Source organism: Neisseria sp. HMSC073G10, assembly GCF_001812605.1.
In the GTDB taxonomy this organism is placed as follows: domain Bacteria; phylum Pseudomonadota; class Gammaproteobacteria; order Burkholderiales; family Neisseriaceae; genus Neisseria; species Neisseria subflava_A.
Window position 1 is genome coordinate 1 of the sequence record NZ_KV809516.1, and the last position, 57,472, is coordinate 57,472.

A 57,472-nucleotide genomic window follows, 5' to 3' on the forward strand; every position below is an offset into this window, starting at 1 on the left:
AATATGCGCCCCTGATGGAACGCAATATATAAGGCCGTCTGAAACTGATTATTTCGTTTCAGACGGCCTTTTTCTGTTTTAATAAATAATGTTTTTTCCGTAGCTCTCTAATATTTCTTTGATTTTCAAAATGGTTTCTTTGGGCGGTGGATGTACGCCTTTTAACTTGTATTCGTCACCGCACAAAGCCCATTTATGTGCGCCCAATTCGTGATACGGCAAAAGCTCGACCATTTCGACATTATCCATATCACCGATAAACTCGCCCAATAAATGCGCCGATCGCTCATCATCGGTATAACCGGGAACAACCACATAACGCACACGCGTCGGCTGATTGCGTTCGGCAAGATAACGCGCAAATTTCAGCGTTTTGGTATTGGGAATACCGACGAGTACTTTATGAATTTCAGGATCGATTTGTTTCAAGTCAAGCATGACCAAATTGGTATGATCGAGCAAATCATCCAAAATCGAATCATAGTGCAAAGCATAGCCATTGCTGTCAAGACAGGTATGGATATCGTGTTCCCGACAGGCCGTAAACCAATCGCGTACAAACTCATATTGCAATAATGGCTCGCCGCCGGTTGCCGTTACGCCTCCGCCTGTCGCACGCAGATAATGACGATAGGTCATGACTTGCTTCATCACGGTTGCCACATCCAATTCCTGCGCCTGCTCGGTATGAAAATCCCAAGTATCACGATTATGGCAATAAAGACAACGCATCAGGCAACCTTGCAAAAAGAGCACGTAGCGCAAACCCGGACCATCGACAGCACCGCAAGATTCAATCGAATGAATAATGCCTTTGCCGTTATAGTGACGGTGGCCAAGGTCTTTCAGTGCCGGCTCGGGGGTAATGGCAAAAGTCGTGGACATAGTGTTCGGCTCAAAAATGTTTTTGCTTATATGGATTGTACGATAATAAAGGCCGTCTGAACATTTCAGACGGCCTTGGAGCTTTGTTTCAAAACAAACCAAATGCAAATATAGCTTCTGGTTTGTTTCTCCACCCGGATTACATGGTTTCTGTGAATGTACGGGTAATCACGTCAAGCTGTTGTTCGCGGGTCAACGAGTTGAAGCGAACCGCATAACCAGACACACGAATGGTCAACTGCGGATATTTCTCCGGATTGTGCATCGCATCTTCCAAAGTCTCACGATTCAATACGTTGACGTTCAAATGTTGACCGCCTTCCAAAATACCGTCTTCATGGTGGAAATAGCCGTCCATCAAACCGGCAAGGTTGCGTTCGCGAGAATGCTCGTCTTTACCCAACGCGCCAGGAATAATGGAGAAGGTATAAGAAATACCGTCTTTGGCAAACTCAAATGGCAGTTTGGCTACGGAAGTCAATGAAGCGACTGCACCGTTGACGTCACGGCCGTGCATTGGGTTTGCACCCGGACCAAACGGAGCGCCTGCACGGCGGCCGTCTGGAGTATTACCGGTTTTCTTACCGTAAACAACGTTGGAAGTAATGGTCAGTACGGACTGAGTCGGAGTGGCGTTGCGGTAAGTTTTGTGGGTTGCCACTTTTTTCATGAAACGTTCAACCAAATCGCAAGCAATATCGTCAACGCGGTCGTCGTTGTTACCAAATTGTGGGTATTCGCCTTCGATTTCGAAGTCAACGGCAATGCCATTTTCGTCACGAATCGGTTTCACTTTGGCGTACTTAATGGCGGACAATGAGTCGGCAGCCACAGACAGACCGGCAATACCGCAAGCCATCGTACGGATCACATCACGGTCATGCAATGCCATCAATGCAGCTTCGTAGCTGTATTTGTCGTGCATGTAGTGAATGATGTTCAGCGCGGTAACGTATTGGGTTGCCAACCAATCCATGAATTTGTCCATGCGCTCAAAGACAGTGTCGTAGTCCAAAACTTCGTCCATAATCGGCTCGGTTTTCGGACCAACTTGCTCTTTAGATTTCTCGTCCACGCCGCCGTTGATTGCGTACAGCAGAGTTTTAGCCAAGTTGGCGCGTGCGCCGAAGAACTGCATTTGTTTGCCGACCACCATCGGGCTGACGCAGCAGGCAATGGCGTAGTCGTCGCTGTTGAAGTCAGGGCGCATCAAATCATCGTTTTCGTATTGGATGGACGAAGTATCGATGGATACTTTGGCGCAGAATTCTTTAAAGCCTTGCGGCAGTTGTTCTGACCACAATACAGTGATGTTTGGCTCAGGAGACGGGCCCATGTTGTACAGGGTATGCAGCACGCGGAAGTTGGTGCGGGTTACCAAGGTACGGCCATCCAAGCCCATACCGCCGATGGATTCGGTTGCCCAAATCGGGTCGCCGGAGAAGAGTTGGTCATATTCGGGCGTACGCAGGAAACGGACCATACGCAGTTTCATCACCAAGTGGTCGATAAATTCTTGCGCTTGGGTTTCGGTAATCACACCGTTTTTCAGGTCGCGTTCGATATAAATATCCAAGAACGAAGACACACGGCCGAAGGACATCGCTGCGCCGTTTTGAGATTTAACGGCGGCAAGGTAGGCAAAGTAAGTCCATTGGATGGCTTCTTGTGCATTTTTTGCAGGGCCGGAAATATCGTAGCCGTAAGAAGCCGCCATTTCTTTCATTTGGCTCAATGCTTTGTATTGGTCATTGATTTCTTCGCGGCGGCGGATCACTTCTTCCAAGTCCACGCCGTTTTCCAAATCGGCTTGCAGTGAGTTGAACTGGTTGAGTTTGTCTTTCATCAAGAAGTCGATACCGTACAATGCAACACGACGGTAGTCACCGATAATACGGCCACGGCCATAAGCATCCGGCAGGCCGGTAATCACACCTGATTTACGGCAACGGCGGATGTCGGGAGTGTAAACGTCAAACACGCCTTGGTTATGGGTTTTGCGGTATTTAGTGAAAATTTCGCTGACTTCAGGGTTCAACTCAACGTTGTACACTTTGCACGCGTCTTGCACCATTTTCAAACCGCCAAACGGCATGATAGAGCGTTTCAAAGGCTCGTCTGTTTGCAGGCCGACAATGGTTTCCAAATCTTTGTTGATGTAGCCTGGAGCGTGGCTGGTAATACCGGATATGATTTGTGCGTCGATTTTGTACGGCTCGTGCGTACGGTTTTCTACTTTAATGCCTTCCAATACATCTGACCACAGTTTGGTTGTGGCTTCGGTTGCAGGTGCCAAGAAAGAGGCATCGCCTTCATAAGGCGTGTAGTTTTTCTGAATAAAATCGCGAACATCTACGTTGGTTTCCCAGTTACCGCCAGTAAAACCTTCCCAAGCGGCTGGACGTTGCTGAACATCATTTGACATATCAAGCTCCTAATTTTATTGAAAATATAGACCGTAAATTTTCTGAAAGGATAGCACTAATACCCTTCCATTTACAGGGGTTTCCTTGAAATAAAATTACAGACTAGCCTTTCCTTGACTTACATCAATGAGAATAATTGTTACTTGTCACTACATCTCAGTTTCCAAACACTCGCGTTAAAAAACGGCGTAAAATACAAAATTCAGCCCTGAAGACAGACGTCCTTCAGGGCTGAATGTTTATTGCATTTATATAAAAGGCCGTCTGAAAATTCAGACGGCCTTTTATTCACTTAATCAATCAAGCAAACGGGTGATGCAAAACAATGGTTTCTTCGCGATCAGGACCGGTTGAAACAATAGCCACAGGCGCACCGCAAACTTCTTCAATCCGTTTCAGATAAGCTTTAGCGTTTTCAGGCAGCTTGTCGTACTCTTTCACGCCGAAAGTCGACTCGCTCCAACCCGGCATAGTTTCATAAATCGGTTTGCAGGTTTCTACCGCATCAGAGCCGCAAGGCAGAATGTCGGTTTTGCTGCCATCAGGCAATTCATAACCTACACAGATATTGATGTTTTCAATACCATCCATCACGTCCAGCTTGGTAATGCACATGCCGGAAATGCCGTTAACTTGAATAGAGCGTTTCAGAGCAGCCGCATCAAACCAGCCACAACGACGCGCACGACCGGTTACAGAACCGAATTCATGGCCGCGTTCAGCCAAGCCTGCGCCCACTTCGTCAAACAATTCAGTCGGGAATGGACCGGAACCCACGCGAGTGGTATAGGCTTTAACGATACCCAAAACGTAATCCAGCATTTGCGGACCTACGCCTGCACCGGCAGAAGCTGCACCAGCCAAGCAGTTGGAGGAAGTGACAAACGGATAAGTACCGTAGTCGATATCCAGCAACGTACCTTGAGCACCTTCAAACAACAGGCTTTCGCCTTTGCGGTTTTTCTCGTTCAAAACACGGGAAACATCGGTAATCATCGGCGTAATGCGCGGTGCAACTTTTTCAATGACCGCCATCACATCTTCAACTTTTACCGGCTCGGCATTGTGCAGGTGTTGCAACTGGACATTGTAATAAGCCAAAACAGCTTCCAGTTTTTCAACCAGTTTTTCAGGGTGTAACAAGTCCACCACGCGAATCGCGCGACGGGCAACTTTATCTTCATAAGCCGGGCCGATGCCGCGACCGGTTGTACCAATTTTGCTTTTACCGCGGGAAGCTTCGCGTGCTTGGTCAAGCGCAATGTGGTAAGGCAGAATCAATGGGCAGGTCGGCGCAATTTTCAGACGGCCTTCAACGTTTTTCACACCGGCAGAGTTCAATTCGTCGATTTCACCCAACAATGCTTCAGGAGAAACGACAACACCTGAGCCGATGAAGCAGTCCAAAGTCTCATGCAAAATGCCGCTTGGAATCAGGCGCAAAATGGTTTTTTTGCCACCGACGACCAAAGTATGGCCGGCATTGTGGCCGCCTTGGAAACGTACAACACCGCTGGCTTCTTCCGCCAGCCAGTCAACAATCTTACCTTTGCCTTCATCACCCCATTGGGCACCGATTACGACAACATTTTTAGCCATAGCCATCTAACCTTATTTCAGATACAAAATTTCAAAATAAAACTCAATCGTTCAAAGCGATTACTTTCCAAACGCCGTCTACCTGTTTCAGACGGCCTGTAACCTCTTCCGAACCGTTATAGCCGATACCGTAATCGATAACGACACATTGTCCTTGTTCGCGCAAAGCATCTACCGCTTCTTGAGCCGCAGGCATGTCTTTTACATCGACAGCCACCACGGACTCCCGTCCGATAGCAGGAAGGCGGCCGATGAAGCTGCGCAAATCAAAACTGAATCCGGCTGCAGGACGCGCGCGTCCGAAGTATCCGCCCAATCCGTCATAACGGCCGCCGCGTGCCACGGCATCATGACGGTTTGAACCATAAGCCGCGTAAATCAAGCCGGTATGGTAATTGTCAACGCGCAGTTCCGACAAATCGATATGCACTTTTTGATTTGGGAACGCATCGCATACTGCCTGCAATTCATCCAAAGCCACACTGACTGCGGACAATTCGGGTAATTTCTCTCTAGCCACAGTCAGCACTTCACGACCGCCATACAATCGGGGCAACAATGAAAACGCTTTTGCCCACATGCCGTCAAGTTTCCACTCTTTGACCAACTGGCTGACAGCCTCGGCATCTTTGTCCTGCATCGATGACAGCAGGATTGCCGATTGCTGCTCATCCAAATGCGCGGCATTTGCTAAAGCACGGAATACGCCGATATGGCCTAATGAAAGCAAAACTTCGCCCATGTCGGCAATCTTCATGCTTTTCAGCATCAAATCAATCAATTCGATATCCGCTTCAATGCCTTCCAAGCCGTACATTTCCGCACCCGCCTGCAAAGGTTCGCGCATATTGAGCAATCCGTCAGGACGCGCATGAAGTACCGAACCGGCGTAGCATAAACGGTTGATACCTTGGTTGGCAGAAAGCAAGTGGGCATCGATACGCGCTACCTGCGGCGTAATATCCGCGCGGATACCGAGCTGACGGCCGCTAAGCTGATCGACGACCAAAATGGTTTTCAAAGACAAACCGGCATCGATATGCGTCAATAAGGAATGGCTGTATTCCATCAATGGCGGTTGCACCAATTCATAACCATGCACGCGAAACAAAGCCAACAGCTGCTCACGGGCGCTTTCCAGTTGTCGGGCATTGGTCGGTAACACGTCGGCAACGTGTTCAGGAAGCTGCCAAGACTTCATGAGAATCTACCTCTGTTTTTTTTTGTAAACATAAAGGGCTGCTTAAATTTAAAACCAAATCAGCCTGACGACTGAAATTTTCCTGAATGCGTCAACGGCAAATCCGATGCGGCTTCAACAAAACTGATTTTAAATTTAAACAGCCCCTGAGTAACGGCTTCGAACCGTCAAGTTATTAAAATCAGACTTTACCATATTAAAACGAATTTTGCACCCTGTTTACAGAGAACGTAAAAAAACATTAAAAACAAAGGCCGTCTGAAAACCAAATGCATAGCTGCATCATTTTCAGACGGCCTTATTCATGCCTAAACAACTCGACGCTTAGCGCCAGTAACGCCACCAAGGCATATCGTCAGATCGCCATTCGTGTTGCAAGAACGGGCTTTGCGGGAAGTTGGTTTCCAAAACACGGCGTGTATCGGCAGCCAGTTGCGGCTTATCCAGTTTTTTATACGCCAATTCCATCATCGCCAAAGCTTCTTCGACGTAACGGGTATTTTGGTAACGGCTGACGATTTTTTGCGCACGGTTGGCCGCTGCGACATAAGCACCGCGTTTCATGTAATAACGCGCCACAGATATCTCGTTACCACCCAAAGCGTCCACCAGCTTGGCCATACGCTCGGTTGCATCAGCAGCGTATTTGCTGTTTGGATAACGTTGAACCAACTCGGCAAACGCCTGATAAGCATCGCGGTTGGCTTTCGGGTCGCGGTCGGACCAGTCTTGGGAAGCCAGCTTGTTCAAGAAAGACTGGTCTTCGTTAAACAGGACCAGACCTTTCAAGTACAGCGCGTAGTCCATATTCGGATGTTGCGGATGATGGCGTTGGAAGCGCGCAATGGCAGCCAAGGCTTTTTCCGGCTCATCGTCTTTATAATAGGCATACGCCGTATCCAACTGGGACTGCTGGGCATAGCGGCCGTTTGGAAAACGGGACTCTAAAATTTCGTATAACTTGACAGCTCGCGTATAATTGTTGCTGTTCAACTCGTCTTGCGCTTCGGCATAAAGCTTTTCCACACTCCAATCTTGAGTAATTTGGGCGTCTTTATCGATTGTGCCTTTATTTGCGCAGGCACTCAGTGCCAAACCTAAAGAAACTACTAAAAGAATTTTTTTCATGCAGAATACTTCCTTTGATAACGAAGCCGATTATAGCGATGATTTAGACTTTCCGTCATCCCCTGAAACAGAAAGTTGTGTTAATTTGACCGTTCCGCTCGAAATGGCGGGCGGAAGGCTGGATGCCGTATTGGCCAAACTCATGCCCGACTACTCGCGCAGCCGCCTGAGTTCGTGGATTAAAGAGGGTGCAGTCATTGTAAACGATAAGCCCGCGCAACCCAAAGATAAAATGATAGGCGGTGAATTGATTGCCGTTACGGTACGTCCGAGCGAAGAAAACCTCGCGTTCACGCCCGAACCGATGGATTTGGACATTATTTATGAAGACGATACCGTCATCGTCATCAACAAACCGGCCGGATTGGTCGTCCACCCTGCCGCAGGCAACTGGAGCGGCACCCTGCTCAACGGACTGCTGGCGCACTGTCCCGAATTAAGTCAAGTGCCGCGTGCGGGCATCGTACACCGTTTGGACAAAGAAACCAGCGGCCTGATGGTGGTTGCCAAGACCTTGCCGGCGCAAAATTCATTAGTTCAACAGCTTCAAGAGCGCACAGTCAAACGCATTTACCGTGCAGTCGCCAACGGCATCGTTCCTTTTGACGGCAAAATTGAAACCCAAATCGGCCGCGATCCGCACAACCGCCTGAAAATGGCAGTCGTCAAATTCGGCGGCAAACCTGCCATTACCCATGTCAAAGTGTTGGAACGTTATCTGGCACACAGCTACATCGAATGCTCGCTCGAAACCGGCCGCACCCACCAAATCCGCGTTCATATGCGCGAAGCCAACCATCCGCTGGCCGCCGACCCTGTTTACGGCAACCTGCGCCATCCATGCAGCGACGCAGTTAAAGAAGCCATCAAAGCCCTCGGCGCTCGCCAAGCCCTACATGCCTACCGCTTGAGCTTTGTACACCCGAAAACCGGCGAAGCCGTTTCCTTTGAAGCGCCTATGCCTGACGATATGTACCACCTGCTTTCCGTCCTGCGTCTGGAAGCCGGTTTGGATTCGTCTTTAAGTAATGAGGAAGAATGGCAAGAAAAATTCGGCACAGACGATGACGATGATTGGAATGAAGACGACTACGATGTCGAAGTCGTTTATGTAAGGGATTAAACCCATAGTTTCAGACGGCCTAAAATATTATTTGAGGCCGTCTGAAATCAATCCGTTCCAATATTCAGCGATTCAAAGATTATGAAAACCATCACAGATACCCTAAACCTTGCCCCGCAAGGCAAGAATTTTTTGACTGCCGACTGGCCTGCCCCTACCAATGTTAAAACGCTTATTACCACACGCAACGGCGGTGTCAGCGAAGGTGTGTACCGCAGCCTAAATGTCGGTTCGCACGTCGGCGACAATCTGGAAGCCGTGCTCCGCAACCGCGAAATCGTGCAGGAACAAGTCGGCCTGCCCGTTGCCTACCTTAATCAAATCCACAGCACCATTGTTGTGAACGCAGCCGAAGCGTTAGGAAATACACCCGACGCCGATGCCTCGGTGGATACAACGGGCACGGTCGCCTGCGCTTCAATGACTGCCGATTGCCTGCCTGTCTTGTTTTGCGACAAAGCAGGGACCGTTGTTGCGGTGGCTCATGCAGGTTGGCGCGGTTTGGCCGGCGGCGTTTTGCAAAATACCATTGCGGCAATGAATGTCGAGCCGTTGGAAATCATGGCCTATCTCGCGCCTGCCATCGGCCCTGATGCGTTTGAGGTGGGACAAGATGTATTTGATGCATTTTGCACACCCATGCCGGAAGCTGTCGATGCGTTTGAAGACATCGGCGGCGGCAAATACCTTGCCGACATTTACGCTTTGGCACGCATGGTTCTGCACCGCGAAGGCGTGAACATGATTTATGGAGGCACCCATTGCACCGTCTTGGAACGCGATACTTTCTTCTCCTACCGCCGCGACGGACAAACCGGCCGCATGGTCAGCCTGATTTGGTTGGGAAAATAAGATTTTCGCCATCAAAGACAAGGCCGTCTGAAATACTTTCCGTTTACGGTTTCAGACGGCCTAAACATTATTCGTTATAATCCGACGATACCGTAACCGGTTTCAACGAAGGAATATCCAATGAAAAAAATCCTATTGCCTGCACTCGCCCTATTGCTTGCCTCTTGCGGTTTCCACCTGAAAGGCACTGGCGTAACTTCACAGCCTCTGCCTTATCAAAACTGGCATGTAGAAGGCGGAGCCGTCATGCAAAAAGCGCTGGAAAATGCCTTACGCCGTGCCGACGGCCATCCGGTTAGCGAAGCCGAATCACAAATCACCCTGCGCGTTGTCGACTTTCAAAAACGCCGCGATATCTACACCATCACCCGCGCCGCCGCAATCAACGAATACCTGCTGGCCATGACCGTCAAAGCCCAAGCCTTCCGCAACGGCGAGCCGGTTGGCGAACCGATGGAAGTTAAGGTTCACCGCACCATGGACTACGCCGACAGCGAAGTTTTGGGCAAACAGGAAGAGGAAGAAACCATTTGGTCTGAAATGCGCATCGACGCCGCAGATCAGATCGTCCGCCGCATGACTTTCCTGAAAGCGCAATAATGGCTGCCGCGCCCATTGAGAGCCTGCGCCCCGATACGCCGCTCAAACCGTTGTATATCATCCACGGCGAAGAGGATTTATTGCGCATCGAGGCTTTGGATACGCTGCGCGCAGCCGCAAAAAAACAAGGCTATCTCAACCGCGAAGTCTATACCGCCGAAAACAATTTTGACTGGAACGAGCTGTTGCAAAGTGCCGGCAGCGCAGGTTTGTTTGCCGATTTGAAACTGCTGGAAATCCACATTCCCAACGGCAAACCCGGCAAAAACGGAGGCGATGCCCTGCAAACTTTCGCCGAACGCCTGCCCGAAGATACGGTTACGCTTATCCTCCTACCCAAGCTTGAAAAAGCGCAAATCCAGTCCAAATGGTTTTCTGCATTGGCAGGCAAAGGCATCGTCTTAGAAGCCAAAGCCGTTGCGCCACATGCTTTGCCGCAATGGATACAGGGCCGTCTGAAGCAGCAAGGTTTGGATATCGAACCTGAAGCACTTGCCCTTTTTGCCGAGCGCGTCGAAGGCAATCTTTTGGCCGCCCGTCAGGAAATCGAAAAACTCGCCCTGCTCCATCCTCAAGGCCATTTAATCAATATTGCCGACGCAGAAGCCGCAGTTGCCACCGTCGCCCGCTTCGACGTATTCCAACTGGCAGGCGCATGGATGAAAGGCGATGCCCTGCGCGTTTCCCGTTTGCTGGACGGTTTGGAAGAAGAAGGCGAAGAGCCGGTTTTGCTGTTGTGGGCAGTTGCCGAAGACATCCGCACCCTAATCCGCCTGACTGCCGCACTCAAGCAGGGACAAAACATCCAAAGCCTGCGCAACAGCCTGCGCTTATGGGGCGACAAGCAGACCCTTGCACCGATGGCGGCCAAACGCATTTCCATCAACTGCCTGCTCGACGCGCTCAAAACCTGCGCCAAAATCGACCGCATCATCAAAGGCGCGGAAGAAGGCGATGCATGGACCGAGTTCAAACAGCTCGTTACCTCGCTGGCCGCTTGAAACCGTTGCCACGCGTCAAGAAACTTGCACGCAATACGCCCCAAAAACAGAAAATACTGTAAAATAGCGTAAACTCAAATTCAGGCCGTCTGAACCTCGCATTTCAGACGGCCTCTTCCAGCAAAAAACAAGGAAACACCAACCATATGGATAATAAAACCAAACTTCGCATCGGCGGTCTGGCCCTGCTGACCACTGCCGTATTAAGCCTCATCATCGTTCTGATTGTCGATTCATGGCCGCTGGCCATTCTGTTGGCCGTCATCATCGTGGCCGCTGCCGCAGGCGGTTTCGTTTGGACTTCACGCCGTCAGCAACGCCAATTCCTCGAGCGCCTGAAAAAATTCGACATCGACCCGGAAAAAGGCCGTATCAACGAAGCCAACCTGCGCCGTATGTACCACAGCGGCGGCCAACATCAAAAAGACGCGATTACCCTGGTTTGCCTGTCACAAAAATGTTCTGTTGACGAAGCGCACGCCATCTTCAAAAAACGTCCGACCCGTCAGGAAATGAACCAAATGGCTGCCCAACAGGCACGCGGTCAAAAACGTCCACATCGCTAATCCCGACAGTAACAGGCCGTCTGAACATCCTATCCCGTTTCAGACGGCCTGTTTTTATTTCCATCAAACCCATTTCCGTTTCCATCGCATTATGACCCGTCTTCCTACCGTCCCACTCAAACGCCGCCTCGCCGCACTGGTTTACGAACTTCTGCTGACCGGCGCCGTTACCAGCATTGCCGCCCTTGCAGCCGGTATTGTCGCCATCTTTCTCAATCCCGTTTCCACGCGCCTGTCCATGCTGACAACCTGCCTGATTCTGTTCTACGCATGGTGGCTCTACTTCCGCGCCAACTGGCACAAAAAAGGCCAAACCCTCGCCATGCAAACATGGAAAATCGGCTTAGCCGATAAAAACGACACCCAGCCGCCCCTGCCTCAACTGCGCCTGCGCTTTATTTGGGCCAGCATTTTTATTGTTTTCATTCCCCTGCTTGCCTACGCCGGATTGCGTCATCTGCTCAATATACCGCCCAAAGGCGCATTCGGAGCCGCGCTCATCTGGCTCATCCTGCCATGGGGCTTCGCCCTGTTCCATCCCGACCGCCAATTCCTCTACGACTTCTTGGCCGGAACAAGGCTGGTGGATTTAAATCAGAAGAAAACAAACGAATAAAATTCGCAAGCATCTCAAGCTCTAAATGAAATAAAGGCCGTCTGAAACTCAAGATACGTTTCAGACGGCCTTTAATCATAAAATCAAGCAATGATTATTCTTGCCAACGTTTGAACACCAGCGAAGTATTGACGCCGCCAAAAGCAAAGTTATTGCTGACCACATAATCGGTTTGAATCTCACGTCCGCCAGTTTGGATGTAATCCACCTTGCCGCAACGCGGATCGATGTTTTCCAAATTGACAGTCGGCGCAAACCAGCCGTTGTTCATCATTTCAATGGTAAACCAGGCTTCCAATGCGCCGCACGCGCCGAGTGTATGGCCGAGATAGCTTTTTTGCGAACTCATCGGCACAAAACCAAATACCGCCTCAGTCGCCAATGTTTCGGCAATATCGCCTTTTTCGGTCGCCGTACCGTGGCCGCTGACATAGCCGACTTTATCAGGCGTAATACCGGCGTCTTTCAGCGCAAGCTCCATACATTTCTGCATGGTTTCTTTTTGCGGCTGGGTAACGTGGCTGCCGTCGCTGTTGGCACCATAGCCGACAAGCTCGGCATAGATTTTCGCACCGCGTCGTTTGGCGTGTTCCAATTCTTCCAACACAAAAATGCCTGCGCCTTCGCCGATGACCAAGCCGTCTCGAGCGTTGTCGTAAGGGCGCGGCGTCAGCTCAGGTTCGCCGTTGCGGCGGCTGGCGGCATAAAGTGAATCGAAAACATAAACTTCGGACGGACAAAATTCTTCGCCGCCGCCGGCCAGCATCATATCAATCAGGCCGTATTTAATCGCTTCGTAGGCATAACCAATGCCTTGGCTGCCGGAAGAACACGCGCTCGAAGTCGGGATAATGCGACCTTTCAAACCGAAGAAAATGCCGATATTGGCGGCAGTCGTATGCGGCATCATGCGCACATAAGTATTGGCGTTGAAATTGCGTGATGTGCCGGTCAGCAAGAGCTCGCCCAAATCGCCGATGTCTTGGGTACTACCGACAGACGAACCGCACGCCACGCCCATACGGCCGTCTGTAATGCTTTCATCACCCAACAAGCCTGCATCCGTCAGGGCTTGTTCTGCCGCATCGACACACAAATGCGATACACGCCCCATGCTTCTGAGCTGCTTGCGCGTCCAATGTTTGGGAGGAGAATAGCCTTCAATCGGCGCACCCAGTTGCGCTTCCAATTCAGGAAAGCGATCGCTCCAGTCCATATGTTTGACTGCGTTTTTTTCGGCTTTAAAGGCCGCCTGAATACTTTGCCAATCACGGCCGAAGGCGGTAATACCGCCGATACCTGTTACTACGACTCTTCTGGTATTCAACACAAACCTCCGTTCACAGCAATCACTTGGCGCGTAATGTACGCCGCTTTTTCATCCATCAAAAAGCGCACCGCATGCGCCACTTCTTCGGGCAATCCCATACGCGCGGCAGGGACGGCCTTTAAGATTTCTTCGACAGGCACGTTCTCATCGATAATATCGGTATCGATAAGGCCCGGTGCCACGCAGTTGACGGTAATTTTACGTTTTGCCAACTCAACCGCCAACGCTTTTGCCGCGCCGATTAAGCCCGCTTTGGACGCGCTGTAATTGACTTGACCGCGGTTGCCCGTCAAACCGGACACCGACGCCATGCACACAATCCGTCCTGCTTTACGGCGGCGGATCATCGGCATGGTCAAAGGGTGCAACACATTATAAAAACCGTCCAAATTGGTACGCAGCACCAAGTCCCAATCGTCATCTGTAAACGCAGGAAACGCATTGTCGCGCGTTAGGCCGGCATTCAGCACCACGCCGTAATATGTGCCGTTTGCCTCAATGTCGGCAGTCAAAATCTCACGGCAGGCTTCGCGGTCGGACACGTCAAACTGCAACACGCGCGCATTTCTACCCAACGCACGGACTTCATCCGCTACAGCTTCCGCTTCATCACGGCGGCTGCGGCAGTGGACGACAATATCAAAGCCGTCCTGCGCCAAACCAAGTGCGACGGCTTTGCCGATACCGCGATTAGACCCTGTAATTAAAATAGTTTCACTCATACGTTTTCTCACTATATCGACAGGCCGTCTGAATCTTTGTCTTTTCAGACGGCCTTGTAAACGGTTTAAATGACTTGACCGTCTTTCGGACTGTACACATTTAAAGAAGCTTTTGCCAGCAAACCGTCCGGAGGCAACAGATGCTTCACATCTTCCGGCGCATCCGTCCAGCGCAACTCGCAATCAAATACGCCCATGCCGCCCAAATCCTGAATGGACACATGCGCCCTGACTTCCAGCTCAGTACCGACAGGCACGGAATCGGCAAACAAATCCAGCTTGCGCGTTCCCAATAAAAAACCCAAACGGACAGGCTCTCCGGCCTTTAAAGCCTCAATGCCTGCAAACGCGCCTATGCCCTGCGCCATCAATTCCATATAAGCCATAGACGGCAACACGCCGTCCTGCAGCAAAATATGCTTGTCGCCAACCGGCGCACGGCAAACCGTGTAGTCATCACCAAATTCTTTCACACAGTCGATAAGCACCATATGTCCGCTGTGCGGAAGCAGCGAAGCCACATCATAAATCGGGGCACTCGGTATTGAAGGCATAAAATGTCATCCGGGAATAAATTACGTTACAATATGCATTATAACAGAGCCTAGCTTTTACTAACCCATTTCATTACAATGTATGAAAATGTAAAACATTGAAAGACATCATGCCTCAAAACGTTTGCCGTTTCAGCTTCAATATCGCCGCATGGCAGGCCTCCTCCAGCAAAATCAGTACGCCGGAGCAATGGCAGGACTGGGCGCAGGGAAAACTCGATACCGCCTCCCTGCCGGAGTGTAAACCCGCGCTCTCCTTTTTGCCGCCTATGCAACGCCGCCGCTTGGGAAAAGCGGCGCGCTTGGTTTGTGATGCCGCATGGAATCTGGCCGACCAATATCCTGAAAGCGTACCGGTGTACGTTTCGCATGACGGCGAAAGCAACCGCAGCTTTGAATTGTGGCAAGAGCTTTTGAACACGCATACCGTATCGCCGACCTCATTCGGCCTGTCCGTCCACAACGCGACGATTGGGCAATGGTCGATGTTGCGTAAAGATATGAGCGAGCATACCGCGTTGGCCGTTGCCGCCGATTCCTTTGAAACCGCGCTGACCGAGGCATTCGCGCTTTTGCAAGATGGCGCGCCATCCGTTTTAGTAATTGTCGCCGATGATCCTTTGTCTGAAGACTATCCCGTCTTGGCTACACGTGCGCCGTTTGCCTATGCATTGGCACTGGTCATCACCAAAGGCGAAAACTATACCTTAAGCTTGGAAACCACATCCGCAAGGCCGTCTGAAAATCCTAACGATACAACAGTCGAGCCCTATTGGAGCAGCTTGGAGTGGATACGCTTCCTGCTTTCAGACGGCCGACAACACACGCAATACTATATCGGTAGAAACTGGCACTGGCAGAAAAACGCATGAAGACTTTAGACTATTTCCGTCGCTTTTTTGCCACACTCTTCGGCTTTATCCTTTTCGGCGTTGCAGGCGTATTGTTCAAAATTGCACTTTTGCCCTATACGCTCAAATCGACCAAAGGCGACATCAAACGCCAACTTGAAGCAAGGCGCATGATAGGCAAAGTTTGGCGTTTCTTTGTCGGCTACCTGCAATGGTCGGGCGTATTGAGTGTCCGCTTCAACGGCTTGGAAAAACTCGGCAGACCCGGCCAGCTCATTCTTGCCAACCATCCCTCGCTTTTGGATGTCGTCTTGCTGATCAGCCACTATTCCGAGCCAAACGTACTGGTTAAAAAAGACCTGTTGCACAACCCCAGCATGAAAAGCCAGATTATCGCTTCAGGCTACATCCCCAACGATGAAAGCATGGAAATGCTGGAAGAAATCGACGCCGTGTTCAAAAGCGGGCAAAGTCTGCTGATTTTCCCCGAAGGCACGCGCACAGGTTGGGACGGACAGGTTAAAATGCACCGCGGCGCCGTATCGCTCGGTTTGCGCAGCGCATCAGTCATCACGCCCGTGTGCATCAAGATGACGCCGCCCAATTTTAAAAAGGGGCAGCCGTGGTACAAAATCCCGCCACAAAAAATTCATTATGAAATTACCGTCGGCGACGACATCCTGCCGGAAGAATGGCTGGCAGAAAAACCCCTGCCCATCGCCGCACGCCGTTTAAACGAATACCTGCAAGACTATTTCACAAGGAAAACCACATGAGCAATTTAGAAAACCAAATCAAACAATTAATCATCGACAGCTTAGGTCTGGAAGACATTACTGTTGCCGACATCGGCAGCGAAGATCCGCTTTTCGGCGACGACGGCTTGGGCCTGGATTCGGTTGATGCATTGGAACTTGGTTTGGCCGTACAAAAAACCTTCGGCTTCCAGCTCGACGGTGAAAACGACAACCTGCGCGAAAACTTCGCCAACGTCAAAACTCTGGCCGAGTTTGTCAAGAGCCGCCAAGCATAAGGGAGAGACAAGATGACCGAACAAGAAGTACGCGCCCTGCTGACCGATGCACTGGTTAACCTGTTTGAAATCGAACCGGAACGCATCAAACCCGAAACCAACCTCTACGAAGATTTGGAAATCGACAGCATCGACGCCATCGACCTCATCGACCACATCAAACGCGAAACCGGCCGCAAACTGCAAGCCGAAGACTTCCGCAATGTGCGTACCGTAGAAGACGTGGTTCAAGCAGTTTTGAAAGTACGACAAGATTCCTGATTCCGCTTTGAATCAGCATATTTTCAGACGGCCTTGTCAATCGGCAAGGTCATCTGAACATCAATAAACAACATCAACCTTTCTCACTTATCCATAATATACAACTAACACCATGAAAAAACTCATTCCTCTTGTTCTCTTACTCCCTGCCTTATCTGCGCACGCCGAAATTTCTCTCATCAAAAAAATGACACATGACGAGTGTATTCAAATCATTCGTGATTCATTGGATATGTATAACGATATGGAGTTTTGTGAAAAAAACACAAACGAGGAAACTCAACGTAATGGGATGCTGGCATGGACTATGGCTGGATTTGTCAACAGCAAATCAGCAATGTCCCCTATCTGCCCAACGGTCAAAAAAATGACCAAACAAGAGCAGACTGAAATGTTTTCCCACTATCCGCAATCTCATGAACCCAAAGAGGTGACAAAATTCTGTACCCCAAAAAACCGTAAACGCATTGCCAAGCTCTATCCAAAATACTATAAGCTGCTCGTAGAACATGAAGCCTTTGAAAAAAATAAGGAAGAAAACGAATAATCCAAGACACCATCGACCTTATTGACCACATCAAATGCGAAACCGGCCGCAAACTGCAACCGGCAAACCTGCTCAAAGAACAATGATATTAATTGACTTCTCTCTTACGAAACAAAATATTTAATATCAAATCAATAATTTTCAACTGGAGAGTTATAAATATGGAATCATCTTTATCATCGATCTTTATTGTTCTTGCATTGTTATCTACCGGTTTCCTATCTGGTAAATTTCTTGCACCACCCCTTCGACAAGTCCTACTCAAACCCTTGTCCTTTATTGTCCTGCTGCTGCTCTTTTTCATGGGCTATGAGTTCGGCGGCGTCTTTACCAACCCGAATCTGGGCGCGGACATCGTCAAATATGCCCTGCTGCTCGCACTGATTATCAGCACGTTTACCTTGATTGCGCTTTATCGCAAACCCGAAGCCTCGACTGCTCCCACTCCATCGGGCAGCTTTATCAAACCCTTTTACGGCTGTTTCAAAGCCTTTGCTTTTTTCGGTTTGGGTGTCGCGGCATTTGCCTTTTTCGGGCGACAGGTCGGCAATCTGCCCATCGACAGCACCCATATCCTCTATCTGCTGATTTTCATGGTTGGCATGGACTTGGTTCATTTCCAGCTTGGCGGATTCGGACGTAGGATTTTCCTGCTGCCGCTTCTGACCGTTGCTGCAACCGCCGCCGCGTGTTTCGTTTTTTCGCTATGTTCGCCCTATTCGTTTGCCCAAAGCCTGGTATTGTCGGGCGGTTTCGGCTGGTTCTCCCTTTCGGGTCCTATGGTTGGAAAAGCGGTATCGCCCGAAATGGGTGCGGTAGCGTTTATGACCGATTTTTTCCGCGAAATGATCAGCATCGTCTTCCTGTATTTCTACGGACGAAAGCAGCCTATGGCGGCAATCGGCATTTCCGGCGCAGCGGCAATGGACTCCGCCCTGCCCTTTGTAAAAGAAAACTGCCGCGCCGAATACATCAAATACGCCGTCGTCAGCGGCTTTATCCTGACCCTTGTCGCACCGTTTTTTCTGTCCGCCGCCATTGCCATGCTGCACTGACCCTACTATTTTTTTAAACAACTTTCAGACGACCTTTCCCCCCTAAAACCCAAAAGTCGTCTGAAACCGAACACCATTATGAAAACACTGGGAAAATTCCTACTGACCCTTGCCAGCCTCGCCTATCCGCTTCTATGGTATTACGGAAGGGAAAACGGTGCGTTTTTCTGGCTTGCTGCGGCCATGTGCGTGTTATGGCTGATACGCGCCGCCATGCCGCAAACCACAGCCCAACGCATTACAGCGATTATCCTTGCCGCCTTTTTTGCGGCGGTACTGGTTTTCAGACGGCCTGACTCGATGTATTGGTATCCCGTCGCCGTCAACGCGCTGATGCTTGCCGTTTTCGGTGGCAGCCTATTTGCCAAACAAACCGTCATCGAACGCCTCGCCCGACTGCAACACCCCGATTTGCCGCCCGAAGGCGTGCGCCACACTCGGCGCGTTACGCAAATCTGGTGCGCGTTCTTTGTCTTCAACGGCGTGACTGCCGCCATTTTGGCAGGCTTGCAATATTACGATTGGTGGGCGGCTTATACGGGCATCGTGTCTTATGTGTTAATGGGAATCTTATTTGCCGGAGAATGGATTTATCGGAAATTGGTTTTGAAGGTTTAAACCATTAAAAATATTTCATCAATTAGACGAATAACCATAATGAAAAAAATTATCCTACTCACCCTGATTTCCTTCACATTTACCGCATGCTCTTCTACATCTAAAACGCCTTTATCCCCTGAAGAAAAGGCAGAAGCCGAATACAAGAAAAATTATACGGAAGTTGCCAGCCACACCATCAAAACGCGCTCGGGAAACCTGACCGTCATTGACCGAATACACAATCGTTATTCTGACGATACCACAACCAGCAGCATGAATTTGATGATTATTCGGAAATCCAATACGGTAAAAGCAAGGGCTGCACAAACAGCCGTATTTACAGCAACTTTTGCATTACTGATTCTTGCCCACAACAGCAATCATATTGGATATGAAGGCCCTGACCTGCTGGGCAAACACAGTTTAAGCGGGAAGCCCATTAAACCGAATTTTGCGAATCCTGTTTTTGAACAATTCTCCCCCAAAGTTCGCGATTGGGCGGCAAAACGGTCATTTAAAAGCAATAGTGCCAATAAAAAACTATTTGTCCAACCGGGTCGTTTCTATTTGGTTTATGAAAAATTCAATAAACGAGACCGATTCTTTCTGAACAATGAAGTCAGCCTTTTTTTAGACGGACAAAGCGGTAAAACCGATCGCTTACTCCATTGTTTCAAAAGAAGTGAAAGCCATTCATTGGAAGAGTGGCAGGCAAATGATTACGAATTGGTACGCCAAACGACAAACAAACAATACGATGAATGCTTGGCCCAATTCAAAGAAGATACCAAGGCAAATACATCAAAATTATAAAACCTTAGAACCATCATGCACCTAACCCAAATCCTATCCCCCGACCTACCCCAACACGACCTTATCGCCACCCATCCGAATTGGACGCGTACTGATTTCAACCGTGCGGTTTTCCATCTGTCAGGCCATCTGAAACAGGCAGGCGTGCAAACTGCCGCGTTATGGTTTGACGATGCCGCGCTGTTTGCCTGTGCCGTGTTGGCAGTGTGGCATTCGGGCGGAAAGGTTTTATTGTTGCCCAATTTGGCGCAAGACAATTTGGAATGGGGGAAAACGGCAGAGGCGTTTTTAACAGATTCAACAGATAAAAAGCTATCTTCAGACGGCCTAAATATCTGGCACTTGCCTGATGTATTAGCTAAAACAGATTTGGAAGAGCTGAACACCTATCCTGAAAACCATCTGATTCCCGACCATGCCGAAGCATGGCTGAAAACATCAGGTTCCAGCGGTGAAGCGCAAATTATTGTGAAAACCGCCGCGCAAATGCAGGCAGAAGCCCTGACTTTGGCAAATACGCTGCCATTTGGACAACACGGTGAAACCGTGGTCGGCAGCGTGATTCCGCAGCATCTTTACGGCTTCACATTCCGCTTCGCACTCGCGCTGACAATGGGTTGGACTATGGAGCGACAGCAGGCGGTTTATCCGGAAAACCTACTTTCCAGCACAGCCGCACATGATAAAGTGGTTTGGATTGCCAGTCCGGCCGTACTCAACCGCTTGGGAGAAAACCGCAACTGGCAGAGTATCGGCCATAAAATTGCAGGCATTGTCTCGGCCGGCGGTGCGTTGCCCGCAGCCACGGCGGATTTGCTGCAACAGGCTGCCGTCCGCCCGTTTGAAGTTTATGGTAGTACCGAAACCGGCGTGATTGCCTCACGTTGCGAACGCCAAGAATGGCAGCCTTTTGAAAGCGTGGAAATCGGGCAAAACGAAGAAGGCGCACTTTGGGCTTCTTCGCCTTGGTCGCCCGAACGCCGCCAAACCGCCGATTTGATCGAGCCGCAAGATGACGGTTTTCTGTTACTCGGTCGCCAAGACCGCATTATTAAATTTGAGGACAAACGCGTGTCGCTGACCCAAATCGAACACGAACTTTTACAACACCCTTGGATTGCCGATGCCCATTGCGGCCGTCATCCGCAACATCAACGCATTGCCATATGGGCGGCATTGAACGCAGACGGTATCGCCGCCTTGCGCGAGAAAGGCCGCGCTGCGGTCGCAGATACGCTCAAACGCCATCTGGCCGCCACGCAGGACACCATCGCCCTGCCGCGTTACTGGCGTTTTACCGACAACCTGCCGCGCAATGCCCAAGCCAAAATCGCCGCGGCAGATTTTCAGATGGCCTTTACCGTTGCCCAAACTTCGCCCGTTTGGTCGAAAACATCATCTGACGATGAAACCAATATCGAAACTTTTATCGGGCGCGTGCCTTTGGATTTGGTTTATTTCGGCGGCCATTTTGCCACCTTCCCGCTGGTTCCCGGCGTGGTCGAGCTGCAATGGGTGCGCAACCTGATCGCGCCCAAGCCATGGGGCAAACAACGCGTCATCCGCATCGAAAATCTAAAATATCAGCAGTTTATCCGTCCTCACGATGAAGTGTCGGTAGAGCTGAAATTTGATGAAGGCAAAAACAAACTGAGCTTTAAAATCAACAACGGAGAGCATCCGTGTGCATCAGGACGGATTGTGTTTGAGGCCGTCTGAATATACCTATTAACTTTTTAGTGGAAAACCAACAATATGCAACTCTTCCCTGCCCTAGAACAACGCTATTCCCACGAACACCAGTCCGCTGGCGAGGCTCAACGTCTGGCTCAAGAAATCGCTTTTGCACCGATTGTGTTCCAAGTTTCCCGCCTGATGGTGAAATTTGGCATTCTGGACCTGTTGAACGACCATCCAGACGGCCTCACTCAAGCCGAAATTGCTGAAAAAGCGAAAATCAGCAACTACGCGGCACAAGTCCTGCTGGAAGCCTCGCTGTCTATCGGCACTGTCTTAACTCGCGACAACCGCTATTTCATCAGCAAGGTCGGTTGGTTTGTCCTCAAAGACAAAATGGCCCGCGTCAACATGGATTTCACGCAGGAAATCTGCTACCAAGGTATGTTTGATTTGGAAAAAACCCTGCAAACCGGCAAGCCTGAAGGCCTGAAAGTATTCGGCGACTGGCCGACTATTTACGAAGGCTTGTCTTCATTGCCAAGCATCGCGCAGGAAAAATGGTTTGCATTCGACCATTATTATTCCGACAATTCCTTCGCCGAAGCACTCAACACCGTGTTCGCCAAACCGGTTAAAAAACTGCTCGATGTCGGCGGCAACACCGGCCGCTGGGCGGAGCAATGTGTCAACCACAATGCCGAAGTCGAAGTAACCATCATGGATCTGCCGCAACAAATCGGCTTGATGCGTGAGGCGACCAAAGGCAAAAACGGCGCGGACCGTATCCACGCCCATCCGGCCAACCTGCTTGATCCTGAAATTCCGTTCCCAACCGGTTTTGACGCAATTTGGATGAGCCAATTCCTAGACTGTTTCACCGAAGAACAAGCCACCAGCATTCTTCAACGCGCCGCTGCATCTATGAGCGAAAACACCAGCCTCTACATTATGGAGCCTTTTTGGGACAGACAACGCTACGAAACCGCCGCCTACTGCCTGACCATGACCAGCCTATATTTCACTGCCATGGCCAACGGCAACAGCAAAATCTTCCACTCTGAAGACTTGATCCGTTGCGTTGAAAAAGCCGGATTGAAAGTAGCGGAAGTTTCAGACGGCATCGGCCGCGGCCACAGCATCTTGCGCTGCGTTAAGGCCGTCTGAACATCATCTTTTAAACCCTAAAAATAAACCGACCCCAACAACCATTTCGGCTATCGGGGTCGGTTTCTTTTAGGTATCAGCCTTAATGCATCAGCCGCGCAACATCCATACTGCACACACTAAAACAATCGCCACCGACAAAGCGGCAAGCAGTTGCCCCATTCCGGCCAATTTAGGCTGCTGGACATCGATGGTTTTAAAGCCGTTAATCATCGGCGTAATCAAATCCTGTTTTTTCACAAAGCGATACAGCAAAACAGCTGCAATATGTACGCCCACCAAAACAGCTAAGACATTAAAGAAATTGACATGGATTTTTCGCACCAGCGTACCGGCGTGTTCGCTGACCAAATAATTTAAAAAGCCGGAATTGGTAAACGTATTTTCATCGGCGGCAAATAAGCCTGTGGCCGTCTGAAAAACCAGGGCGGCCAATAAAGCAATGACCATCAGCGCGCCCAAAGGATTGTGGCCGACCAATTCGTCTTCAGACATCTGGCCTTGCGTATAGCGGCGGATTTCGGAAAACGGGCGCACAAATCGGCTGAATTTTGCCGTATCGCTGCCCCAAATCCCCCAACACAAGCGGAAAACCACCAAAGCCAGCATAAACAAACCGCCGCGCAAGTGCCATACCAGCATATCGCCGCCTTGGGTTGCGCTGTACCACATGAATCCCATCAATAACACCAAGAGCCAATGGAACAGGCGCGTAGGTGCGTCCCAAACTTTTATTTTTTGCTTCATTACCTTTTACTTTCTGATTTAAAATTAAATTTCTTATCTTGGAAGGTTACGCCATGCAGCCCATCTACACGCTTCCCGAATCGCTTCAAGCTTTTCAGACGGCCTTAGCATTTCCTGACGTATTCCGCCCCCGCATCCAAGAATCGCACAAAGGCACATACGGCACACTTGCCATTATCGGAGGCGCAACAGGAATGAGCGGTGCGGTGGTTTTGGCAGCCACAGCCGCCATGTATCAAGGGTGCGGCAAGGTTTGGGCGGGTTTCAACCAAGCCACGCTGCCCTTTGCCATCATTCCCGAACGCCCTGAAATCATGCTCGCCACTGTAACCCAACTGATGGAGCGCAACGATGTCGGCGCACGCGTAATCGGCTGCGGCTTTGGTTTGGACGGATTATCAGAGCAGCTGCTGCCCCAAATCCTGTCGACACACCACGACCAGCCTTTATTGCTCGATGCCGATGCTTTGACACTGCTTGCCCGTTCTTCCGAATTGGCCGAACGCCTCAAATCGTACAAACATATCGTCCTGACACCTCATCCGGCAGAAGCTGCACGCCTACTCGGTACCGATACCCAATCAGTTCAAGCCGACAGGCAAAAAGCCGTAACCGAAATCAGCCGTAAATATGGCGCAACCGTCGTATTGAAAGGCCATCATACATTGGTGGCCACGGCAGACGGCATAGTCTATACCAACACCAGCGGCAATGCCGGATTGGCTACCGCAGGCAGCGGCGATGTCTTGAGCGGCATTATCGGCAGCCTGCTGGCACAAGGCATTCCGACATTCCAAGCCGCCTGCGCCGGCGTATGGCTGCATGGTGCGGCGGCCGATGTCATCAAACACAGCAGCCAAATCGAAACCGGCATGCTCGCCGGAGAAATCGCACCTACCGCCCGATGGCTGCGCAATATTTTATCAAAAGAATAATGCCGTCTATATAGCAAATACAAATCACAGGCCGTCTGAAAATCAATCCTTATTTTCAGACGGCCTTATTTATTTTGAGCCTTTTTGCAAATTAAGGTTAAGGCGTGTATCCTTAGTTTCCCTTAAAAACAACTTCACAACATATCATCATGAATACCCTTAACAAAATCAGTAATTTTATCGGAAAGACCTTTTCCCTCTGGGCCGCACTCTTTGCCGGTATCGCTTTTTTCGCACCCGACACCTTCAAATGGGTCGGCCCTTACATTCCTTGGCTACTGGGCGTCATCATGTTCGGCATGGGCTTGACCCTCAAACCCTCCGACTTTGATATTCTGTTTAAACATCCCAAAGCCGTCATTATCGGCGTGATTGCCCAATTCGCCATCATGCCTGCGACAGCCTATCTGCTGGCGAAACTGTTGAACCTGCCTGCCGAAATCGCAGTCGGTGTGATTTTGGTCGGCTGCTGCCCGGGCGGTACTGCTTCAAATGTAATGACTTATCTGGCGCGTGGCAATGTGGCTTTGTCGGTTGCCGTTACGTCTGTTTCTACCCTGATTTCCCCATTGCTGACTCCTGCCATCTTCCTGATGCTTGCCGGTGAAATGCTGGAAATCCAAGCGGGCGGCATGTTGATGTCCATCGTCAAAATGGTTTTGCTCCCCATCGTTTTGGGCTTGATTGTCCATAAAATATTGGGCAACAAAACTGAAAAACTGACCGATGCGCTGCCGCTGGTTTCCGTTGCCGCCATCGTGCTGATTATCGGCGCGGTAGTCGGCGCCAGCAAAGGCAAGATTATTGAAAGCGGCCTGCTGATTTTCGCGGTTGTCGTACTTCACAACGGCATCGGCTATCTGCTCGGCTTCTTTGCCGCCAAATGGACCGGCCTGCCTTATGACGCACAAAAAACGCTGGCCATTGAAGTCGGTATGCAAAACTCAGGCTTAGGTGCCGCGCTTGCCGCCGCACACTTTGCCGCCGCGCCGGTTGTTGCCGTTCCCAGCGCATTGTTCAGCGTGTGGCACAATATCTCCGGCTCGCTTTTGGCAACTTATTGGGCAGCCAAAGCCGATAAAAATAAAGAATCCTAAACGTCTTTAATCATAAGGCCGTCTGAACAGGGATAAACGAAATCAACGATTTCTGCCTTACCTGTTCAGACGGCCTTTATTTTGAAATCAAGCAGGATTATTGTTTCACTGCTTCGATTTGGATATTAATGTTAACTTTTTTGCTCATACCGGCACTTACCAAATAATCCAAGCCCCATTTGGTACGGTCGATGGTGGTGCTGAAGTCGCCGCCACACACTTCTGCTTTTGCCATCGGGCTTTGGTAGCAGTTGAATTTGTCGGCTTTGAGTTTTACCGGCGCAGTTTTGCCGTTCATGGTCAGATTGCCGTCAACGGAAAGCAGTTTTTTGCCGTTGAAATTGAATTTGGTGGATACAAAACGGATTTCAGGGTATTTGTCTGCATTGAAAATATCGGCAGATTTCAAATGTTGAGTAAAGCGATCTGAACCGGTTTGCAGTTTGGACAAAGGCAATACGATATCGATTGAGCCTTGGCGTTTGGCACGATCAAATTCCAAATTGCCGGTCAAACCATAAATACCGCCGACGTTGGTGCTGGTGTTGAAATGGTCGATGGCAAAGCGGGCATTGGCATGAAATTCGTCCACTTTATAAACAGCGGCAGACGCAGCAGAAGCCAACATGGCCGAACACAATGCAAACATGATTTTTTTCATCGTCTTATCCTTAGAAATGTGAGAAGTTCCCTATCATATCACTTTTTGATGCCAACATCTTTTGCAAATGAGAAAGACAACGTTTCATCCTAAGAAAACTTCAGGCCGTCTGAACGAGAGGACAGCAAATTCAGGTGAAGCAAATACAGTTTAGTTTTATTACAAAATAGCGTGCTTCATCGCTCGTAATTGGTATAAAATACCGAGTTATTTCTACAACGGGCCGCCAATTAACCAGCCTATTTCAGACGGCCTCAGCATAAAACAAAGGAACAAAAATGCCTGAATACCGCTCCAAAACCTCTACCCACGGCCGCAATATGGCAGGCGCGCGCGCATTGTGGCGTGCGACCGGCGTCATGGAAACCGACTTCGGCAAACCGATTATCGCCATTGCCAACTCCTTCACCCAATTCGTCCCAGGCCATGTGCACCTGCACAATATGGGTCAACTGGTTGCCCGTGAAATCGAAAAAGCTGGCGGCATTGCCAAAGAATTCAACACCATTGCCATTGACGACGGTATCGCCATGGGCCACAGCGGTATGCTCTACTCCCTGCCTAGCCGCGACCTGATTGCCGACTCCATCGAATACATGGTCAACGCCCACTGCGCCGATGCGCTGGTGTGCATTTCCAACTGCGACAAAATCACTCCGGGCATGCTGATTGCCGCCATGCGCCTGAATATTCCGACCATCTTCGTTTCCGGCGGCCCGATGGAAGCCGGTAAAGTTATCGGTGTAGCCAACATCCAACCCGAACGCCGTTTGGACTTGATTGATGCCATGATCGAATCGGCAGACGACAATATCAGCGACAAACAAGTCGAAGAAGTCGAACAAAACGCCTGCCCGACTTGCGGCTCCTGCTCCGGCATGTTTACCGCCAACTCCATGAACTGCCTGACCGAGGCACTCGGCCTTTCCCTGCCGGGCAATGGTTCTTATCTGGCTACCCACGCCGGCCGCAAAGAATTGTTCCTCGAAGCCGGCCGCATGATTGTCGAAATCACCAAACGCTACTACGAGCAGGACGACGAAACCGTATTGCCGCGCAGCATTGCCACTAAAAAAGCGTTTGAAAACGCCATGACCATGGACATCGCCATGGGCGGCTCTACCAATACCATTTTGCACCTGTTGGCCGTTGCCAACGAAGCCGGTGTCGATTTCAAAATGGCAGACATCGACCGCCTGAGCCGCGTTGTACCCTGCATCTGCAAAACCGCGCCAAACAATCACGACTACTATATGGAAGACGTGCACCGCGCCGGTGGCATTTTCGCCATCCTGAAAGAATTGGACAAAGCAGGCAAACTGCACACCGACGTGTACACCATCCACGCGCCGACCCTGAAAGACGCGATTGAAAAATGGGATGTAACTAACCCTGAAAACACCCATGCCGTCGAGCGTTTCAAAGCGGCTCCAGGCGGCGTGCGCACTACTCAGGCGTTCTCGCAAAACCGTATGTGGAAAACCCTCGACCTCGACCGCGAAAAAGGCTGTATCCGCGATGTTGAACATGCCTACTCGCAAGACGGCGGCTTGGCAGTATTGTTCGGCAACATCGCAGAACGCGGTTGCGTAGTGAAAACCGCAGGCGTGGACGAGAGCATCCTCAAATTTACCGGCCGCGCCCGCGTTTTTGAAAGCCAAGAAGACGCAGTAGAAGGCATTTTGGGCAACCAAATCGTGGCTGGCGATATCGTCATCATCCGCTACGAAGGCCCTAAAGGCGGCCCGGGCATGCAAGAAATGCTGTACCCGACTTCCTACCTGAAATCCAAAGGTTTGGGCAAAGCTTGCGCCCTGCTGACCGACGGACGCTTCTCCGGCGGTACTTCCGGCCTGTCCATCGGCCACGCTTCGCCTGAAGCGGCAGAAGGCGGCGCAATCGGTTTGGTACACGAGGGCGACACCATCGAAATCGACATTCCAAACCGCAGCATCCACCTTGTCATTTCCGATGAAGAGCTTGCCGCACGCCGTGCCGAAATGGAAGCACGCGGCAGCAAAGCGTGGAAACCGGAAAACCGCGACCGCTACGTCTCCGCAGCCCTGCGTGCCTACGGCGCGATGGCGACTTCCGCCGACAAAGGCGCAGTGCGCGACGTATCGCAAATCGAACGTTAATTAAACTGACTTAAGGCCGTCTGAACGCTTTCAAGTGTTTCAGACGGCCTTCATTCAAACGGACACATATGGACAAATTCATTTTAGCGATGATCGGCATGGCCATTGCCCTCTTGATTATTATTGGCGGCGGATTTATCGCTGTCGAATATTTCAAATCCCATCCTGAAGCATTCCAAGTCAAGCCGCTATCAAAATAATCATTTAACGGCATGAGTTTCAAGGGGAAAGAGCCGCAGCTCAAGGCCGTCTGAACGCAGCATATATAATGAAACACATTCTTTACTGGCTGGGTGGTTTTGCCATCGCCCTCGGCATATTCCAATACTACGAAACCCATCGCTATTCCGAAGACCAGCTCATCTACGCCCAACTGCCGCAAAATCGTACTGCCGTTGCCGATTTTGACGCCTTGGCGTATTTAAACTTCCTCCGCGCCTCAGCCAATCTGCCCGCACTGGCGCACTCAGCCACACTCGAACGCGCCGCGCGTAATCATGCCCGCTATCTGCTGCAAAACCCTGACGACGGACATGACGAACACAATACACGCAATCCCTTTTATACAGGCCCACGCCCATCAGACCGCACACGCAAAGCCGGTTATGCCTATAAAGGCGTGCACGAAAACGTCAGTACCGGCCAGCATCCGCCAAACGAAAAAATCAACGACCATCTACCTGCCCAACATCAGCTGGATAATCTGATGACGGCGATTTATCACCGTCTCTCCTTACTCGATCAAAATATCGACGAAGCCGGAGCGGCATTTGAATCGCAAGGCAAACAAATCGCACTGAGCATCAATCAAGGCGACAGCAGATTCAACAGCCTCTGCCAAAAAAACCGCCCACTATCCGACCTCAGCCGTTCGTTTTATCAAGATGCCTGTCATGGTCATGCCATTGTTTATGCAGATGAAATCTCCAACCGTAAATTCCGACCTTACGTCACCTATCCGCAAGGTAATTTCGCTTCGCCGGTTTTCCACGGCGAACGTCCCGACCCTATGCCGCATTATGAAATGACCGGCAATCCGGTCAGCATCGCGTTCTCAGAGCAATCACCTCCGGTCAAAATGCGTTCGTTCAAACTGTATCAGGACACAAAAGAAATCAGAGACGTCAAAATATTAGATAAAGATAATGACCCAAACCGCCTCCTGACCGAACGTCAATTTGCGCTGTTTCCTTTACAACCATTGGAATACGACACCGACTACCGAGCCGTGTTCCAATACCATCAAAACGGAAAAGACAAAACGGCCGAATGGACATTCAGCACTCAAAAACCCGATTACCCTTACTTCATCGTCAAAGGCGGCGAAACGCTGGCCATCGAATCCGGACAAAAATATTTTATCCATTGGCAGGATTTTTGGTGCTTGAAGCAATGCGAACGCTACAACTACCGCATGAACCGCGACACCCAACTCGACATTATCGAGCGGCAGGCCGGCGGTATTATTATCCGTGTCAACGGAAGCAAAGGCAGCAGCATCCGCTTAATGCCCGAAGGCGAAGACAGGCGCGCCATTACACTTTATTTATGGAAATAAAGCCGTTTTCAGACGGCATGAAGCACCAAAAAGCTGATAAAATACCGCCTCACCACCCTACGGCAAGCTATCCACAACATGACCAAACATCCGCAAACAGCAGCCAATACCCGCTATGCCTTTGCCAGCATTGCCGCCATGTTGGCCGCGTTTTTACTGTTCGTTGCCGTGATGTTGCTGCCTTTGGGGCTGACGGCGGACACCCAAGTGAGCCTGATACGGTTTTCACTCTACGCAATCGTGCTGTTTGCCGTACTTGGCGGTATTTTTTCTGTACGCGTTGCCTATTTGCGTAAAAAGAACGGAGCATGACATGACCCAAGCCGATAAAATCCCACAAGAAATCCGCCTCCAGCAAGAGCGGCGCGTACTGACTTTGGTCTATGTTGACGGTGCCAAAAGCCTTCCTGCCGAATACCTGCGCGTGTACTCGCCCAGCGCGGAAGTACGCGGACACGGTGCCGGCCAAGATGTTTTGCAAACAGGCAAAGCCGAAGTCAGCATTACCAATTTGGACCCCGTCGGCCAATACGCCTTGAAAATTACTTTTTCAGACGGCCACGACAGCGGCCTTTACGATTGGGACTATCTCTACCGACTGGCGCACAATCAAGACGCACTTTGGCAAGACTATCTCGACCGCCTCGAAAAAGCCGGCGCGTCCAGAACTCCAAGTGCCGAAGATTTAAAACCCAAACGCACACATTCCTGCGGTAGCGGAGGTTGCGGCGGAAAGGCCGTCTGAAAAAAGGCGAAGCCGACATTGGACGACGGCAGGATCATTGACGGCAAAGCATTCCTCTCCCCGCCTAAAAAAGGACGGGTAGTGGCTATCTTCGGCGATACCAAAGCCTGTCCGCAGGCAGTGCGCGCCGCGCAAAACGCAGACGTTTTGGTGCATGAAGCAACCTTTGCGGCAGGCGATGAAGAGACAGCGGAGCGAGTGTTCCATTCAACCGTATCCGATGCCGCCAAGCTGGCTTTGCAAGCCAATGTGAAACAACTTTACCTGACCCACATCAGCGCACGTTATACCGAATAAGGGCAACGCCTGATGCTGGAGCGGCAGGCACAAACTATATTTCCCGCGTCGAAAGGGTTGGCGATTTCGACGTATTCGATATCTGAATCCGTATTATTTTAAGAAGGCAGACACTATGAGCGACCACAAAACCCATTTCGGCTTCTCTACCGTTGACGAAGACGAAAAAGCAGGCAAAGTTGCCGAAGTCTTCCACTCCGTGGCAAAAAACTACGACATTATGAATGACGTAATGTCCGGCGGTCTGCACCGTGTTTGGAAACATTTCACCATCAATACCGCCCGCCTGAAAAAAGGCGACAAAGTATTGGACATCGCCGGCGGTACTGGCGATTTGTCCCGAGGCTGGGCGAAACGTGTGGGCAAAGAAGGCGAAGTTTGGCTGACAGACATCAACTCCTCCATGCTGACGGTCGGCCGCGACCGCCTGCTCAACGAAGGCATGATTCTGCCCGTATCGTTGGCAGACGCTGAAAAATTGCCGTTCCCCGACAACTATTTCAATCTGGTTTCCGTCGCATTCGGCCTGCGCAACATGACGCACAAAGATGCCGCGCTGAAAGAAATGTACCGCGTATTGAAACCGGGCGGCACCCTGCTGGTGTTGGAATTCTCCAAAGTGTACAAACCTTTGGAAGGCGTGTACGACCTCTACTCTTTCAAACTGTTGCCGATTATGGGCAAACTGATTGCCAAAGATGCCGACAGTTACCAATACCTTGCCGAGTCCATCCGTATGCACCCCGACCAAGAAACTTTGAAGCAAATGATGCTGGATGCAGGCTTCGACAGCGTGGATTACCACAACATGAGCGCAGGCATCGTCGCCCTGCATAAAGGCGTGAAATTCTAAGGCCGTCTGAAACGAACAAAAGGGCGTGATTGATAGACACGCCCTTTGTTTTTAAACCTTATCCAAGCCAATCTGACACAAACCAAAGGCCGTCTGAACAGCCGTAAAACGAAATCAAACATTTCGGTTACACCATTCAGACGGCCTTAATACGTTCAAATCAGCTTATGTACCTGCTTTCACACTTTGCCATTGACGGACCATAAATTTCAACGCCGCCGGTTGGATAGGCACCATGATAAAGCTGTTTTTCAAATCCTCATCGGTCGGGAAAATCGTATTGTCGTTTCTAAACTCTTCATCCATCAGCTCTTGAGCCGGTTTGCTAGACGGCGCATAAGTAACAAAATTGCCGTTTTTCGCCGCAACTTCAGGATCTAAGAAATCATTGATATACGCATGGGCATTGGCCACATGTTTGGCATCTTTCGGAATCACAAACGAATCCACCCAAATCCCCACGCCTTCTTTCGGCATCATCACACGGATTTTTTCCTTGCCGCCTGCTTCTTCGGCACGACGTTTGGCAATGTTCAAATCACCGCCAAAGCCAATCGTTACGCAAGTATCGCCGCGCGCCAAATCATCGATAAAACCGGACGAGGTAAAACGCTTGATGTACGGACGGTTTTTCTTCAAAACTTCCGTAGCCGCCTTAATATCCGCCGTTTCGCTGCTGTTTGGATTTTTACCCATATAGTTCAACACCATAGGATAAATTTCCGCCGCGCTATCCAAATAGCTGATGCCGCATTGTTTGAGTTTGGACGTGTATTCAGGGTTAAACACCAAATCCCATTGATTGTCCGGCAGCTGATCCGTGCCCAACGCCTTTTTCACACGCTCGGTATTGATGGCGAAAGTATTGGTACCCCAATAAAACGGCACTGCATATTCATGCCCCGGATCGACACCTTCCATCAGTTTCATCAACTGCGGATTCAAGTTTTTATAGTTGGGAATCAGAGACTTGTCGATTTTTTGATACGCACCTGCCTTAATCTGCCTACCGACAAACGCATTGGAAGGACCCACGATGTCGTAACCCGACTTGCCGGTCAATACCTTGCTCTCCAGCGTTTCATCGCTGTCATATACATCGTAAGTTACTGCGATACCGTGTTTTTTCTCAAACGCGGCAACCGTCTCGGGATCGACATATTCCGACCAATTGTAAATGCTCAATACCTTTTGATTATCGGTTTGAGCCGCCTTGTCGGCAGAAGTTTTGTCCGAGCCGCCGCAGCCGGCCAGTGCCAGCGCAGTCAGTACGATGAGGGGCAGATGTTTGGTCATTATCATTCCTTGCGTATCCGGTTGAAAATAGAGAGGCATTATAAAGCAGGCAAGCCCGAGCGGATAGGCTTCATTGTTAAAAGATATCGTCCCGCTTGAGGCCGTCTGAAAGACGGATTGCAGCCAACTTAAAACCTTTCTGCCGATAGCTTGAAATATGGTTTTGCGGTAAGATAACGCCCATTCGTTTTTAATCGCAACGCGCCGTCCGGGCCGTCTGAAATCCTTGTAAAAAATTTATCGAGACATTATGAAAACCACCGAACTACGCCAAAAATTCCTGAAATTTTTCGAATCCAAAGGCCACACCATCGTCCGCTCCTCCTCGCTCGTACCACACGACGACCCGACCCTGCTGTTTACCAACGCAGGCATGAACCAATTTAAAGACGTATTCCTCGGCTTTGACAAACGCCCCTACAACCGCGCCACTACCGCACAAAAATGCGTACGCGCAGGCGGCAAACACAACGACTTGGAAAACGTCGGCTACACCGCCCGTCACCACACCTTCTTTGAAATGATGGGCAACTTCTCCTTCGGCGACTACTTCAAACGCGACGCCATCCACTTCGCTTGGGAGTTCCTGACTTCCCCGGAATGGTTGAACATCCCTAAAGACAAACTCTTGGCGACCGTTTACGCAGAAGACGACGAAGCCTACAACATCTGGCTGAACGAAATCGGCATGCCTGCCGAGCGCATCGTCCGCATCGGCGACAACAAAGGCGCGAAATACGCGTCTGACAACTTCTGGCAAATGGGCGACACCGGCCCTTGCGGCCCTTGCTCCGAAATTTTCTACGACCACGGCGAAGAAATCTGGGGTGGCATTCCGGGCAGCCCTGAAGAAGACGGCGACCGCTGGATCGAAATTTGGAACTGCGTATTTATGCAGTTCAACCGCGACGAACAAGGCAATATGAATCCGCTGCCTAAACCATCCGTTGATACCGGCATGGGCTTGGAACGTATGGCCGCCGTCATGCAGCATGTCCACAGCAACTACGAAATCGACCTGTTCCAAGACCTGCTCAAAGCCGTTGCCCGCGAAACCGGCGCGCCGTTCAGCATGGAAGAACCAAGCCTGAAAGTCATCGCCGACCACATCCGCTCCTGCTCCTTCCTGATTGCAGACGGCGTGATGCCGTCCAACGAAGGCCGCGGCTATGTACTGCGTCGCATCGTCCGCCGCGCCGTACGCCACGGTTACAAACTCGGTCAGAAACAAGCGTTTTTCTACAAACTCGTGCCCGACTTGGTGAAAGTAATGGGTGATGCTTATCCTGAGTTGAAAGAGAAGCAGACGCAGATTATGGAAGCCCTGCGCGCGGAAGAGAGCCGTTTCGGCGAAACGCTGGAAAAAGGCATGGGCTTGTTCAATCAAGTGTTCAACGGCATGAAATTCTTGAAACTGGAAAGCCTGCTGCCGCAAGATGGTGCGGGCAAACCACTGGCATTGAAAACCGCAGAGGGTGTGGAATTCACCGCCGCCTCCCGTGCCGCTTCAGGCAAAAAGCAAATCGTTATCCGTCCCCAAGTTTCAGGTAGCCTGAACGAAGGCATGTATATCGATTTGCAGGCTGCTTTGGAAACCGCCCATATTCCCGACGCGGAAAAACCGTTTGCCGAAGCCTTAAATGCCTATTTGATGGACAACATCGCCAACAGCAAACTCGTTATCGGTGGTGAACACATCTTCAAACTCTACGACACCTACGGCTTCCCTTACGACCTGACTGCCGACATGGCGCGCGAATTGGGCATCGATTTGGATGAAGAAGGCTTCAACCGCGAAATGGATGCACAACGCGCACGCGCACGCGCCGCACAAAGCTTCAAAGCCAACGCCCAACTGCCTTACGAAGGTCAAGACACCGAGTTTAAAGGTTATAGCGAACGCCAAACCGAATCCAAAGTCCTCGCCCTCTACAAAGACGGCGAGCAAGTCAACGAATTGAACGAAGGCGACGAAGGTGCCATCGTTATCGACTTTACCCCGTTCTATGCAGAATCCGGCGGCCAAGTCGGCGACGTCGGCTATATCTTTGCAGGCGAAAACCGCTTTGAAGTACGCGATACCCAAAAAATCAAAGCGGCTGTATTCGGCCAATTCGGCGTACAAACTTCAGGCCGTCTGAAAGTCGGCGACAGCGTTACCGCCAAAGTGGATGACGAAATCCGCAATGCCAATATGCGCAACCACAGCGCGACCCACTTGATGCACAAAGCCCTGCGCGATGTATTGGGTGAACACGTTGAACAAAAAGGCTCTTTGGTTACCGCCGAATCCACCCGTTTCGACATTTCCCATCCTCAAGCGGTCACTGCCGAAGAAATCGCCGAAGTAGAACGCCGCGTCAACGAAGCCATTTTGGCTAACGTTGCCGTCAACGCAGCCATTATGAGCATGGAAGATGCCCAAAAAACCGGCGCCATGATGCTCTTCGGCGAAAAATACGGCGACGAAGTACGCGTACTGCAAATGGGCGGTTTCTCTACCGAATTGTGCGGCGGTACACACGTTTCACGCACCGGCGACATCGGCCTCTTCAAAATCATCAGCGAAGGCGGTATTGCCGCAGGCGTACGCCGTATCGAAGCCATCACCGGCCTGAACGCACTCAAATGGGCGCAAGAGCAAGAGCGTTTGGTTAAAGACATTATTGCCGAAACCAAAGCCCAAACCGAAAAAGACGTACTGGCGAAAATCCAAGCAGGCGCAACACACGCCAAAGCATTGGAAAAAGAATTGGCACGCGCCAAAGCCGAACTCGCCGTCCATGCAGGCGCCAAACTCTTGGACGATGCAAAAGACTTGGGTTCAGCCAAACTCGTTGCCGCACAAATCGAAGCCGATGCCGCCGCCCTGCGCGAAATCGTGACCGACTTGACCGGCAAATCAGAACAAGCCATCGTATTGCTCGCCGCAGTCAACGACGGCAAAGTCTCCCTATGCGCCGGCGTATCCAAACCGTTGACTGCTAAAGTCAAAGCAGGCGATCTGGTTAAATTTGCAGCCGAACAAGTCGGCGGTAAAGGCGGCGGCCGTCCTGACTTGGCGCAAGCCGGTGGTACAGATACCGATAAATTACCTAAAATGCTGGTAAGCGTGGAAGCTTGGGTAAGCGGCAAGTTGGTATGATCTAAAATAGATTGAGACCTTTGCAAAATAATCTGTCAACGAAATTTAAGATTTTAGTAACTTATGTTATTGCAAAGGTCTCAGATTAATTCTAAATAATTTTAGAGAAGAACTATGAATAAAATTGAAAATATAGAAATAAGTAATTTGTTGTTGGATTTAGATAATCCTAGATTTAATAGAGAAGTTTCTAACCAACGAGAAGCTATAAATTTAATGTTAGACTTACAAAGCGAAAAGATTTTTAATTTAGCAAAAGACATTATTGAAAATGGATTAGATCCTTCTGAAAATATGATTGTTCGTCCGTGTACAGAAGAAGGTAAAGAAAACTTTTATATCATTTTAGAAGGAAATCGTAGAGCTACTGCATTAAAATTGCTGGAACAGCCCACTATTGCAGAAAAGGAAACTATTCAGAAGAAGTTCTTAAAACTAGAAAAGATAGCTAGAGTTGAAAATTTACAAAATATTCGATGTGTAGTGATTGAAAATGAAGAAGAATATAATCACTGGATTTCACTAAAACATACAGGTGATAATAAAGGCGTAGGCCGCGAACGATGGACTACGCCCGAAATTGATAGATACAATGCTAAGCATGGGAAAACTTCTATTCAATCACAGATTTATAAATTTATTCTAGATCATCATGACTACTATAAGCACATTTTAGAATATAAAAAATATATTTATGTTACTAATCTAAGTCGCTTATTTGACAAAAATACACAAAAAAAATTTGGTCTGTCATTGGTCAATAGTTTCTTATATTCCACCTTGCCATATGAAGCTTTTCTAGCTAAATTAAATTTAATACTTAGCGAGATGGTTTATATTTCACAAGGCAATAATAAACCTGATTTTAATGTATCAAGGATTTATAATGTTTCTGATAGAGAGGAATTCTTAAATCAGATTGGTATTGGTAATCCTGAGATTGAAGTAAAAGCATGGAAACTTGATGATGCTTTTAAAAATAGAGAAGAGCTACGAAATGATAACGGTTTTCAGAGCGAAACTAAAAACGATACAGGCGATAAAGAAAATAACAATGATAATTCAAAACCCAATAATTCATCAAGGAATAACGATTATGAACATAATGAAGATAGTGGTAAGAGAAAAAGGACAAATACAAATAAGGATAATACAGCCAGAAATTCATTAATTCCAATAAGTACAAAATTCTCATTTAGGGGTAATAAAAAATGCTCGGCTATTTTTCAAGAATTGAAAAATAAAATGACTCATGACGTGCATCCTTATTCCATTGCTGTCATGCTAAGAGTCTTTATTGATTTATCAGTATCTGAATTCATAGAAGAAAAACAAATAAAGCCAAAAGACCAGACAAGAAATCCTGGATTATATGATAAAGTTGAGATGTGTTCTGCTTATTTAAAAGAGAAAAATTTACTTAGCCAAACTCAAATTTCAGCAATAAATGCATTTGCAAAAGATAAATTAAAGGCAAGTGGTACATTGCAACAATATGTTCATAATCAACACTTACTTCCATCAAAAGATATTTTGAATCGTGAGTGGGATAATTTCGAACCTTTATTAAAAGCAATTTGGTCTGAATAACTATTATTTGCAGAAAATATGAAATACTATACGCCATTACGTTATCCTGGAGGAAAGGGTAAACTAGCATTTTATCTAAAAGAAATTATTAAGATTAATGAACTATTTGATAAAAATTATATTGAACCTTTCGCAGGAGGAGCAGGAATTGCATTAGAACTTCTACTGGAAGAATATGTACAAACAATACATATAAATGATATTGATATTGCTATTTATAGCTTTTGGCATTCCGTTTTATATGAAACTGATATTTTATGTTCTTTAATTAAAGATACAAAGGTAGATATGGATACATGGAATAAACAACGATCCATATTAGAGAAAGGGACAGATGTTTCACATTTAGAATTAGGATTTGCGACTTTCTTTCTAAACAGAACAAATCGTTCAGGAATATTAAAAGCAGGTGTGATTGGAGGGTATAAGCAAGATGGGAAATGGAAGTTAGATGCTAGATATAATAAAGATGACCTTATTAATCGTATACAAAAAATTGCTCGGAAAAAAGATAGAATCAAATTAACTAGCTTAGATAGCGCTAAATTGATAAGGTCGCTCTTACCTAATTATTGTAATAATAGTTTCATGTATTTGGATCCTCCGTATTACATAAAAGGACAAGGATTGTATAGAAATTTCTATACTCATCAAGATCATATTGAGATTAGAGATGCTTTGTTGGCTAGCAATTTGAAGTTTTGGATAGTCTCTTATGATGCAGTTAAGGAGATTAAAGATATATATGGAAATTTTAGAAATATATTATATTCATTGAGATATTCTGCTCAAACTAAAAAGGAAGGAAATGAAATAATGATATTCTCACCTCATATGCAAATTCCTGAAACAAGTTGTAGCCTGCGTCCCCGTTAGTCGTATTTGTTGTGGACACGCCCACACACGCACTACCTGCGGGCGACGCAAACCTTAAGATTAAGGTGTAGGGTGTGTGCGGTACGCACGCACGCGGTTTTTGTTGTTACCAAATGATCCCAAACCATGCCGTAATTCAGTCGGCAGCAAACGCTGCTTGGGTCATGTACCAACAAAACTCAATATCAAAGGCCGTCTGAATTTCAGACGGCCTTTCTGTTTTCATTTCAAGCTAATATTTAAGCTTTTTATTCAATCATCTAACAATTAATCTTTCTCAACCGTAAAAAACAGTTCTTCCTGTTTCAAAGCATTGCCGTCTACATCGGTCAATGCTGCTTCTGCTGCGGAAAACTTGATAACGGCGAGGCTGAGGCTGCCTTGTTCAGTCAGTGCTGTATTGAGGATGACGCCTGCTTCTTCTTCGCCGACTTTGACGGCAATACCGGCGGCTTCCAAAGAATCGCCGCTTAATACGGCCAGACCGCGTTTGACTTGGCCTCGGTATTGGGCGCGGGCGATGATTTCTTGGCCAGGGTAGCAGCCTTTACGGAAATGGACTGCGCCGATGATGTGTTGGTTGAGCATTTGGGCAACAGCCGCTTCTTTGGTTGCGGCGCAAATCCACGGATAGCCGCTGCGGATTTCGTGCAGGTTCCACACGTTTTCGACTCCTGCTTGATATTCGGCTGCGTTTTCGGCTACTGAAATTTTCAGACGGCCTGTGTGCGGCAAGGTAATTTCTACGGTGTTTGCTTGAATTTGGGCCGGGAAAGACAGTTGCGGTTCGGTAGCAGGATGAGGTTCTGCATTGTCTGCCAACTCGCCGCTGACTGCTAAATCAGGCATCAGCTCGAAGACGACTTTTGCACGCAAGACAAACATTCTTAGGCGTTTGACGATGGCTTCGGTCAAATCTTGCGCCATGACCAACAGTAAATCTTCTCCGCGATTGACGACCAACATATTCGCCAACACACGGCCTTTAGGCGTATTGTATGTGGCGTAACATGCCTGATCGATAGCTAAATTATTAATATCGTTGGATAATTGGCCATGAAGAAATGAAGCTCTGTCTTCACCGCTGACGCGGACAACGCCGAAAAAAGGCAGGCGGGTTTGCATAATCGACTCCTTAAATGGTAGATGCTGAATTATCGCCCAAATTGCCGCTTATTATCAAATAAATAAATTCAGGCCGTCTGAATGTTTCAGACGGCCTGTTGTTTGGGTTCAAACAATCAAAATTATTTGATGCTGACTTTGCGGATAATCACGGCTTCGGTTGGAACGTCTTGATGATAGCCGCGTGTCGCTGTTTTCACTTTGCTGATTTTACGGACCACGTCCATGCCGGAAGTGACTTTACCGAAAACGGCATAGCCGTAGCCTTGAGGGGTTTTGCTTTTGAAATTCAAAAAGTCGTTGTCGGCTGTATTGATAAAAAACTGGCTGGTTGCTGAATTCGGGTCGCCGGTACGCGCCATGGCGATGGTACCGACGTTATTTTTCAAGCCGTTGTATGCTTCATTGGTGATGGCTTTATCGGTGGATTTTTGTACCATATTCTCGGTAAATCCGCCGCCTTGAATCATAAAATTGTCGATGACGCGGTGGAAAATCGTGTTGTCGTAAAAACCTTTTTTGGCGTAATTGACAAAGTTTGCCACGGTTTTCGGCGCTTTGACTTCATCCAGCTCCAGTTGGATGTTGCCCATATTGGTTTCAATCACGGCATGGGTAACCGCTTGCGCTTGCACGGAAAGTGAGAGTGCGAGGGTGCACAGGGTCAGTTTGATGGATTTTTTCATATGTCTTCTCGAATAATGTATTGTGAAAATGGAATATTAACCTTGTTTCGCGTGAAATCCATAAAAAACATGTAAGATTTTTCAAGCAAAAAACATAAGGCAATCAAATTAGGCCGTCTGAAAAGGGATAAAAACCAAATTCTTGCTTTTTATCATTCCCTTTCAGACGGCCTGCTATTACGGTCAAACCGAAATCAGATTAGAAATCCAATTCCGCTTTCAGCCAATAAGTGCGCGGCATACCGACGACGGCGAAGCTGCGGTCGTATTGGCCGCGCTGTACCTGCCAGTAGTTTTTGTTGAACAGGTTTTCTACCGAGCTGCTGACGGTCAACGTATTTTTGCCGAGCTTGGTTTTGTAGCGCGCACCTACGTCAACCAAGGTATAGGATGGGAAGGCGTATTGTTTTTGCATGTCTTGATAAGACTTGCCGAAGTACGAAACGTTGCCGTTCAAGGTCAAACCTTTGGCAAACGGGGTGTCCCATTCCACGCCCGCTTTGGCAATCACGCGCGGGTTGGCGACTTGTACGCCGTTAACCAAATTATCGGCGAAATTCGGATAATCTTTTACGGTTGATTGCAGATACATCAGACCGAAAGTCGGACGCAGGGTTTTGTTCAACAAGTTGGCATAGGTATTGAACTCAATACCGCGGCTGCGCTCCATGCCTTGCTCGGAACCGCTATAAGCCAAGCCTGCATTTTTGCGCGCTGCGAAATCAGTACCTGAAGTTGTGTTGCCGCGCCAGTAGCCCGGACGTTTGATTTGGAACGCGTTTAAAGTGGTTACAAAGTCGCCCCAGTTTTTGCGTACGCCGACTTCAAATTGGCGGCTGACGCGCGGATCTGCCATCGTCACATGACCGTCCTCATCGGTACGGATGTTGGACGGCTCCAAATCTTCCATATAGTTTCCGTAAACCACCAAATCAGGCTGCGGAACCCATGCCGCCATCAACATCGGGCTGAAACGGTTCGCATCCGCTTTGCGGCCGTTTAATTTGTTTTTCTGCTCGACGGCTTGGAAACGCCCGCCCAAAGTGAGTCGGTATTTGTTGTCGGCAAAACCAAGCGTGTCAGATACCGCCAAACTGTTCACTTTGATCACGGTGTCCACTGAAGGCGTTGCACTCCATGCCGTTCCTAAGTTGGAATCCAATTTTGCCAACTGGGTTGGAATATCAAGGCTCGGATCGATAACGCTGCTTCGTGTTTGACGTGCGCCTTGATAAGTGGTGCGTTTACGGTCGATACGGTCAAATGCGGCACTCCAGTTGTGACTTACCGGTCCGGTTTCAAATTCGCCGCGAGCAGTCAGATTCATACTGAGCGTTTTGAAACGCTGGTCAGTCAAACGTGCGCGACCTGAATTGTAGGTCAAACCGCTGCTTGTGACGGTAGGAGAGGCGAAATTACCGTAATAACGTGCATTGTTGTAGCCGATGCCGCCTGTAATTTGGGCATTTTCAAATGCATCCCATTCGAAGGTCAGCATATTCGTTTGACCGCGCGTGTTTTGAGCCTGCCAGCTCGGCGCCAAATTCACTTTGCCTTCAGGTGCATCAAACAAGTGGCCGTTGGCGTTTTGAATGTCCTGCATACGCGCGCGGCCGCCGTTGGTTTTGCGTTTCGCGTAGATGGAATCGAACGCCACGCGCAGTTTTTCGCCTCGATAGTCGGCATTCAAGGCAAATTCTTTGTTGTCTTCGCTGTAACCGTGGCGCGGGGTGTCGCCGTGGCGCAGTTTGCCGTTGGCGCGCACACCGAATTCTTTGTTTTCGCCGAAGCGTTGACCCAAGTCGAATGTGCCTTGGGCGCGGTTGTTGCTGAACCAGCCCAAACCGATTTTGCGGTTGCCTTCATCGGCGGCTTTTTTGGTTTCGATATTGACGGAACCGGATACCGCGCCTTCAGGGTCCATGCCGTTTACGGCAGTGGATGCGCCTTTAATCAGCTGCGCGGAGCCGACTTGCACGCTGGCTGTGCCTTGCGTGCCGTACATACCTGCCAAACCGTTGACGCTGAATTGGCGCGCATCAAGTTGGTAACCGCGGAAATACAGGCCGGTCAATGTGTTGCTTTCGCCGCCGAACTGCCAAACGGAAGCGTCTTTTTTCGCTACGGCATCCACCAAAGTACGCGCTTCGGTGTTGTTGAGGGCTTGTTCGTCGTAATTGACGACGGTAATCGGCACGGTAAAGGCGTTGGCTTTGCCCAATACGCCCAAGTTTACGCGGTCGCGCAAGTCGCCGTCGCTGGCGATGGAGTAAGAACGGGCGGCTTTGACGCGTTTGGCGTCGGCGCGGACATTGACTTCCTGCAACTGCTGTTGCACAGGGGTTTCGGGTGTCGCTTCATCGGCGGCATAAGAAAATGCGCTCATAATCAAAAGCGGCATCAGGGCTAATTTGCTATTCATAAAATACCTTCTGGTTTGAAATATTAATAATTCTTATATCGAGTAAAAAATTACAAAGTAATTTGGTTTTGCGATTATATTTGATAAGATTCCTGCTTTCCACAAAAACAAATAAGAACCGTTTGTACATACAAAAAATACAACAGTTCAGAAAACTATTATTACAGTTACCATAGTCAAATAAATTTGCCGTCCTTTCAGACGACCTTTACTTCCTTTCAGAGAACACTCCATGCAAAAATGGCAAATCGAGCTTTATTCCACGCCGTCTTGGCTATTGCAGACCTTATTGATGGTCGCTGCAGCCTCGGCGGTCATTCTGTTTTTTGCACGCAATACACGCTTCGGGCGTGAGTTTAGCTATATCCTGCGTCTTTGCCTGACGCCGAAAAGTGCAGTTAAAGTATTGCTGCTGATTACGGCGATGATTACGCTGCTGTTAACCGAAGTACGGCTGAATGTGTTGAGTACCTTTATGTCCAAAGGGCTTTACGACTCGATGCAGGATTTGAATGCCTCCGCGTTTTGGATGTTTGCAGCGATGAACGCGGGCGTGGTGTTGATACGGGCGTTTAACAACGTCGTCAACGACTTTCTCGATCAAGGCTTGGCGATTAAATGGTCGGAGCGGCTCAATGAAGTTTTGACTTCACACTGGCTTGCCGACAAAAACTACTACCGCCTGCAAATGCGCCGCCACGCGCCGGACAACATCGACCAGCGTATCCAACAAGACGCGCAGGATTTCATCGCCTCGACCATAGAATTTGTGCGCGGCATGGTCAATTCGGTCGTTACCTCTTTGGAATTTGCCGTTGTTTTATGGGGTTTGGCGGGCATCCTGACCGTGTTCGGCTTCGACATTCCGCACGGCATCGTTTGGTTTGTCTATATATTTGTGATTTTGGCAACCTTTGTCGCCATGTGGATAGGTAACCCGTTGATTCGTTACAACTATGAAAACGAAAAGCTCAACGGCGACTACCGTTATTCCCTCATCCGCGTACGCGACCACGCCGAAAGCGTGGCGTTTTACAGCGGCGAAAAACACGAACACGACCAGCTTTCCGACCGCTTTAAAGCCATTATCCGCAACCGTTGGCGCATTGCGCGACAAAGCGTCTGCCTGAGCGGCTTTAACGATATGTTCACCAACGGCATCAAACTCTTTCCGATTATTTTGCAAGCTCCGCGCCTGTTTGCCGGACAAATCAAAATCGGCGACATCCAGCAGACCGTCCAAGCCTTCGCACGACTGCAAAACGCGCTGTCTTTCTTCCGGATGTTCTACAACAAATTCACCGCCTACCGCGCCCGATTGGAGCGTCTGTACGGATTCTTGTTGAGTACGGAAGAACAACACAGCACACAACAACCCGACATTACCGAGGTTTCAGACGACCTCTCGCTGGAAAACGTCGCCCTGTTCCGCCACAACGGCGAAATCCTGCTGAGCGGCATCAACGTCAACCTCAAAAGCGGCGATTCCCTGCTGATACGCGGTCCGAGCGGTTGCGGCAAAACCTCGCTGCTGCGCGCGCTGGCGGGGCTTTGGCCGTTCGGCAGCAGCGGCAAAGTCAGCCGTCCGCCGCATCAAGACATCCTCTTCCTGCCGCAACGCCCGTACACGGCACAAGGCAGTCTGCGCGATGCAATTTGTTACCCCGACATCGACAAACAACATCCGGAACTGATCGACGCCATGAATACCTGCCGATTAGGTTATCTGGTTGATAAATTAGATAAAACCGATGACTGGCAACATAAACTCTCCCCTGGCGAACTGCAACGCGTCGCCTTCGTCCGCGCCCTGCTCTCGCAGCCCAAAGTCATCCTGCTCGATGAAGCTACCGCCGCCTTGGACGAACCGACCGAAGCCATGCTCTACCGTGCCTTAAAGCAAAAACTGCCCGACAGCATCATCATCAGCATCGGCCACCGCAGCACGCTCAACGAGTTCCATGATTTATGCCTCGATGTCGGTCATGTACAATGCTGAATTAATGGCATATCAAAGGCCGTCTGAAACAGTGAAAAACGAAATCAAACGATTTTCTCCTCGCCGTTTCAGACGGCCTTTTCAAACGCCATGGCATGTTTATTTGTTATACTCTGCATTGTGTTAACGTCGTCTAAAAAATATTTATGAAAACCCTGGCCCTCATTCCACATTACAACCATCCGACCACCATCAGCCACGTTGCCCAAACCATGCGCGGCTTCGGTTTAAACGTTTTAATTGTGGACGACGGTTCACGCGAAGAATGCAAACCTGTATTGCAGGATTTGGTTTCAGACGGCATTGATGTCCTTTACCGCCCCATCAACGGCGGCAAAGGCGCAGCGGTCAAAACCGGCTTGGAATACGCTCAAGAACATGGCTATACCCACGTTTTGCAGGTTGATGCAGACGGCCAGCATTGCTTGAGCGACACACCCAAACTCCTCGCCGCAGCAAGACAAAACCCCGAAGCCGTTGTTTGCGGCTGGCCGCAATACGGCGATGACGCGCCCAAAGCACGGCTTTACGGACGCAAAATTACCGATTTCTGGAATATGCTGCACACTTGGTCATGCGACATCAAAGACGGTATGTGCGGCTTCCGCCTCTATCCGCTTGCACCCGCGCTATCCGTCGTCCGCGAAGAAACCGTAGGCGACCGCATGGACTTCGATACGGAAATCCTTATCCGCCTGTATTGGCGCGATGTCAAACCGGTTTGGATTAAAACGCCCGTCCAATACGCCGCCGACGGCGTGTCCCACTTCGATGCCTTTGCCGACAATGTTCGCATCAGCAAAATGCACACACGGCTGTTTTTCGGCATGCTGAAACACCGATTGGGTAAAGTTTTCGGAAAGGCCGTCTGAAACCATGACCGATAATAAACAAACCCATTGGGCGGCGCAGCCCGAACGCGGCAGCCGCCTGTTTCTCGCTCTGACCACACTGATGGTGCGCTATCTGCCGGCTTTTTTCATGAGGCCGTGCATTTGGTTTGTGGTGCTGTATTTTTATGCAACCGCGCCCAAACCGCGCCGTCATGTCTTACGCTATCAAACCCGTCTTCAGACGGCCTTTCCCCATACCGTCCTGCCGAAACACAGCGTATTCAAACAATTCATCGCATTTGGCGAAGCGGTTTGCGACCGTTTTGCCGTGTGGCAACGCAAAATCCGTTATGAAGATTTGGTGATTGAAGATCCGGACGATATCTATTCGCAAGTCAAGCGTAACGAACGCGGCCAGATTTTTGCCTGTTCGCACTTGGGCAATACCGAAGTTTGCCGTGCGCTGGTGTCGCACCATAAAAATTTCAGACTCAATGTATTGGTACACAGCAAACACGCGCAGGCATTTAACGAGGCATTGCAAAAAGCCGGCGCAGAACATATCCGCCTGATTCAGGTGACAGATTTGGACACCACCCTGATGATGGAATTGAACCGCCGTATCGAAGACGGCGAATGGATTGCCATCGCGGCCGACCGTGTGCCTGTACGTGGCGAGAAAACCGCCGACATTAATTTCTTAGGTCACACAGCCCCTATGCCGCAAGGCGCATGGCTATTGGCTTCGCTTTTAAAAACGCAGGTAAACACGCTGTTTTGCGTCAAACAAAACGGCCGCTATCATTTAAAACTGCGCCGCTTTACCGATACTTCCAGCTGGAAACGTGGTAACCGCGAGGCTGCCGTCAAAGACGCAATGCAGGGTTTTGCCGACATTCTGGCGCAAGAATGTGCGCAAAATCCGCTACAATGGTTCAATTTTTATGATTTTTGGGGCGAAGACGCCGTCTGAAACCATCACACTTACTCTTTTAAACCATGAAAAAACACATCTACTGCCAACACAGCTTTGAAACCGAAGTTCCTTTTTTTGACGTAGATGCCATGCACATCGTGTGGCATGGCAACTATGTCAAATACCTTGAAACCGCACGTTGCGCTTTTTTGTCTTCCATCGGTTACGACTACAACGAAATGGGACGGCAGGGGTACAGCTGGCCGATTGTGCAGATGAACCTCAAATACATCCGCCCTGCCCGTTTCGGCCAAAAAATCCGCGTTGATATGGACATCGTCGAGATCGAAAGCTGCCTGCGTATCGATTACACCATTTACGATGCCGAAACCAATGAAAAATTGACCCGCGCTTCGACTACCCAAGCCGCGGTGTCGCTTTCAGACGGCCTGATGCAGTTTCAAACGCCGGACAGCTGGTTGGAAGCAGTAAAAAGACATCCGACATTTAAGGCCGTCTGAAAATTTTAGCGATTAAACAACATATTGCCTGCTTATCAGTATTACCCTTTATAATTTTAAATTTCTGTTTTCAGACGGCCTTTATCCTCAAACCGCACACATTATGCTACTGAACCTCAATCGCTTTGCCTTTCCTGTTTTCTTAAAAGAAACCCGCCTGCTTACCGCCCTCGCCCTGCCTATGCTGTTGGCGCAAGTGGCGCAAGTGGGCATTGGTTTTGTCGATACGGTGATGGCCGGTGGCGCAGGTAAGGAAGATTTGGCCGCGGTGGCTTTGGGCAGCAGTGCGTTTTCCACGATTTACATTACCTTTATGGGCGTGATGGCGGCGTTGAACCCGATGATTGCCCAGCTGTACGGCGCGGGTAAAACCGAAGAAGTCGGCAAAACAGGAATGCAGGGCATTTGGTTTGGCTTGTGTTTGGGCGTATTCGGTATGCTGTTGATGTGGACGATGATTACGCCTTTCCGTCATTGGCTGACATTGAACGATTATGTCGAAGACACGATGACGCAATATATGTTCTTCACCAGCTTGGCAATGCCGGCTGCCATGATACACCGTGCCCTGCACGCCTATGCCTCAAGCTTGAACCGTCCGCGCGTGATTATGTTGGTCAGCTTCGCGGCATTTGTGTTGAATGTGCCGCTGAACTATGTGTTCGTTTACGGCAAATTCGGTATGCCTGCTTTAGGTGGCGCAGGTTGCGGCGTGGCAACGGCGGCGGTATTTTGGTTCAGCGCATTGGCTTTGTGGCTTTATATTGCCAAAGAAAAATTCTTCCGTCCGTTTGGTTTGACGGCAAAAATCGGCAAACCCGATTTGACGGCTTTCAAACAGATTTGGAAAATCGGCGCCCCCATCGGCTTGTCTTATTTTTTAGAAGCCAGCGCGTTTTCGTTTATCGTCTTTTTAGTGGCGCCATTCGGCGAGGATTATGTCGCCGCGCAACAAGTCGTCATCAGCCTGTCGGGCATTTTGTATATGGTTCCGCAAAGCGTCGGCTCGGCAAGCACGGTACGCGTTGGCTTTTCGCTCGGACGGCGCGAGTTTTTGCGGGCGCGTTATATTTCAGGCGTTTCATTGGTGTTGGGCTGGATGCTTGCTGCCTGTACCGCGCTGCTCTTGGTCATCTTTCGCTTTCAGTTGGTCGGTATGTATACCAACGATGCGGCCGTATTAGGCATTGCCGCGACCGTTTTATTTTTCGCTTCCCTATTCCAACTGGCAGACGCCACCCAATGTATCGCTTCATATGCGCTGCGCGGCTATAAAGTGACCAAAATGCCGATGTTCATCCATGCCGTGGCTTTCTGGGGTTGCGGCCTGTTGCCCGGCTACCTGCTTGCCTATCATGCCGATATGGGCATTTACGGCTTTTGGACCGCGCTGACCGCTTCACTGACGATTGCTGCCATCGCATTGGTATGGTGCCTGGAGCTTTGCAGTAAAGAGATGGTCAAATCACATAAGGCCGTCTGAAATTTCTTTCAGACGACCTCCATTGATGTTTTATTTATGACTTATTAACTTTTAAGGAAAAAAATGTTTTCAACTTCCATTATAGAAAAACTTGCTTACTATATTTATTGCTTGATTGACCCTAGAGACGGCAATATTTTCTATGTAGGTAAAGGCGTAGGCAATCGCGTTTTCCATCATGCCCAAGCCTCATTACAAGAAACAGAAAAGCCAAGTGATAAAATTGCCTTGATTAGGGAAATACATAAAAGCGGAAACCAACCCGTGTATTACATTCTGCGACACAACATTCAAACAGACGAACAGGCTTTTGAATATGAATCGATGGCAATAGACCTACTCTCTTTGGTCAAGCCGAGCCAGCAGCCGCTGACTAATATTCAAGGGGGCACACATTCTTCAAAAGTAGGATTAATGGACTTTTCGGAATTAAAGCGACAATATGATGCTCAGGAATTAAAAACTGGTGAACCCATTGTTTTAATTACAATTAATAAAGAATATGAGAAACTCAAAAAAGATATTAGATCCGGAAATATTCCTGAAGCCAATAGGGATAAGGAAATTTATGAGCGCACACGAAAATATTGGAAAATCGGAAGCCGACGTGAAAAAGCAAAATATGCAGTTGCAGTCTATCGCGGCTGGACATTAGCAGTATATGAAATCGAAAGATGGATTTCTGCCGACGATATTATTAAAGGTCGCTGGATGTTTGAAGGCAAGCCGTTGCCAAAAGAGTCCGACATTTATCAAGAAATCGTGGACAAGCTGACCTATTCTTCCCAAGAAAACTATAAAGCCCCCCAATATCCCATTACCTATCGTAATTGTTAAATAGTAAGTTTTCAGACGACCTGAATCCACAAAATCACAAATCATCATGCAACCCATCCAATACCAAACCGACCTCACCCCCTACAACACTTTCGGTCTTCGCGCCAAAGCCCAAGCCTTTATCGCGCTCAAACATGCCGACGAGTTGCGCGATATCGTCCGGCTGCCCGAGTTCAACCGAGATACTGTTTTATGGCTCGGCGGCGGCAGCAATATCCTTTTGATGGAGGACTACGCCGGTCTTGTTGTGCATATGGAAAACAAGGGAATACGCGAAATTGAGCATTCAGACGGCCTGGTTTATATCGAAGCGCAGGCCGGGGAAATTTGGCATGATTTTGTTTTACATACGGTTGGACTGGGTTTGAGCGGGCTGGAAAACCTCAGCCTGATTCCTGGCACGGTCGGCGCGTCTCCGGTACAAAATATTGGCGCATACGGCGTTGAAGCGAAAGATGTTATCCATAGCGTACGCTGCTTTGATTTGGATACGGACACCTTTGTCGAGCTTTCCAATGCCGACTGTGACTTTGCCTATCGTGAAAGTCTATTCAAACAGGAAGGCAAAGGCCGCTATGTGATTGTTTCGGTTGTATTTGCGTTGAAAGAGCATTTTGTGCCGAACTTGGGCTATGGCGATTTGGCGGCCGCAGTTGCCGAACTGAGCCAAGGCCGAGAAGCAACGGCCAAAGATGTTTCCGACGCAGTGTGTGCAATCCGCAACAGTAAACTGCCTAATCCTAACGTGCTTGGTAATGTCGGAAGTTTCTTTAAAAACCCTGTTGTCAGCGCTGAAAAAGCTGCCGATTTGTTGCAGCAATACCCCAATATGCCACGCTATCCGCAGCCTGACGGTTCGGTCAAACTCGCGGCCGGCTGGCTGATTGACCAATGCCGTCTGAAAGGTCATCAGATCGGCGGTGCGGCAGTGCATGACAGACAGGCTTTGGTTTTGGTGAATAAAAACAATGCATCCGCGCAAGATGTCCACCAGCTGGCACAATATGTTTGTAATACAGTATTTACTCAATTTCAGGTAGAATTACACGCAGAACCCAACTGGCTGCCTACTTCATACAGCCTATAAAACAAAGGAGTGTATCCCATGCCGCGCATTGCCAAAGTCAACACTTACACACGAATCATCAATGCCAGCCTCGCCTTGTTCAACGAAGAAGGCGAGCGCAATATCAGCACCAACCACATTGCCGCCCACTTGGGCATCAGCCCGGGCAACCTCTACTACCATTTCCGCAATAAAGACGAAATCATTGTCCAATTGTTCAAGCGTTACAGCGAAGCCCTGCTTGTCTACCTTAACGAAGCCGTATTGCCGTCTAATGTGGAAGACTCCATCAACTACATGGCCGGTATTTATGATGTGATGTGGGAATATCGTTTCCTTTTCAGCGATGTGAATACCCTGCTTGCCCGCAGTGCCGAATTATTGGGCGAACACAATACCTTTACCCAAGCCAAAGTTTCCCCGCTGTTGGTCAACCTGCTGACCCAGCTCAACGGCCTAAACATCATCAGCGCAGACCAAACCGCCATGAACGACCTTGCCGTCAATATGTGGATGGTGACGAAATATTGGTTTGACTTCGACAGCTCCCTGCGCGGCCGCGCCAAGTTGACCGAAGACTCCAAAGTACGGGGCATCAGCCGCACACTCAGCCTGTTGCGCCCTTACCTCCTGCCGGAACAACGTGCCGAATTCGACCAAAAAATCGGCAGCAACCATTGATTTTTCCATACAAAGGCCGTCTGAAAACGTGGCTTTAACCAAGTTAAAGCTATTTTCAGACGGCCTGTTAATTTTCGGATGCTTTATTTATGCACCTTCCCGATATTTCCATTCTCGGCTTAGGCTATCTCGGCCTGCCGCTGGCGCAAAAATGTTATGAGCAAAGCAGTCAGGTAGCCGCCATCAAACGCAACCTGACCTCCGACGACATCAATCTGCCGATAGAACTCGACATCATCGATTTGAATCAAGACAATATTTTTCACAGTTCGGCCTTGTGGCAAAACCATATCAACAAGCCGACATGGTTTTGCCTGCTTCCGCCTTCGTCATTAAACCATTACGCCGATACCCTGAAAGAATGGATTCAACTTGCCGAGCAGTCCAAGGTAAAACACATCATCTTTACCAGCAGTACCAGCGTGTATGGCGACCAAGCACGCATATGCGATGAAACCACGTCGCCCGATCCGCAAACCGAATCCGCCCGTCAAATCCTCACAATCGAGCAAGCCTTGCTTGAAAGTGCCGTACCCCATATCGACATACTGCGACTGGGCGGGCTTTACTCTGCCGACCGTCATCCCGTTACCAAGCTGGTTCAAAAAACACGCATTCAAGGCGGCAATCAACCCGTCAATATTCTTCATAAAGACTTGGCCGTCCAAATCCTTTTTCAGACGGCCTGCCAAGCTGACGGCAAGCGTATCCGCAATATTGTCGAACCCCTCCACCCAAGCCGGGCAGAATTTTATACTGCCGAAGCAGCCAAACTCGGCCTACCGGCTCCTGATTTCATCATTGATGACAAAAGCAACGGCAAAATTGTAAATACCGTTTGCGCAGACGGGCTAAGCCTGTAAAATTGCGACTCAACCCATTAATCCGTTTCAGACGGCATTTAGAGTAAACCATGTCCGCCCTATTTCCCCTTATCAACCACCTGATACAGCAAAATCCAGAGCAACAGCGCGAGCTGTCTGAATTTGCAGGCAGCATCATCTGCATCAGCCTGACCGGTTTCAGACTGACCGGACGCATCAACGAACAAGGTTTTCTTGAAACTGCAAACGAAACCGCCGACACCAACATCACATTCCACAACAGCGCCATCCAAAAAATCCTCCAAGGCGGCCAGCCCGGCGTGGGTGACATCAGCCTTGAAGGCGACTTGGTATTGGGCATGTCCGTCCTTCCTATTTTGGGTGGGCTGCGCTATTATCCGAGCGAAGATTTGGCGCGTGTATTCGGTCATGTGGCCGCAGAAAGCATCAGCTCGCGCGCCGGCGACATCGGCCGTACCATGAAAAAAATCGGCAAAAGCATTGCCGATCAAATCAGCGATTTTTCACGCGAACCCGAATCCCCTGTTATCGACCAAGCCACGCTTGCCGCATGGTTGGAAGAAGTGGACAAACTGCGTGACGACGTTGCCCGCCTAAACGAACGCCTCGACCGCCTCGAGCGCGATATCTGGATAGATTAGACACTTAATTTCAGACGGCCTATTACATGAAAAGCCCATTTAAAAACATCGGTATCGTTACGCGTCCCAATACGCCCGAAATTCAAGATACCGTCCACACATTGGTTTCTTTTCTACGCGAAAACGGCTTCACCATCTATCTGGATGAATTGAGCGTAGAAGAACACTGTGTCTATATCCAAGATTCCGCCTACTGCGAAACCGTCAACAAAGCCCAGCTGGGCAAATACTGCGACCTCGTCATTGTGCTCGGCGGCGACGGTACCTTCCTCTCCGCCGCTCGCGAAGTTGCCCCACGCGCCGTCCCCATCATCGGCATTAATCAAGGCCACTTGGGTTTTCTTACCCAAATCTCACGCGACACCATGGTTGAGGGCATCCGCCCCGTACTGGAAGGCAAATATCTGCCCGAAGAGCGCATCCTCATCGAAGCCAGCATCATTCGTGACGGCGAAACCATCGAACGCGCCCTCGCCCTCAACGACACCGTACTATCTCGTGGCGGCGCAGGCCAAATGATCGAATTTGAAGTCTTTATCAATCAAGAATTTGTCTATACCCAACGTTCGGACGGTCTGATTATTTCCACGCCGACAGGTTCGACTGCCTACGCGCTTGCCGCCGGAGGCCCCATCATGCAGGCCGGTCTGCACGCCTTCACGCTTGTGCCTATCTGCCCGCAATCCATGACCAACCGTCCGATTGCCATCTCCGACACCAGCGTGATCGAAATCCTCATCACCAAAAGCGGCGACGCACGCGCACATTTTGACGGACAATCCCATATCGACGTACAAAACTTCGACCGCATCATCATCCGCCGCTATCACAACCCCTTGCGCGTCCTCCATCCCACCGATTACCAATACTTCAAAACCCTGCGCCAAAAGCTGCATTGGGGCGAACAATTGATTTAAACACCACTTCAATAAACAGGCTGACCATGAAAACCATTTCCCAAACCTTAATCATCGCGCTGTGCGCCCTTTCCTCCCTCTCCGTCTCCGCACACGGTATGCACAAAAGCAAACCCTTGTCCTTTGAAGAATTGCCGAAAATCTGCCAGCAATACTTTACCCGCGCGGATGCGTGTTATCAAAAAGCAGGCGATAAAGCATCGTTCCAACGTGACAACACAAAATACCTGCGCCAAATCCTGCCTGCTGCCGACGTAGGCCAACGTGAACGCATGTGCCAAATTGCCATGGATACATTCGCTGAAAAAACAAAAGGCTTAAATTGCGAATAAAGACCTTCCCCTTAGCTCTAGTAATTTTAATTTCATAAAAAGGCCGTCTGAAACATTAGATTGTTTCAGACGGCCTACTTACAAAAACCCTTTACTTTTTAAGAAGAGACTACAAAATCCACTGTATGCGCTTCACTGTAATCAGGGATTTCCAGCTTTTCTATCATGCGGTGCAACACATCATTCGGAACAGAATGTTCGCGGTTACGGTTTTGCGATAGTAATTGCGTGTAAGGCACTTCCAAATAAATGAGATGCACACGTGCGCCGTAATCGGCAAACATCGGCAGCCATTTGCTGCGCAGGTCGCGGTTAAGATTGGTCGCATTAAAGACAAATGACGTACGGGCTCGCAGGTATTCTTTTGCCTGCTCTTTACCCAAACGCACTGCTTCGGCGGTATGTTTGGAATCTGCGGGATTGAGTTTACGCTCACGGCGAATCTCATCCAGCGACAGCATAGGAAGATGGGCAAGATATTGCCTGATGTAACTGTCTTTACCGCTACCTGCTATGGCACACATGGCGTACACATCAAAGGTTTGATCATCAAATGGCTGATAATCCGGCATTTCGCTACGGCCGTTAAGATAGAGATAGCGTCCGTAATCGCTGGCAAAAGTACGTGCCTTACCCCAACAAGCATTTTCTTCACAGAGTTCACGAAACAAATCAATGCGCAGTAAAATATCCTGTTGATCGCAACATATACGACCCAGTACATCGGCTTTAGCAAGCATGGCAAGATGCGCCGTATTGACCTGCAAACTGGCCGCTATGACGGCTCGCTCAGGATTAGGCTTGTTAATCGCCCATAAGGGCAATCCGTGCAAGCGCACGAGTTTGGCAATGGCTTCTCTTACAGCAAACGGAGCGGCAAGTTCGGTATACAGTAAAGTACGGGCGGTATGCTCGCCTTTTTTTGCGTGATGCGGCGAAACGATACGCTCTTTGCCGTTTTCTATTTCACACTTGGTCGTACTGCGTTTTTCCACATCATGCAGCATGGCGGCAGCAAACAAAATATGCTGCTCCTGTTCATCAAGCGCTTGAAACTCGGGCAGTTTCAAAAGGGCTTCGCACACCATTTTGGTATGCGTAAATACATCGCCTTCGGCATGCCACTCAGGGTCCTGGGGAACGTCCTTCATATCGGCAAACCAGCTGAAACGACGTTCTAATGCTTGCCAGTCAGGAAGTTGACCGGATATATAATATGGGAATGTCCACATAATTGTCTTTCTTATTATTGGATCATTGGACTTCAGTCCGTCTGAAACTGCCAGCTTTGCCAATGGTATTTGTCGTAATCGATAAGGTGGGCAGGCTTCCAAGTTTTCGTCCAATGAACGTCGGTTTTAACATGTTTGGCTCGCACCAATTTGAAAAGATTGTCGAATTCATTGGATTGAACAGGCAGGTTGCCGTTGTTGGTGGCAAAATCAGCGGCGTTCCGGATAACAAAACCTTCACTGCATGCCTTTCCTGTTTTCGGATCGTAGCCGCCGATCTTTCCGGCAGTTTGTACGCTGTCTGTCCACGGCTCTCCCAAATTAGCGGCAAGCCATTGCGCTAAAGCAATATCTTCATTGGCGTATTTTTGAGTGAAATCTGCAAGCGGCTGGACAATGGGGATTTCTGGCACAGTCGGAAAATCAAACAGCTGCGCATAAAATTTAACCTCTTCCCATGAAAGCCAATATCCGCCACGTCGGACTGCAAACAGGTAAAAATAGCTTTCCAGTTGTGAATAGGCAATCGAATGAATGCCATACATATTCTCGCCAAAAAGTTCAAGATCGCCTAAATCATCTTTAATTTGCTGCCATCGTTGCAGCAAAGGCTTGTCCCACGGATGCTGGGTAGGTGCAGCATGACTACGGGCATAGAGGCCGTGCGCGGCAAAGCAGTTGTTTTGCCCATCTAATTTTTCGGTTAAAACCAATTTCGGCAGTGAGGCAAAATATGAAAGAAAGCCGCGCGGCATAAAGCGGTCGTCTGAAGTCGTGCCGAGGCTGATGGGCGCGTGCAGGCTGCGGGCGTATTTTTGGGGTTCGGTTGTCGTCATAATATTTTTTCCTTTTTATTCATTTTTTAATTTTCTTTTCAAGTATTCCCAGCGACTTGTTATATTTTCCCCACTATATTTCCTTGTTTGGAAACCAAAAGTTGGTCGATTTTCAAATTTTCGGTATCGATGATTTCAAACTTATAACCGGCATAAACCAGAAAATCCGTACGCTTCGGGATTTTGCGCAGGGAATACATCATAAAGCCGGCGATAGTTTCGTAGTTTTCCGAATTGGGAAACTCTTCAATATCCAATGCGCGCATAACATCGGTAAGCGGCGTGGCACCGTCCACCAACCATGTATCTTCGGTACGGCGGATGATTTGCGGCTCTTCTTCGGTATTGACCAGCTCGCCCATCACAATGCTCATCACATCTTTCAGCGTTACCACGCCGACCACCAGCGCGTATTCGTTCACCACTACAGCAAAGTCTTCACCGGAAGTCTTGAAGGTCTCCAATACATCATAAAGCGACAGCGTGTCGGGGATAAACAAGGCTTTGCGCAACACGCGCTTGTCGGTCAGACGGACATCTTTTTCTTTTAAAAACAAGGTCAGCAGCGTATGCGATTCGATATAGCCGATAACGCGTTCCAAATCGCCGTCACATACGAGGAATTTATTGTGCGGTTTGTCCGACATCATTTCCAACACGGTATCGCTATCATCGTGTTTATCGAAATAGGCGATGTATTCACGCGTGCTCATGGTGGAAGTGACCGTGCGCTCCTGCATATCGAAAATGTTTTCAATCAGATAGTGTTCTTGTTCTTTCAATACACCAGCCTGCGCGCCTGCATCAACAACGGCATAAATATCTTCCGAAGTCAGCTGCTCCTGACGGACGGTTGAGATTTTGAAGAGTTTGAATATTGCGTTTGCCAATCCGTCAAAAACCCAGACAAGGGGCTTTAAGATAAAAATCAAAAACATCATCGGACGGACAATGCGTACCGCCACCGCTTCGGGATGGGTCATTGCCATACGCTTGGGCATCAGGTCGGCAATTAAAATAAAGCTGCCTGTAACCAGCGAGAAAGTCAGCAAAGAGGCAACTGTGCTGCCCCAACTGCCTGCATTCTCCAATAGTTTGCCAAAATAAGGACGTATTGCCGCCTCGCCAACGATACCGGCAAGAATGGCGACGGCGTTCAAACCGATTTGGACGACAGTAATAAAACTGCCTGGCTGCTGCTGCATATTGATTACGTCAAGCGCGCGCGTATCGCCGCCGTCTTTTGCCATGACCTGCAATTTGATTTTGCGTGCCGAAGCCAGCGCGAGTTCGGAACAGGACACAAACGCGCTAATAACAATCAGCAGGCACAATAATAGTAAGGCTTCAAAAATATTCATGAAAATGTGTGTGTGTGTATGGTATAGGTTAAAAATATTCAAACAGCAAAGGCCGTCTGAAAAATTCAATTTGATCTTAGATTTGCGTTTTATTTGTCAGTGATGCGTGAAGTAAATGATGTTTTGGAATAAATTTTACTTAGAAGTAAGTCATATTTTTTTCAGATAATCTTGAGGAAAACCTCATTATCTAG

The 57,472-nt window shown here is 49.1% G+C and carries 58 protein-coding genes (1 of these 58 cut by a window edge); 40 read left to right on the forward strand and 18 right to left on the reverse strand.

The window, feature by feature from the left end; genetic code table 11:
• Positions 1–78 precede the first annotated feature (78 nt).
• The 5 genes from pflA to HMPREF2865_RS04665 all read right to left on the reverse strand — a co-directional run bounded on the left by pflA (position 79) and on the right by HMPREF2865_RS04665 (position 7,239).
• Complete coding sequence (gene pflA, locus HMPREF2865_RS04645) at positions 79–885, reverse strand: pyruvate formate lyase 1-activating protein (RefSeq protein WP_070646155.1); 807 nt, start codon at positions 883–885, stop codon at positions 79–81.
• 139 nt (positions 886–1,024) lie between these two features.
• Positions 1,025–3,310, reverse strand: coding sequence for a formate C-acetyltransferase (gene pflB, locus HMPREF2865_RS04650; protein WP_070645913.1), 2,286 nt, complete (start codon positions 3,308–3,310; stop codon positions 1,025–1,027).
• A 301-nt stretch (positions 3,311–3,611) separates the two neighbouring features.
• Positions 3,612–4,910 carry an adenylosuccinate synthase gene (locus HMPREF2865_RS04655; protein ID WP_070645915.1) on the reverse strand — a complete coding sequence of 433 codons (1,299 nt, stop codon included), beginning with the start codon at positions 4,908–4,910 and terminating at the stop codon, positions 3,612–3,614.
• Positions 4,911–4,953: 43 nt separating this feature from the next.
• Positions 4,954–6,111 carry an ATP phosphoribosyltransferase regulatory subunit gene (locus HMPREF2865_RS04660; protein ID WP_070645917.1) on the reverse strand — a complete coding sequence of 386 codons (1,158 nt, stop codon included), beginning with the start codon at positions 6,109–6,111 and terminating at the stop codon, positions 4,954–4,956.
• A gap of 324 nt (positions 6,112–6,435) precedes the next feature.
• A complete protein-coding gene (locus tag HMPREF2865_RS04665) occupies positions 6,436–7,239 on the reverse strand; it encodes an outer membrane protein assembly factor BamD (RefSeq protein WP_003680807.1) in 804 nt (267 codons plus the stop codon).
• Here HMPREF2865_RS04665 and rluD point away from each other — a divergent pair.
• The 6 genes from rluD (at position 7,238) to HMPREF2865_RS04695 (ending at position 11,997) form a co-directional block, all read left to right on the forward strand.
• The gene (gene rluD / locus HMPREF2865_RS04670) at positions 7,238–8,362 is read left to right on the forward strand and encodes a 23S rRNA pseudouridine(1911/1915/1917) synthase RluD (protein WP_070645919.1); all 1,125 of its coding nucleotides are present in this window, start codon (positions 7,238–7,240) and stop codon (positions 8,360–8,362) included. The two genes, HMPREF2865_RS04665 and rluD, sit on opposite strands and share 2 nt — an antisense overlap.
• A gap of 81 nt (positions 8,363–8,443) precedes the next feature.
• Complete coding sequence (pgeF, locus tag HMPREF2865_RS04675; RefSeq protein ID WP_070645921.1) at positions 8,444–9,214, forward strand: peptidoglycan editing factor PgeF; 771 nt, start codon at positions 8,444–8,446, stop codon at positions 9,212–9,214.
• 120 nt (positions 9,215–9,334) lie between these two features.
• Positions 9,335–9,814 carry an LPS-assembly lipoprotein LptE gene (lptE, locus tag HMPREF2865_RS04680; RefSeq protein ID WP_070645923.1) on the forward strand — a complete coding sequence of 160 codons (480 nt, stop codon included), beginning with the start codon at positions 9,335–9,337 and terminating at the stop codon, positions 9,812–9,814.
• Positions 9,814–10,815, forward strand: coding sequence for a DNA polymerase III subunit delta (gene holA, locus HMPREF2865_RS04685; RefSeq protein WP_070645926.1), 1,002 nt, complete (start codon positions 9,814–9,816; stop codon positions 10,813–10,815). Before lptE ends, holA begins: the two co-directional genes overlap by 1 nt.
• A gap of 146 nt (positions 10,816–10,961) precedes the next feature.
• Positions 10,962–11,381, forward strand: coding sequence for a hypothetical protein (locus HMPREF2865_RS04690; protein WP_003746427.1), 420 nt, complete (start codon positions 10,962–10,964; stop codon positions 11,379–11,381).
• A gap of 91 nt (positions 11,382–11,472) precedes the next feature.
• The gene (locus HMPREF2865_RS04695) at positions 11,473–11,997 is read left to right on the forward strand and encodes an RDD family protein (RefSeq protein WP_070645928.1); all 525 of its coding nucleotides are present in this window, start codon (positions 11,473–11,475) and stop codon (positions 11,995–11,997) included.
• A gap of 94 nt (positions 11,998–12,091) precedes the next feature.
• Here the strand turns inward: HMPREF2865_RS04695 and HMPREF2865_RS04700 are convergent, their stop codons facing one another.
• From HMPREF2865_RS04700 to HMPREF2865_RS04710, 3 genes are all read right to left on the reverse strand, one after another.
• Positions 12,092–13,327, reverse strand: a complete 1,236-nt coding sequence (locus HMPREF2865_RS04700) for a beta-ketoacyl-ACP synthase (RefSeq protein WP_070645930.1) — start codon at positions 13,325–13,327, stop codon at positions 12,092–12,094.
• Positions 13,321–14,049 (reverse strand): 3-oxoacyl-ACP reductase FabG, encoded by a 729-nt coding sequence (fabG, locus tag HMPREF2865_RS04705; RefSeq protein ID WP_070645932.1) that lies wholly within the window; start codon positions 14,047–14,049, stop codon positions 13,321–13,323. The genes HMPREF2865_RS04700 and fabG overlap by 7 nt, the downstream gene beginning before the upstream one ends.
• Positions 14,050–14,114: 65 nt before the next feature.
• Positions 14,115–14,603, reverse strand: a complete 489-nt coding sequence (locus HMPREF2865_RS04710; RefSeq protein ID WP_049336784.1) for a hotdog family protein — start codon at positions 14,601–14,603, stop codon at positions 14,115–14,117.
• Positions 14,604–14,713: 110 nt separating this feature from the next.
• Here HMPREF2865_RS04710 and HMPREF2865_RS04715 point away from each other — a divergent pair, with 110 nt between their 5' ends.
• From HMPREF2865_RS04715 to HMPREF2865_RS04765, 10 genes are all read left to right on the forward strand, one after another.
• Complete coding sequence (locus HMPREF2865_RS04715; protein WP_070645934.1) at positions 14,714–15,475, forward strand: beta-ketoacyl synthase chain length factor; 762 nt, start codon at positions 14,714–14,716, stop codon at positions 15,473–15,475.
• Positions 15,472–16,230 (forward strand): lysophospholipid acyltransferase family protein, encoded by a 759-nt coding sequence (locus HMPREF2865_RS04720; RefSeq protein WP_049344240.1) that lies wholly within the window; start codon positions 15,472–15,474, stop codon positions 16,228–16,230. Before HMPREF2865_RS04715 ends, HMPREF2865_RS04720 begins: the two co-directional genes overlap by 4 nt.
• A complete protein-coding gene (locus HMPREF2865_RS04725; protein WP_003680822.1) occupies positions 16,227–16,487 on the forward strand; it encodes a phosphopantetheine-binding protein in 261 nt (86 codons plus the stop codon). The genes HMPREF2865_RS04720 and HMPREF2865_RS04725 overlap by 4 nt, the downstream gene beginning before the upstream one ends.
• A gap of 12 nt (positions 16,488–16,499) precedes the next feature.
• Entirely contained in the window at positions 16,500–16,748 is a 249-nt protein-coding gene (locus HMPREF2865_RS04730; RefSeq protein WP_070645936.1) for an acyl carrier protein, read from the forward strand.
• 112 nt (positions 16,749–16,860) lie between these two features.
• Positions 16,861–17,295, forward strand: coding sequence for a hypothetical protein (locus tag HMPREF2865_RS04735; RefSeq protein ID WP_070645938.1), 435 nt, complete (start codon positions 16,861–16,863; stop codon positions 17,293–17,295).
• Positions 17,296–17,564: 269 nt separating this feature from the next.
• A complete protein-coding gene (locus tag HMPREF2865_RS04745; protein ID WP_070645940.1) occupies positions 17,565–18,350 on the forward strand; it encodes a LysO family transporter in 786 nt (261 codons plus the stop codon).
• A 78-nt stretch (positions 18,351–18,428) separates the two neighbouring features.
• Entirely contained in the window at positions 18,429–18,968 is a 540-nt protein-coding gene (locus HMPREF2865_RS04750) for a COG4648 family protein (protein WP_070645942.1), read from the forward strand.
• A 39-nt stretch (positions 18,969–19,007) separates the two neighbouring features.
• Positions 19,008–19,763: a hypothetical protein gene (locus HMPREF2865_RS04755; protein WP_070645944.1), complete on the forward strand. Its 756-nt coding sequence runs from the start codon at positions 19,008–19,010 to the stop codon at positions 19,761–19,763.
• Positions 19,764–19,778: 15 nt separating this feature from the next.
• Positions 19,779–21,482 carry an ApeI family dehydratase gene (locus HMPREF2865_RS04760; protein WP_070645946.1) on the forward strand — a complete coding sequence of 568 codons (1,704 nt, stop codon included), beginning with the start codon at positions 19,779–19,781 and terminating at the stop codon, positions 21,480–21,482.
• 36 nt (positions 21,483–21,518) lie between these two features.
• Complete coding sequence (locus HMPREF2865_RS04765; RefSeq protein WP_070645948.1) at positions 21,519–22,607, forward strand: FlxJ family methyltransferase; 1,089 nt, start codon at positions 21,519–21,521, stop codon at positions 22,605–22,607.
• A gap of 90 nt (positions 22,608–22,697) precedes the next feature.
• Here the strand turns inward: HMPREF2865_RS04765 and HMPREF2865_RS04770 are convergent, their stop codons facing one another.
• Complete coding sequence (locus tag HMPREF2865_RS04770) at positions 22,698–23,354, reverse strand: cytochrome b/b6 domain-containing protein (RefSeq protein ID WP_070645950.1); 657 nt, start codon at positions 23,352–23,354, stop codon at positions 22,698–22,700.
• 53 nt (positions 23,355–23,407) lie between these two features.
• Here HMPREF2865_RS04770 and HMPREF2865_RS04775 point away from each other — a divergent pair, with 53 nt between their 5' ends.
• Together HMPREF2865_RS04775 and HMPREF2865_RS04780 are read left to right on the forward strand one after the other, a co-directional pair.
• Positions 23,408–24,289 (forward strand): NAD(P)H-hydrate dehydratase, encoded by an 882-nt coding sequence (locus HMPREF2865_RS04775; RefSeq protein ID WP_070645952.1) that lies wholly within the window; start codon positions 23,408–23,410, stop codon positions 24,287–24,289.
• A gap of 149 nt (positions 24,290–24,438) precedes the next feature.
• Entirely contained in the window at positions 24,439–25,386 is a 948-nt protein-coding gene (locus HMPREF2865_RS04780; RefSeq protein WP_070645954.1) for a bile acid:sodium symporter family protein, read from the forward strand.
• A gap of 97 nt (positions 25,387–25,483) precedes the next feature.
• Here HMPREF2865_RS04780 and HMPREF2865_RS04785 read toward each other — a convergent pair whose 3' ends face one another.
• Positions 25,484–26,047 carry a YceI family protein gene (locus HMPREF2865_RS04785; protein WP_070645956.1) on the reverse strand — a complete coding sequence of 188 codons (564 nt, stop codon included), beginning with the start codon at positions 26,045–26,047 and terminating at the stop codon, positions 25,484–25,486.
• 278 nt (positions 26,048–26,325) lie between these two features.
• Here HMPREF2865_RS04785 and ilvD point away from each other — a divergent pair, with 278 nt between their 5' ends.
• The 7 genes from ilvD to ubiE all read left to right on the forward strand — a co-directional run bounded on the left by ilvD (position 26,326) and on the right by ubiE (position 31,638).
• Positions 26,326–28,185, forward strand: coding sequence for a dihydroxy-acid dehydratase (gene ilvD / locus HMPREF2865_RS04790; RefSeq protein WP_070645958.1), 1,860 nt, complete (start codon positions 26,326–26,328; stop codon positions 28,183–28,185).
• Between the two features lie 68 nt (positions 28,186–28,253).
• Entirely contained in the window at positions 28,254–28,385 is a 132-nt protein-coding gene (locus HMPREF2865_RS12355; RefSeq protein WP_256388404.1) for a hypothetical protein, read from the forward strand.
• 68 nt (positions 28,386–28,453) lie between these two features.
• Positions 28,454–29,743, forward strand: coding sequence for a CAP domain-containing protein (locus HMPREF2865_RS04795; protein WP_070645960.1), 1,290 nt, complete (start codon positions 28,454–28,456; stop codon positions 29,741–29,743).
• A gap of 78 nt (positions 29,744–29,821) precedes the next feature.
• A complete protein-coding gene (locus HMPREF2865_RS04800; RefSeq protein ID WP_003679719.1) occupies positions 29,822–30,055 on the forward strand; it encodes a hypothetical protein in 234 nt (77 codons plus the stop codon).
• A gap of 1 nt (position 30,056) precedes the next feature.
• Entirely contained in the window at positions 30,057–30,488 is a 432-nt protein-coding gene (locus HMPREF2865_RS04805; RefSeq protein ID WP_070645962.1) for a gamma-butyrobetaine hydroxylase family protein, read from the forward strand.
• An 18-nt stretch (positions 30,489–30,506) separates the two neighbouring features.
• The gene (locus HMPREF2865_RS04810) at positions 30,507–30,785 is read left to right on the forward strand and encodes an MBL fold metallo-hydrolase (protein ID WP_225905479.1); all 279 of its coding nucleotides are present in this window, start codon (positions 30,507–30,509) and stop codon (positions 30,783–30,785) included.
• Positions 30,786–30,900: 115 nt separating this feature from the next.
• Positions 30,901–31,638, forward strand: coding sequence for a bifunctional demethylmenaquinone methyltransferase/2-methoxy-6-polyprenyl-1,4-benzoquinol methylase UbiE (ubiE, locus tag HMPREF2865_RS04815; protein WP_004519946.1), 738 nt, complete (start codon positions 30,901–30,903; stop codon positions 31,636–31,638).
• Positions 31,639–31,803: 165 nt separating this feature from the next.
• Here ubiE and HMPREF2865_RS04820 read toward each other — a convergent pair whose 3' ends face one another.
• Complete coding sequence (locus HMPREF2865_RS04820) at positions 31,804–32,934, reverse strand: polyamine ABC transporter substrate-binding protein (RefSeq protein WP_003685623.1); 1,131 nt, start codon at positions 32,932–32,934, stop codon at positions 31,804–31,806.
• Between the two features lie 250 nt (positions 32,935–33,184).
• Between HMPREF2865_RS04820 and alaS the strand changes: the two genes are divergently transcribed.
• From alaS to HMPREF2865_RS04835, 3 genes are all read left to right on the forward strand, one after another.
• Positions 33,185–36,079, forward strand: a complete 2,895-nt coding sequence (gene alaS, locus HMPREF2865_RS04825) for an alanine--tRNA ligase (RefSeq protein ID WP_070645964.1) — start codon at positions 33,185–33,187, stop codon at positions 36,077–36,079.
• A 114-nt stretch (positions 36,080–36,193) separates the two neighbouring features.
• Positions 36,194–37,669, forward strand: a complete 1,476-nt coding sequence (locus HMPREF2865_RS04830; RefSeq protein ID WP_070645966.1) for a ParB N-terminal domain-containing protein — start codon at positions 36,194–36,196, stop codon at positions 37,667–37,669.
• A gap of 18 nt (positions 37,670–37,687) precedes the next feature.
• The gene (locus tag HMPREF2865_RS04835) at positions 37,688–38,545 is read left to right on the forward strand and encodes a DNA adenine methylase (protein ID WP_070645968.1); all 858 of its coding nucleotides are present in this window, start codon (positions 37,688–37,690) and stop codon (positions 38,543–38,545) included.
• A 267-nt stretch (positions 38,546–38,812) separates the two neighbouring features.
• Here the strand turns inward: HMPREF2865_RS04835 and HMPREF2865_RS04840 are convergent, their stop codons facing one another.
• The 3 genes from HMPREF2865_RS04840 to HMPREF2865_RS04850 form a co-directional block, all read right to left on the reverse strand.
• On the reverse strand, positions 38,813–39,670 hold the full coding sequence (locus HMPREF2865_RS04840) for a CAF17-like 4Fe-4S cluster assembly/insertion protein YgfZ (protein ID WP_070645970.1): 858 nt from the start codon (positions 39,668–39,670) through the stop codon (positions 38,813–38,815).
• A 122-nt stretch (positions 39,671–39,792) separates the two neighbouring features.
• A complete protein-coding gene (locus HMPREF2865_RS04845) occupies positions 39,793–40,356 on the reverse strand; it encodes a peptidylprolyl isomerase (RefSeq protein WP_070645972.1) in 564 nt (187 codons plus the stop codon).
• Positions 40,357–40,555: 199 nt separating this feature from the next.
• Positions 40,556–42,778, reverse strand: coding sequence for a TonB-dependent receptor (locus tag HMPREF2865_RS04850; protein WP_070645974.1), 2,223 nt, complete (start codon positions 42,776–42,778; stop codon positions 40,556–40,558).
• A 232-nt stretch (positions 42,779–43,010) separates the two neighbouring features.
• Between HMPREF2865_RS04850 and HMPREF2865_RS04855 the strand changes: the two genes are divergently transcribed.
• From HMPREF2865_RS04855 to HMPREF2865_RS04910, 12 genes are all read left to right on the forward strand, one after another.
• Complete coding sequence (locus tag HMPREF2865_RS04855; protein WP_070645976.1) at positions 43,011–44,777, forward strand: ABC transporter ATP-binding protein/permease; 1,767 nt, start codon at positions 43,011–43,013, stop codon at positions 44,775–44,777.
• 146 nt (positions 44,778–44,923) lie between these two features.
• The gene (locus HMPREF2865_RS04860) at positions 44,924–45,649 is read left to right on the forward strand and encodes a glycosyltransferase family 2 protein (protein ID WP_070645978.1); all 726 of its coding nucleotides are present in this window, start codon (positions 44,924–44,926) and stop codon (positions 45,647–45,649) included.
• A gap of 4 nt (positions 45,650–45,653) precedes the next feature.
• The gene (locus tag HMPREF2865_RS04865; RefSeq protein ID WP_070645980.1) at positions 45,654–46,583 is read left to right on the forward strand and encodes an LpxL/LpxP family acyltransferase; all 930 of its coding nucleotides are present in this window, start codon (positions 45,654–45,656) and stop codon (positions 46,581–46,583) included.
• A gap of 26 nt (positions 46,584–46,609) precedes the next feature.
• A complete protein-coding gene (locus HMPREF2865_RS04870; protein WP_004519960.1) occupies positions 46,610–47,047 on the forward strand; it encodes an acyl-CoA thioesterase in 438 nt (145 codons plus the stop codon).
• Positions 47,048–47,150: 103 nt separating this feature from the next.
• Positions 47,151–48,530: an MATE family efflux transporter gene (locus HMPREF2865_RS04875; protein WP_070645982.1), complete on the forward strand. Its 1,380-nt coding sequence runs from the start codon at positions 47,151–47,153 to the stop codon at positions 48,528–48,530.
• Between the two features lie 63 nt (positions 48,531–48,593).
• On the forward strand, positions 48,594–49,367 hold the full coding sequence (locus tag HMPREF2865_RS04880; protein WP_070645984.1) for an LEM-3-like GIY-YIG domain-containing protein: 774 nt from the start codon (positions 48,594–48,596) through the stop codon (positions 49,365–49,367).
• Positions 49,368–49,413: 46 nt separating this feature from the next.
• Positions 49,414–50,454 carry a UDP-N-acetylmuramate dehydrogenase gene (gene murB, locus HMPREF2865_RS04885; RefSeq protein WP_070645986.1) on the forward strand — a complete coding sequence of 347 codons (1,041 nt, stop codon included), beginning with the start codon at positions 49,414–49,416 and terminating at the stop codon, positions 50,452–50,454.
• A gap of 18 nt (positions 50,455–50,472) precedes the next feature.
• Positions 50,473–51,114, forward strand: coding sequence for a TetR/AcrR family transcriptional regulator (locus tag HMPREF2865_RS04890; RefSeq protein WP_070645989.1), 642 nt, complete (start codon positions 50,473–50,475; stop codon positions 51,112–51,114).
• 89 nt (positions 51,115–51,203) lie between these two features.
• On the forward strand, positions 51,204–51,977 hold the full coding sequence (locus HMPREF2865_RS04895) for a Rossmann-fold NAD(P)-binding domain-containing protein (protein WP_070645992.1): 774 nt from the start codon (positions 51,204–51,206) through the stop codon (positions 51,975–51,977).
• Positions 51,978–52,027: 50 nt separating this feature from the next.
• Positions 52,028–52,600 (forward strand): ubiquinone biosynthesis accessory factor UbiJ, encoded by a 573-nt coding sequence (locus HMPREF2865_RS04900; RefSeq protein WP_070645995.1) that lies wholly within the window; start codon positions 52,028–52,030, stop codon positions 52,598–52,600.
• 26 nt (positions 52,601–52,626) lie between these two features.
• Positions 52,627–53,517 (forward strand): NAD(+) kinase, encoded by an 891-nt coding sequence (locus tag HMPREF2865_RS04905; RefSeq protein ID WP_036491160.1) that lies wholly within the window; start codon positions 52,627–52,629, stop codon positions 53,515–53,517.
• A 26-nt stretch (positions 53,518–53,543) separates the two neighbouring features.
• Positions 53,544–53,849: a hypothetical protein gene (locus tag HMPREF2865_RS04910; RefSeq protein WP_003746349.1), complete on the forward strand. Its 306-nt coding sequence runs from the start codon at positions 53,544–53,546 to the stop codon at positions 53,847–53,849.
• A 98-nt stretch (positions 53,850–53,947) separates the two neighbouring features.
• Here the strand turns inward: HMPREF2865_RS04910 and HMPREF2865_RS04915 are convergent, their stop codons facing one another.
• The 4 genes from HMPREF2865_RS04915 to HMPREF2865_RS04930 form a co-directional block, all read right to left on the reverse strand.
• Positions 53,948–55,000: an AAA family ATPase gene (locus tag HMPREF2865_RS04915; protein ID WP_283120637.1), complete on the reverse strand. Its 1,053-nt coding sequence runs from the start codon at positions 54,998–55,000 to the stop codon at positions 53,948–53,950.
• 113 nt (positions 55,001–55,113) lie between these two features.
• Positions 55,114–55,917: an RNA ligase family protein gene (locus tag HMPREF2865_RS04920; protein ID WP_070646001.1), complete on the reverse strand. Its 804-nt coding sequence runs from the start codon at positions 55,915–55,917 to the stop codon at positions 55,114–55,116.
• Positions 55,918–55,976: 59 nt separating this feature from the next.
• A complete protein-coding gene (locus HMPREF2865_RS04925) occupies positions 55,977–57,278 on the reverse strand; it encodes a polyamine export protein PaeA (RefSeq protein ID WP_070646004.1) in 1,302 nt (433 codons plus the stop codon).
• Between the two features lie 186 nt (positions 57,279–57,464).
• Positions 57,465–57,472 carry the final stretch of a low molecular weight protein tyrosine phosphatase family protein gene (locus HMPREF2865_RS04930; RefSeq protein ID WP_234394521.1) on the reverse strand. It continues 418 nt past the right edge of the window, so 8 of the gene's 426 nt are visible here — the last part of the coding sequence; the start codon falls outside the window, past its right edge — the gene reads right to left on this strand; its stop codon occupies positions 57,465–57,467.

Bases quoted from the DNA above. Each gene is read 5' to 3' on its own strand.
- HMPREF2865_RS04665 (WP_003680807.1), bottom strand. From the start codon at position 7,239: ATGAAAAAAATTCTTTTAGTAGTTTCTTTAGGTTTGGCACTGAGTGCC.
- HMPREF2865_RS04890 (WP_070645989.1), top strand. From the start codon at position 50,473: ATGCCGCGCATTGCCAAAGTCAACACTTACACACGAATCATCAATGCC.
- HMPREF2865_RS04660 (WP_070645917.1), bottom strand. From the start codon at position 6,111: ATGAAGTCTTGGCAGCTTCCTGAACACGTTGCCGACGTGTTACCGACC.
- HMPREF2865_RS04870 (WP_004519960.1), top strand. From the start codon at position 46,610: ATGAAAAAACACATCTACTGCCAACACAGCTTTGAAACCGAAGTTCCT.
- ubiE (WP_004519946.1), top strand. From the start codon at position 30,901: ATGAGCGACCACAAAACCCATTTCGGCTTCTCTACCGTTGACGAAGAC.
- pflA (WP_070646155.1), bottom strand. From the start codon at position 885: ATGTCCACGACTTTTGCCATTACCCCCGAGCCGGCACTGAAAGACCTT.
- HMPREF2865_RS04910 (WP_003746349.1), top strand. From the start codon at position 53,544: ATGAAAACCATTTCCCAAACCTTAATCATCGCGCTGTGCGCCCTTTCC.
- HMPREF2865_RS04710 (WP_049336784.1), bottom strand. From the start codon at position 14,603: ATGCCTTCAATACCGAGTGCCCCGATTTATGATGTGGCTTCGCTGCTT.
- HMPREF2865_RS04765 (WP_070645948.1), top strand. From the start codon at position 21,519: ATGCAACTCTTCCCTGCCCTAGAACAACGCTATTCCCACGAACACCAG.
- HMPREF2865_RS04820 (WP_003685623.1), bottom strand. From the start codon at position 32,934: ATGACCAAACATCTGCCCCTCATCGTACTGACTGCGCTGGCACTGGCC.
- rluD (WP_070645919.1), top strand. From the start codon at position 7,238: ATGCAGAATACTTCCTTTGATAACGAAGCCGATTATAGCGATGATTTA.
- HMPREF2865_RS04690 (WP_003746427.1), top strand. From the start codon at position 10,962: ATGGATAATAAAACCAAACTTCGCATCGGCGGTCTGGCCCTGCTGACC.
- HMPREF2865_RS04895 (WP_070645992.1), top strand. From the start codon at position 51,204: ATGCACCTTCCCGATATTTCCATTCTCGGCTTAGGCTATCTCGGCCTG.
- HMPREF2865_RS04785 (WP_070645956.1), bottom strand. From the start codon at position 26,047: ATGAAAAAAATCATGTTTGCATTGTGTTCGGCCATGTTGGCTTCTGCT.
- HMPREF2865_RS04875 (WP_070645982.1), top strand. From the start codon at position 47,151: ATGCTACTGAACCTCAATCGCTTTGCCTTTCCTGTTTTCTTAAAAGAA.
- HMPREF2865_RS04925 (WP_070646004.1), bottom strand. From the start codon at position 57,278: ATGAATATTTTTGAAGCCTTACTATTATTGTGCCTGCTGATTGTTATT.
- HMPREF2865_RS04880 (WP_070645984.1), top strand. From the start codon at position 48,594: ATGTTTTCAACTTCCATTATAGAAAAACTTGCTTACTATATTTATTGC.
- pgeF (WP_070645921.1), top strand. From the start codon at position 8,444: ATGAAAACCATCACAGATACCCTAAACCTTGCCCCGCAAGGCAAGAAT.
- HMPREF2865_RS04760 (WP_070645946.1), top strand. From the start codon at position 19,779: ATGCACCTAACCCAAATCCTATCCCCCGACCTACCCCAACACGACCTT.
- HMPREF2865_RS04755 (WP_070645944.1), top strand. From the start codon at position 19,008: ATGAAAAAAATTATCCTACTCACCCTGATTTCCTTCACATTTACCGCA.
- HMPREF2865_RS04800 (WP_003679719.1), top strand. From the start codon at position 29,822: ATGACCAAACATCCGCAAACAGCAGCCAATACCCGCTATGCCTTTGCC.
- fabG (WP_070645932.1), bottom strand. From the start codon at position 14,049: ATGAGTGAAACTATTTTAATTACAGGGTCTAATCGCGGTATCGGCAAA.
- holA (WP_070645926.1), top strand. From the start codon at position 9,814: ATGGCTGCCGCGCCCATTGAGAGCCTGCGCCCCGATACGCCGCTCAAA.
- HMPREF2865_RS04830 (WP_070645966.1), top strand. From the start codon at position 36,194: ATGAATAAAATTGAAAATATAGAAATAAGTAATTTGTTGTTGGATTTA.
- alaS (WP_070645964.1), top strand. From the start codon at position 33,185: ATGAAAACCACCGAACTACGCCAAAAATTCCTGAAATTTTTCGAATCC.
- HMPREF2865_RS04860 (WP_070645978.1), top strand. From the start codon at position 44,924: ATGAAAACCCTGGCCCTCATTCCACATTACAACCATCCGACCACCATC.
- HMPREF2865_RS04855 (WP_070645976.1), top strand. From the start codon at position 43,011: ATGCAAAAATGGCAAATCGAGCTTTATTCCACGCCGTCTTGGCTATTG.
- HMPREF2865_RS12355 (WP_256388404.1), top strand. From the start codon at position 28,254: ATGGACAAATTCATTTTAGCGATGATCGGCATGGCCATTGCCCTCTTG.
- HMPREF2865_RS04920 (WP_070646001.1), bottom strand. From the start codon at position 55,917: ATGACGACAACCGAACCCCAAAAATACGCCCGCAGCCTGCACGCGCCC.
- HMPREF2865_RS04865 (WP_070645980.1), top strand. From the start codon at position 45,654: ATGACCGATAATAAACAAACCCATTGGGCGGCGCAGCCCGAACGCGGC.
- HMPREF2865_RS04845 (WP_070645972.1), bottom strand. From the start codon at position 40,356: ATGAAAAAATCCATCAAACTGACCCTGTGCACCCTCGCACTCTCACTT.
- HMPREF2865_RS04835 (WP_070645968.1), top strand. From the start codon at position 37,688: ATGAAATACTATACGCCATTACGTTATCCTGGAGGAAAGGGTAAACTA.
- HMPREF2865_RS04780 (WP_070645954.1), top strand. From the start codon at position 24,439: ATGAATACCCTTAACAAAATCAGTAATTTTATCGGAAAGACCTTTTCC.
- HMPREF2865_RS04905 (WP_036491160.1), top strand. From the start codon at position 52,627: ATGAAAAGCCCATTTAAAAACATCGGTATCGTTACGCGTCCCAATACG.
- HMPREF2865_RS04735 (WP_070645938.1), top strand. From the start codon at position 16,861: ATGAAAAAACTCATTCCTCTTGTTCTCTTACTCCCTGCCTTATCTGCG.
- HMPREF2865_RS04715 (WP_070645934.1), top strand. From the start codon at position 14,714: ATGCCTCAAAACGTTTGCCGTTTCAGCTTCAATATCGCCGCATGGCAG.
- HMPREF2865_RS04720 (WP_049344240.1), top strand. From the start codon at position 15,472: ATGAAGACTTTAGACTATTTCCGTCGCTTTTTTGCCACACTCTTCGGC.
- pflB (WP_070645913.1), bottom strand. From the start codon at position 3,310: ATGTCAAATGATGTTCAGCAACGTCCAGCCGCTTGGGAAGGTTTTACT.
- HMPREF2865_RS04805 (WP_070645962.1), top strand. From the start codon at position 30,057: ATGACCCAAGCCGATAAAATCCCACAAGAAATCCGCCTCCAGCAAGAG.
- HMPREF2865_RS04695 (WP_070645928.1), top strand. From the start codon at position 11,473: ATGACCCGTCTTCCTACCGTCCCACTCAAACGCCGCCTCGCCGCACTG.
- HMPREF2865_RS04900 (WP_070645995.1), top strand. From the start codon at position 52,028: ATGTCCGCCCTATTTCCCCTTATCAACCACCTGATACAGCAAAATCCA.
- HMPREF2865_RS04795 (WP_070645960.1), top strand. From the start codon at position 28,454: ATGAAACACATTCTTTACTGGCTGGGTGGTTTTGCCATCGCCCTCGGC.
- HMPREF2865_RS04750 (WP_070645942.1), top strand. From the start codon at position 18,429: ATGAAAACACTGGGAAAATTCCTACTGACCCTTGCCAGCCTCGCCTAT.
- HMPREF2865_RS04770 (WP_070645950.1), bottom strand. From the start codon at position 23,354: ATGAAGCAAAAAATAAAAGTTTGGGACGCACCTACGCGCCTGTTCCAT.
- lptE (WP_070645923.1), top strand. From the start codon at position 9,335: ATGAAAAAAATCCTATTGCCTGCACTCGCCCTATTGCTTGCCTCTTGC.
- HMPREF2865_RS04725 (WP_003680822.1), top strand. From the start codon at position 16,227: ATGAGCAATTTAGAAAACCAAATCAAACAATTAATCATCGACAGCTTA.
- HMPREF2865_RS04915 (WP_283120637.1), bottom strand. From the start codon at position 55,000: ATGAAGGACGTTCCCCAGGACCCTGAGTGGCATGCCGAAGGCGATGTA.
- murB (WP_070645986.1), top strand. From the start codon at position 49,414: ATGCAACCCATCCAATACCAAACCGACCTCACCCCCTACAACACTTTC.
- HMPREF2865_RS04730 (WP_070645936.1), top strand. From the start codon at position 16,500: ATGACCGAACAAGAAGTACGCGCCCTGCTGACCGATGCACTGGTTAAC.
- HMPREF2865_RS04850 (WP_070645974.1), bottom strand. From the start codon at position 42,778: ATGAATAGCAAATTAGCCCTGATGCCGCTTTTGATTATGAGCGCATTT.
- ilvD (WP_070645958.1), top strand. From the start codon at position 26,326: ATGCCTGAATACCGCTCCAAAACCTCTACCCACGGCCGCAATATGGCA.
- HMPREF2865_RS04840 (WP_070645970.1), bottom strand. From the start codon at position 39,670: ATGCAAACCCGCCTGCCTTTTTTCGGCGTTGTCCGCGTCAGCGGTGAA.
- HMPREF2865_RS04775 (WP_070645952.1), top strand. From the start codon at position 23,408: ATGCAGCCCATCTACACGCTTCCCGAATCGCTTCAAGCTTTTCAGACG.
- HMPREF2865_RS04655 (WP_070645915.1), bottom strand. From the start codon at position 4,910: ATGGCTAAAAATGTTGTCGTAATCGGTGCCCAATGGGGTGATGAAGGC.